Genomic DNA, 48,705 nt, shown 5'->3' with positions numbered 1-48,705 from the left:
TGTCGTGGTCGCTTGTTTATGCAGCTTGATGTCCATGAACTTGCTCCCGGATGAATTGCTGAAGAAGCTCCCTCGCTGCTAGCAGAGGATAACTTCTATAGGCGATTTGATCATCCGGGACCCTACATTTACGTATTACTGCTGGCCATCAAATCACCTCTGATCTGCGCGCGTTTGCCCGCGTAGAGTGGCGTTTCACGGGCGATGAGCGGAATCAAGCGTCTGGCTTTGACGAAGTGCGTAACAGCTACATTGGGCTGGATAGTGAGCAGTACGGTACTTTTACTGCAGGTAACTTCGATAGCTTCTACGACAGCGAAGTGATGGGTGTATTCGACGTGTATGTCGAGCGCGGCTACGAGTTTGCAGGTGGTGGCCTGCAAGCACGGGGTGACTCTCTGGCGTATATGACGCCGGACCTGAATGGGTTCCAAGCATTCATTGCCGCTAAGCATTTTTCAGAGCGTGGTTTGGAGCCGTCTGATCAAACCAGCGAAGGGAACGTGATCGCTACTCAAGGGGGCGTAACTTATGCCACTGGCCCGCTGCGCCTGGCGCTGGGTTACGTCGAAGATACCGTTCGTGGCGGTGGCAATGGTGAAACACGCGTGGGTACGACCGCTGAATACGCCATCAATGACGCTTTCTCGGCACGTTTGGGTTACGAAACCCGCGGTGACAGTGACACTCAGGGCGGCGGCTTTGACACCGTTGGTCTGGGTGGCACCTTCGCTACTGGCGCATGGACGTTCTACCTCGATTACTACAACATCGAGCTGGACAACGTTTCCGACAGCCGCGATGCCTGGGCCGCTGCCGCGCATTACGATCTGTCCAACAACTTCGATGTCTTCGTTGAGTTGAACGATGCCAACGAAGATGCGGTGAATAGCTACGAAGATGACCTGTATTACGCGGTAGGTGCGCGTTATCACTTCTAAGTGAGCGTCTGGGTTTAATTCATGCCCTAGGTTCCTTAATGTTTTAAGCTTTGAAAGATCGTTTTTGCCGATGTGTTCATGACACATCGGCTTTTTGCGTTATGCTGTTTTATTATTTAATTGTGTGTTTAAGGAGAGAGTATGTCGTCCATCGTTGTGATTACAGGCGCAAATCGGGGCGTAGGGTTAGCCCTGGCTGAGCATTATCAACAGGAGGGATGGAAAGTCATCGGCGTGTGTCGCCAAACGTCTGATGAGTTAGATCGTGTCGCCGTCAACGTGATAGAAGACATTGATGTGACCCAGGACGACGATATCGCGCGCCTTTCTGCGGCGTTAGCCGGGCACACCATTGATCTGTTGATCAACAACGCGGGTCTGCTGCGCGATGATGTGCTGGGAGATATCGAGATCGACAGCCTACGCCAGCAGATGGAAATCAATGCCTATGCACCGCTACGAGTATCCGAAGCGCTTCTGCCGCTGATGAAAAAGGGCAGTAAAATCGCCAATATTACCAGCCGGATGGGCTCTTTAGCCGACAACGACTCAGGCGGCCGCTACGGCTATCGCGCGTCAAAAGCGGCGCTGAACGCCTTTGGTAAATCGCTGGCCATCGATCTCAAGCCTCGCGGCATCGCCGTGGCACAGCTGCATCCGGGCTATGTGAAAACCCGGATGGTCAACTTTGGCGGCCACATCAGCCCCCAGGAAGCCGCAACGGGCATTGCCGCCTGCATCACAGCGCTCAACTTAGAGAATAGCGGCGGCTTCTGGCACTCCAATGGCGAACAGTTGCCTTGGTAGACGTGCCTTGAGCCGACTGGGCATGCCTTAGATCACGCGCTTGCGGATTTGCGACGAGAGCTGCTCAAAACCAATCACCACCACAAGGATCACCAGAATAATGGTGAGCGCGCGGTCGTAGTTAAACAGCCGCATGGCGGCGGCGAGTTCGACGCCAATGCCGCCTGCGCCCACCAGCCCTAGCGTGACCGCTGAACGCAGCGCTTTTTCGACGCTGTATAAGCTGGTGGCCGTCATGGAGGCGAGGGTTTCTGGCAAAATCGCACCCCCAATCACGGATAGCCTACCGGCCCCGGTGGCGGTTAGCGCATCGGAGGGACCAGGGTGGACTTCCTCGATCCGTTCTGAGAAAAAGCGGGCGGCAAAACCAATCGTATCCATCACGATGGCCAGCACGCCCGCCATTGGCCCTAACCCTACCGCGACCACAAAGATCAGTGCCCAGATAAGGTCTGGAATGGTGCGCATGGTGGCAATCATCAGCCGCGTGATAGAGCGCACCCATGGGGCGGGGGAGGTATTGCGCGCCGCCAGCAGTGCAAACGGCACGCTGAGGATAACGCCCAGCGTTACGCCGACAATGGCAATGTTGAGGGTTTCATACATCGACCATGCCAATACGTCTAAATTGCTGAGATCCGGAGGGAAAGCCCGCCCTATGAAGTGACCTAGGTTCGTCGCCCCGCGTATCAAACGCTCGAGTGTGACATTGGTGGCCATGACGCCTTGTATAAACAGCGCTAAAAAGCCGAGGCTGATGCCCCAAACAAACAGGGAAGGGCGGCGAAAACGGGGAGGCAGGCTGGCAGTTGGCGGTAGCTTCGATGGCATGTTAGATCGCCCTAAGCGGTTGGTGGGTCGTGGAGGATGAGGGCGTTTGCTCGACACGGGTGTCACCTTGATAGAGCGCCTGCATATCGCTCAGCGTGGCCGCCTCGCGAGGCGTATCAAGCACTACGGTGCCCGCTTTCATGCCCACAATACGGTCACCGTACTGTTGCGCTAGCTCTAGCTGATGCAGCGTACACAGCACAGTGAGCCCACGTTCGCTCACTACCTCTAGCAGCAGATCCATAATCTCGCGGCCCGCTTTCGGGTCCAGGCTGGCGATGGGCTCATCCGCGATGATGATGTGGGCGTCCTGCATCAGCGTTCTGGCAATGGCGACGCGCTGCTGTTGACCGCCTGATAGCTCGCGACAGCTTGCCAGGGCCTTATGGGCCAAACCCACCCGGTCCAGCGACTGCATGGCGCGCTCGCGAAGCGTTTGGCTCGCGGTGCAAGAGAGTGTCGACAGTAAGCCAAGGCGCTGCTGGCCCAGTGCGCCATACAGCACGTTTTGAAACACACTGACGTTCTGTACCAAGTTAAACTGCTGAAAAACCACGCCAACTTTTTGACGCAGTGTGCGCAAACGCGGTTTGGAAATCTGCGAAAGCGATTCGTTGAAAATGTGAATGTCGCCCTGATCGTGGGGGGCTAAGCCATTGATACAGCGCATCAGCGTGGATTTACCGCAGCCGTTGGCCCCCAGCAAAATGACACACTCCCCTTTGGGGATGCTGAGCGTTAGCCCACGCAGGACATGTAAGCTGCCGTAATGTTTGTGAACGTTAGAAAGATCGATGGCATTCATACAAAAACCTCCTGCGCAGATGCCAGGAGGGAGAGTGAAACGACAGACATGAGAGACCTACCGTGTCTTGGTACTCAAAGAGCCTTTGCTTGATCAACGCACGTCCCTGTGCGATCACGATAAAGGGAGCGGTTGAAAACGAATTAGAGCGGAATGCCTGCTGCTTCGTAGGCTTGGCGCACGACATCGTAATCTTCATTGGTGCGGTCAAAGCCCAGCGAGGAGTCGCGGTTTAAAAACTTATCTTCGTTGCGGTCGGTGGCAATCAGCGCGTTCCACAGGGTGTCGCTGTTCTCTTCCAGAGTGCTGCGCAGTGCTGTTTTGCAGGCGTCGTCTAGCGATCCGCGCATCACCACTGGGTCGCCAGGCAGTACGTTGCTGGTGGCAATCACGCGATACTCGCCGTTCGGGTCCATCGCTTGAATCTCTTCGATATCGCGGTTACCGCCGCCCATGGCATCCACATCGCCGTTAACCAGCGCTGCAATACGGGCATCGCCAGCCATAATAATCTCAAGGTCGCGATCAATATCCAGCCCCGCATCAACCAGCATCTGGCTTGGGAAAATATGGCCGCTGGTTGAGCCCACGTCTTTCAAAGCGACCCGGTGGCCTGCCAGGTCTTCCAGCGACTGAATATCGCTATCGGCGGGAACATAAAAGCTGCTGCCGTAGTGGGGGCGTTCAATCGCAAACAGAATTTCAATGTCGCTTTCGCGGTCGAACAAGACGAACTCAGACGGACCTGCAAATACGAGGTCTACGTCATCATACTGCAGCGCAGTGCCTGCGGCGGTGTGGTTGCTCAGACTAAACATCTCAAGCGTGAGGCCGGTGGTCTCCTCAAACGCTTCAGCAAAGGGGCCAAACGCTTCTGCGAGCGGGCCCATTCCTTCAATGCCGGTATCGGCCATGCGGATAGGAGTGGGGCATACGTTGCTTAAATCGCTATTGGCGTGGGCGGTAGACACGGTAAAGGTTGCGGCGGCTATCGCCATCGTTAACAGTGTTCTCGTCATGGTCATGGTCATGGTCATGGTCATGGTCATGGTCATGGTCATGGTCATGTTCCCTTCAGCTGTTTTTTTTGCGGTGACTACCTAGCGGTAGTCGCTCGTTATGATCAGCAGTAGGGTGGCAGTTCACTGTGACACTTAGGTGTAGTCAAGGTGACGGTATGATCACGTGCAGATGACAGACTAATGGCCTAGCCCCCTCACTCGACAAGGAGCATGGTTATGGATGCGTTACGAACAGGTATCACGCTAGGGACAGCGCTGTGGGCAGTTACCCCAGCAGCATTGGCGCAGTCGTTTACCCTCACCCTTTACCATACTAACGATTTGCATGGTCACACCGATGCTTATCCGTCACTGATTACCACGCTCAATGAGGCGAAAGCCACCTATGGCGATGGCCTGCTGCTGGACGCAGGCGATATTTTTTCCGGCACGCTCTATTTCAACGAGTTCCAGGGCCAAGACGCATTGGCCTTTATGAACGCAATGGGTTACGACGCCTTTGTGCCCGGTAACCATGAGTTTGATTTAGGGAGCCCCGAGGGCGGCCATCAGGCGCTGGCGGCCTTTTTCGCGGAGGCTGATTTCCCCATTCTGGGCGCGAACCTGGATTTTACTGCTGCCCCTGAGTTCGCTGAGCGGTTGGGTGAATCGGTCAGTGCTTCACCGCAGGCGGGCTATCTCTATGACGGCATCATTGTGGAACAAGATGGCGAGCAGATCGGCATTTTCGGCTTGAGCACACAGGACAGTGAAACGATTTCCAGCCCTGGTGAGGTCACCATTAGCGATTACCGTGAAGCGGCGGACGCCATGGTGGCGGCCTTTGAAGCGCAAGGGGTCAATAAGATTATTGCCCTCACGCACTTAGGCTATGACAGCGACCCCAGCGTCGGCAATGATCGTTTGTTGGCTCGGCATGTTGAGGGTATCGATATCATCATCGGCGGCCATAGTCACACGCAGGTAACGCCGCCGACGCTGGTGAGCCACTTCTCAGCGGGTGATGCGAAAGCACCGACGGCCATCGGCCAAGCGGGTGAGTATGGAAAGTATCTAGGTGTGATGCAGGTGACGTTCGATGCAGAAGGCGTGGTTCAAACGGTCAGCGGTGAATTACTTGCCACCGAAGAGCGCACGCCGGATGAGGCTGCGTTGGCACAGCTCGCCCCGTTTACGGAAGCGATTGAAACCCTGCGTGATCAGCAGGTGGGCGCAGCGGCTATCCTTGCGTTGCCGAACCCTCGTCACGGTCAGGGCGATGCCATGAGCGTGCGTGCAAATGAAACGGTGCTGGGTAACTTGATTGCCGATGGTCAGCTTTACGCCGCACAGCGGGTGGCGCCAGACACCATCATGGCGTTTCAAAATAGCGGCGGTATTCGTGAAGCGCTGCCCAAAGGCGAGGTCACGGTGGGCGATCTGATTGCCGTGCAGCCGTTTGGCAATCGCCTCACGCTGCTGGAAGTGACGGGCGCTGAACTGCTGGAGACTTTTGAAATTGCGCTCGCCAACGCCCCAGAAGAGAACGGTGGCTTTTTGCAGGTCTCCGCTGGGACAGAGTTGGTCTTCGACAGTCGCTTGCCGGTGGGGAAGCGGGTGGTGAGCTTGAAGGTGAATCGAGAGGGCGCGATGCAGGCCATTGATCCCGATACCACCTATACCGTGGCAACCAATAACTTTACTGCAGCGGGCGGCGACAGCCACGCGGCGCTAGGGGCCGCCTATGATGATGGCCGTAACACCATCGTGGGCAATACGGACTGGGAAATGCTGCGTGACCACATCGCGGCACTTGGTGAGGTGTTTTACCAACCTGAAGGACGCATTACCGATCTTGCCCAGGGCGAGTAGCTTGGCCACCCGCCGAAGGCGCTAGGTACTTACGTACTAATGAAAGGTGCGCTTGCCAGTGGTGCTGTTGAACGGATGCAGCGCATCACCGGTGACATATACCTGCAGCGTTTCGCCTTCACGCACCGGCGGCTGGCCTGCCGTGCGAATCACCGTAGGCTGTTCGCTGCCCGCCAAGTTAACGTAGAGATGGCTCTCTGCACCAGCAGCCTCGAACAGCATCAAGGTCGTGTCTAGTGTGACGTAAGGCACTGTTGGTAGGGTGAGCTGCATATCGTCTGGGCGTATGCCGACGGTATCGGTCTCTTTTGGCAACTGGCTTAGCACGCCTTGGGTGTCCTGCTGCTGCAGGTAGGCCAGCGGCAGCATGTTCATGGCGGGGGAGCCGATGAACTCCGCCACGAACATGGTGGCCGGTCGGGCGTAGATCTCCATTGGGGTGCCTACCTGTTCGATCTGTCCGGCATTGAGCACCACGAGCCGGTCACCCAGCGTCATTGCTTCGAGCTGGTCGTGGGTCACGTAGAGGCTGGTGGTTTTTAACCGCCGCTGAAGCTGCTTGATCTCGACGCGCATCTGGACGCGCAGCTTGGCATCCAGGTTAGAGAGCGGCTCGTCAAACAGAAACGCGGCGGGTTCGCGCACTAATGCACGCCCCATGGCCACACGCTGGCGCTGGCCGCCAGAAAGTTTGCGCGGCTTGCGTTCTAAAAAATCCTCAATTTCCAGCATCTTGGCCGCTGCGCGCACCCGCTGTTCAATAGCGTCTTTCTTGAAGCCGCGATTTTTCAGGCCATAGGCCAAGTTGTTGTACACCGTCATGTGGGGGTAGAGGGCATAGTTTTGGAACACCATGGCGATATCCCGCTCGGCGGGCTCAAGTTGGTTCACCACTCGCTCGCCGATCTTTAACGTGCCTTCAGTGATGCTCTCCAGGCCTGCCACCATGCGCAGCAGCGTGGATTTACCGCAGCCAGAAGGCCCCACCAGCACCACGAACTCGCCATCTTGGATATGTAAATCGACGCCTTTGACCGCTGCCACGTTGCCCGCGTAGGTTTTTTTCAGCCCTTCCAAGGTAATGCTGGCCATGGTTATTTCTCCGTCTCGGTCAGGCCTTTCACAAACAGGCGTTGCATGAGCAAAATCACTAATACCGGTGGCAGAGCCGCCATCACCACGGCGGCCATGATGAGATGCCACTGCGGGTTCTCTTCCGATGTCATGCGCTGAATACCCATTACGATGGTGTAGTAGTCCGGATCGGTGGTAATCAGCAGCGGCCATAGATATTGGTTCCAGCCGTAAATGAACATGATCACGAACAGTGCGGCGATATTGGTGATCGAGAGCGGCATCAGAATGTCTTTAAAGAATTTCAGTGGGCCTGCGCCATCGACCCGCGCGGCTTCCAACATCTCCTCGGGGATCGTCATAAAGAACTGCCGAAACAGAAACGTCGCGGTGGCGGAAGCAATCAGCGGTATCGACAGCCCGGCAAAGCTATTGAGCATGTTGAGATCCGCGACCACCTGAAAGGTAGGAATGATGCGCACCTCCACCGGTAGCATCAGCGTCAGAAAGATCAGCCAGAAGAAAAACAGTCGAAAGCGGAAGCGGAAGTAAACGATAGCAAAGGCGGAAAGCAGCGAGATCGACAGCTTACCCACGGTAATCGCCATGGCCATGATGAAGCTGTTCCATAGCATGGTGCCGGCCGGCGGTGCGCCCGCGTTCGACACGCCGGATTGCCACATGCGGGTAAAGTTTTCGATGCCGTGGGCACCGGGCAGCATCGGCAGCGTGCCGCGCAGCAGGTCGCCGGGCGCTTGGGTCGAGGCCACCAGCGCCACGTAGACGGGAAACACTACCACCGCTACGCCGAGCATCAGCGTTAAGTGGGCAAAAAAGTTCGCCCAGGGACGATTTTCAACCATGACACGACTCCAACAGTCAGCCTGCGGCTAGTAGTTCACCCGGCGCTCGATAAAGCGGAACTGCACTACCGTGAGTGCTACCACGATCGCCATCAAAATCACCGACTGCGCGGCGGATGACCCCAGGTTGAGGCCCACGAAACCATCGGCGTACACCTTGTACACCAGCGTATTCGTCGCTTGGGCAGGGCCGCCTTGGGTGGTGGCATGAATGATCCCGAAAGTATCGAACATCGCGTACACCACGTTCACCACCATCAGGAAGAAGGTGGTGGGCGACAGCAGAGGAAACACGATGGTCCAGAAGCGCTTCATGGGGCTGGCGCCATCGATGGCGGCGGCTTCGATGAGCGATTGGGGAATCGACTGCAGCCCGGCCAGGAAAAACAGGAAGTTATAGGAGATCTGTTTCCAGGCAGCGGCAAAAATTACCAGCAGCATGGCGTCTGCCCCTGAGGTGCGGTGATTCCACTGGTAGCCCACCATATCCAGCATGTAGGGCACGATGCCGATGGAGGGATTGAAGATGAACCACCACAGTACCCCGGCAATGGCGGGGGCAATGGCATAGGGCCATACCAGCAGTGTGGTGTAGGTGCTGCGCGAACGAATCATGCGATTCACCGTGCAGGCCAGCAGCAGCGCCGCCGCCATGGAAAGCAGCGTGGTACCAATGGCAAAAATTGCCGTCACCGAGAGCGAATTGAGATAGTTGCCGTCACGAAACAGGCGGGCAAAATTCTCCAGCCCCACGAAGGTCGTGCGTAGCCCAAATGCATCTTCACGAAGTAGCGACTGATAGAGCGCTTGTCCGGCCGGCCAGATAAAGAAAATCAGTGTAACAATGACCTGTGGAGCGAGTAGCGCGTAGGGCAAAACGCGCCCTGGGAAGGTCATGCGTTTGGTTTGCATAGGCGGTGTATCCTGCGATCAACAAAGGGCACGCGTAATGACGTCGCCGCCTGTCCGGGGACAGGCGGCGAAGCGGGCACTTACTTACTGATTCGCAGATTCGAAGTCGCGCAGTAGCTGGTTTCCGCGCTCTACGGCGGCATCGGCTGCTTCCTGGCCCGATTTGTTACCGGTCATCACCGCTTCCATCTCTTCGGAGATGATGTCGCGGATCTGGACGAAGTTGCCAAAGCGCAGGCCTTTGGAGTTCTCGGTGGGCTCGTTCAGCGTCATCTGCTTGAGCGAAATATCCGCACCGGGGTTCTCGTCGTAGTAACCCTGCTCTTGGCTCAGATCCCAAGCGGCTTGCGTGATCGGCAGATAGCCGGTCTGCTGGTGCCACTCGGCCTGAACTTCCGGCTGGGAGAGATAATCGAAAAACGCTGCTACGGCGGCGTACTCCTCATCGGTGTGACCTTGCAACGCCCACAAGGTAGCCCCGCCAATGATGGAGTTTTGCGGCGCACCTTCGACGTCGTCGTAGTAGGGCTGCATGCCAAAGCCCACTTCGAAGTCGGCATTGGCGGCGACGTCGGCACGGGAAGCAGAGGAGCCAAAGAAGATCGCGCACTCCTGGGAGTAGAACAGCGGTTCGGCATCCGGGCCAGAACCCGGGCCGCCCCATTTGAACGCCCCTGCGTCTTGCCAGGTTTTCAGGTTATCCCAGTGACGGGCGACCAGCTCGTTGTTGAAGTTCAGCTCGGTGTCCAGGCCGCCAAAGCCGTTTTCCAGCGTGCCCAGCGGGGAGTTGTGCATGGCGGAGAAGTTCTCCAGCATCACCCAGCTTGGCCACGAGGTGGTAAAGCCACAGTTGGCCGCACCCGATTCGGTAATTTGAGTGGCGTATTCTGCGACTTCTTCCCAGGTTTGCGGCGGCTGCTCCGGGTCTAACCCCGCTTCCTCGAACACATCACGGTTGTAGTACATGATGGGCGTGGAAGAGTTGAACGGAAACGACAGCATGTTGCCGTTGGTGTCGGTGTAGTAGCCCACCACGGCGGGCAGGAAGGCCTCGCGGTCGAACGCGCGGCCGTGGTCTTCCATCAGTTCGAACACCGGATAGATCGCCCCATCGGCGTTCATCATGGTGCCAGTGCCGACCTCGAACACCTGCAGAATGTGCGGCTGCTCGCCTGCGCGGAACGCTGCAATGGCGCCGGTCATGGTTTCGGTGTAGTTGCCGCGGTAGCTGGGCGTCACGCGGTACTCGTCTTGAGAGGCGTTGAACTCCTCGGTCATGCCTTCCAGAATTTCACCGAGTTGACCGCCCATGGCGTGCCACCAGGTCACTTCGGTAGCGGCATTGGCGGAAACACTGAACGTGGCGGTCGCCACACCGAGGGCAAGCGCGTGCAACGTGAAACGAGACATAACGGCTCCTTGTAGGTCGTGCGCAGTACGTTTATTAAGGTTTTTGGGTGCACTGAACAGTAGAAAGTGTAGATGACGCTTTCATGAATGCACGGTGAACTTGTCGTGACGGACAACATTCGGCGAGACGCTGGTAGCGCTCAGTAGGCAAAGCGCAAACGGGGTGCTAGGGTGGCAAAAAAGCTTAATCAATGAGACTCACATGACTAACGCAACTGCGCTGCTGGGCCAACTGGTGGCGTTCGATACCACCTCCAGCGAGTCGAACCTGGCGCTCATCGAATTCGTCGAGGGCTACTTGGCCGACTACGGTATCAGCGCTGAACGGGTGATGAGCCCCTGCGGCACCAAAGCCAACCTGATTGCGCGTATAGGGCCTGATGCCCCTGGCGGGGTGATGCTGTCAGGCCATACCGATGTGGTACCCGTGGCCGGCCAGCCCTGGAGCAGCGACCCGTTCACCCTGCGCGATGGCGGCGACGGGCGTTTGTACGGGCGCGGCACCTGCGATATGAAAGGATTCATTGCCTGCGCGCTCGCCATGGTGCCTACCTGGGCGAAGGCACCGCTGAAGCAGCCGATCTACTTCGGTTTCTCTTATGATGAAGAGATCGGCTGCGTGGGTGCCCCCAGCCTGATCAAGCGCTTCTATGAACACTACTCCACCACGGCGCATGTGATCGTCGGCGAGCCCACCAGCATGCAGCCGGTGGTGGCGCAAAAGGGCGCGACCAACCTGCGTACCACCGTGATTGGCCGTGAAGCGCACAGCAGCCAGGTGAATCAAGGCACCTCCGCCATTCACGTCGCCGCCAGGTTGGTGACCTTCATCGAGGACACCATGGCCGCGCTGGTGGACGAGGGACGCGTGGATGAGGCGTTCAACGTGCCGCATACCAGCTTGCACGTCGGCAAGATCAAAGGCGGCACGGCGATCAACATCATGGCGCGGGAGTGCCAGTTCGAGTGGGAGGTTCGCCACCTTCCCACGGAGACCTTTGACGAGATTTACGCAAGGTTCAGCGACTATTGCGCCACGCTCAGTGAATCGCTCGGCGCTCAAGGCAAAACCGTCGAGATCACCACCGAGCCGCTGAACGTGACGGTACCGGGGCTGGCCGACCGAGACAATCAGCAGGTGCTGCGGTTAGCGCAGGACCATTTGCCGGACGGCTGCTGCCAGCACGCGGTGGCCTATGCCACGGAAGCCGGTCAGTTCCAGGGGCAGGGGCTGCAAACCATCATTTTAGGGCCGGGCAGTATTGCCCAGGCCCACCAGCCGGATGAGTACATCGACGCGGCGCAGCTAGATGCGTGCAGTCGCTTCATGCAGCGCTTGGGCCGCGCCATGGAAGCGCCTTTCACGGGCTAGCGATGGGTGATCTACGCCCTATAAAAAACACCCGCCGGTGTCATCGAGCGGGTGTTTTTTTGAGACGCTTACGGTCTGGCTGTTAGTGCTGATGCTGCTCTTCGTAAAGCTCGGCTTTCGCATGGCGCATCACATCTTCGCACGCCTGCTGCTGGGCAAGCTGGGTTAGCAGTCGCTGTGTGACCTCAAACCCTTTGCCCAAGCAGGTATCTACCTCGTCACGGCTCACCTTGGGCGAGACGCTGCAGTCGATTTTCAACGTACGGCCGCCGCCTTCGAGCCGGTCGGCAAGTTCTCTAAGCCGCCACGCGATTCGCTCTTTCCAGTTTGCTGATTCTTCCGCGCCTTCGTTTACGCTAAACGTGCACTGCCATTCCGGTTTGTAAACCTTCATAGGAGAACCTCCACTGCGTTTGGAAAGAATGATCGATCGTGTTGTCGTACTCCGTCTGTCTAGGGATCTTGCTCTGCTACTATACCCAACTCGGATGGATACCGAAACAAACCATCTACAGCGCCCGCGACATGCATAAGCCAGAGCGACCCTTCTATGACGCACCTAGTACCTAAACGTTGCCCATGCGGCAGTGGGTTGTCGTTCGACGCCTGCTGCCGGCCCTACCATCAAGGGGAACGCCCACCCTCGCCCGAAGCGCTAATGCGCTCACGCTACTCGGCATTCGCGTTGAGTAAGCGTGATTACCTGCTGGCGACATGGCACGCAACGACCCGGCCGTCACAGCTACCGCTCGACCCAGAGACGCAGTGGATGTCCCTGGTCATTGTCGACGCGCCCGTCGCGCAAAACGAGCAGGGAACGGTGCACTTTCGTGCCACGTTTCGCGAGCCGGGCGGTTGGCATGTGTTAGAGGAAGTCTCGCGCTTTGTTTGGGAAGAGGGCCGCTGGTGGTACGTCGATGGCACGCCTAGCGTGAAGCGTTTAAAACCGAGGCGTAATGAGCTTTGCCCTTGTGGTAGCAAACGTAAATTAAAGGTATGTTGCAAAGCGTAAGCACATCATTGCTAAGTCGCGTGAGGCATGAAGCGCCATGATCGTTTGGGTGAACAACGCTTTGAGAAGCGAGCAGTGGCAGACGATGAGGTCGTTAGCCATCTTGAGTGCGTTCTTGTTGGCTGCCATTGGTGCGTCCACCCAGGCCAGTGCCGAGGATGCGCCACACGCCCATGCCTTTCCGTCATCGGACATCGCTTTGGTGGTGCCTTTTGGGCGGGGCGGCGCCACCGATACGCTATTTCGTGTGATTGCCGAGCAAGCGCAACGCCATTTGAACACGTCCATCATAACGATGAATATGGCAGGTAACGGTGCCACCCTAGGTTCGCAGTTCGTGAAGCAGGCCGACCCCGATGGCTATACGCTGCTGGGCAGTCATCAAACCATTGATCTTGCCTATATCGCCGGGCTGTCCGATTACTCACACGATGCATTCGCGCCCATCGCTCTGTTGACCCGTACCGTCAACATTCCGGCCACCACGCCTGGCCATACGCTGACCCAGGCCAGTGACATCGCGGCGTACGTCGAGCAGCATCCCGGTGAATTGCTGGTGGGCATTATCCCCAGCTCGACGGATCACTTTTTCTGGCTGCACTTTTTTGAACAGGCGGGTATTGCGCCTGCCAACATACAGTTCGTGCGCTACCCCGATACCGGCGCCCAAGTCGTTGCACTCCTGGGCGGCGAATTGGATCTTGCGATGCTGAATTTACCCTCTGCTGGGACGCTGTTCGAGCGTGGAGCACTGGTGCCCCTTGGCGTCGCCAACGATACGCGGCTATCGGCGTTGCCGGAAGTGCCGACACTCCGCGAGCAGGGTATCGCGCTCATCAATACGACGGATCGAGGCCTCTTTGCGCCGCGAGACACACCTCCCGAGCGGCTGGAGCGATTGGCCCAGGCATTCGAGCAGGCGCTCCAGCAGCCTGCGCTGGTGGAGACGCTGCAGCATGCCCATGGTTCCTACGTCGATTTCATGCCCCGCGAAGCGTATGGCCGCTATCTCGATGATCGGTACGACCAGCTACAGCGGCTGGCTGACACCATGGGGTTTGAGCGGTAGGCCAGGGGGCATAGGACGCAAAGGAGAGAGCGTGTGCCGTTAAATACTCGTGATCTTGCAGCCGAAACGCTGCTATTAATTGCCTCGGCCACGCTGCTGCTGATGGGAGGCGCTGGCCTGCTGGTAGGTCTTTGGCTGCCCGAAACACTGTTTGGCCCCATGCTGGTGCCTGATGCATCGCTAGCGACACTGTTGATTGGCATCAGCTTGCTGGCCACGCTCTGCCAGGTGCACTGGCTGCGGCGGCTGAGTGCCGCCGGGCTGGGTGCGCTGCTGCTCTACACGCTGGTGCATAACGCAGTGGATGGCGGCGTGGCGCAATCTTGGGTAACACACGAAGAGCGCATGACGAGTGTGGCGTCGTGGATGCTCGTCTGGATGACTCTCTGCCTGTGGATGGGCGTCGGTAGCAGGTGGCGCCGCTTGTTCTGGCGCGTCGCTGGCGTTGGCCTGCTACTGTTTGGTGGATTGGTGGTGGCCCGTTTATGGTCGAGCGATGTCGGTGGTCGAGCGCTCTTCAGCTCGTCGCCCATTGCCGTGCTGGCTTTTATCGTGCTACTTGGGATCGCGCTGCTGGTTGCGGGCTGGCGGCATCGTGCCGAGCGCTTGAGCCCGGGTAAGCTGACGGTCGCAGTAGGGCTGGCAGGGGTGCTGGTGAGCAGTCTCGCTTGGTTGTTACTAAGCATGAATCAGCGCGCCACCATCGAACAGCAGGCCAGTTATCTGTTGGATAACGTGCAACTCAACGCAGAGCAGGCCATGGCGGCACGCCTGCAGCTCATGCAACGCATGGCAGAGCGCCTCGGTACCTTGCCCGACGACCAGCGCCCGGCGCTACTGCAACAAGATACGCTGAGCTATTTCCGCGATACCTTGAGCTTGAATGCCATCGCCCTCGTCGATGCTCAAGAGGGCGTGGTATGGAGCCAGGGGCGTCAGTTGGGGCGGGATAGCTGGCTAGAAGAGCAGTTGGATAAACCCAGTGTTCGGGCATGGCTAGCGGTGCCCTTTGGTCGCCCGCGGCTGCTGCTGCCCGACAGCGATCAGCGCAGCATGATGGTGATGGCGCTGCCCGTTCCCAATCGTACTCAGCAGCTCTTGGCAGCCGTCGATTTGGGGACGCTGCTCAATCATGAACTAAGCTTAGCGCTGGGGCCTTTTCAGGTAGGGGTGAGCCGGGGTGAGCAACGGCTGATGATGCTGCACCCATCAGGGTTCGCTGCGGAGAACGTAGAGTCACCCAGCAACGCCCTGGCAGCACGGCTTACCGGGCTACCGGGTGGTGTGAATTTAATGCTGCGTGCTTACCCAGGGCAGCACTACAACTGGTATCTGTTAGGGCTCATGCCTATCAGTGTCGCGATGGGCGGGTTGGTCATGAGTTGGCTGCTGGCCTTTAGTGTGGGTGTCGTAGGCGCCACCATTGCGCGCACGCGAGAACTGGCGGCGGCCCGCCATTCGCTGGAAGAGAACGAGCAGCGCTACCGCTCGCTATTCGTGCATCACCCAGACGCCGTTTTTTCTCTGGACCAACACGGCTATTTTCAAACGGCCAATACGACCTGTGCCGACGTCACTGGCTATCCGCTAGACGAGGTCGTGGGGCGACACTTCAGCGATTTTATTGCGCCGCCTGAGCGAGAGCGTATCAAAGCGCACTTCAAGCATGTGCTGCAGGGGGGCATCAGTCGTTACGAAGTGACCATGACCGACCGAGAGGCACAACACCGTATTCTCGACTTGATTAGCCTGCCCGTCTCGGTCAACGATAGTATCGAAGGGGTCTACTGCATTGCGCAAGACGTCACCGACAAGCGGCGTCAGCAGACGCGGCTGCGCACTCTAGAGCGCAGCGTAGAGGCGAGCGTCAACGGCGTGCTAATTGCAGACGCGCGCCAGCCTGACCTACCCATCATCTATGCCAACCAGGCGTTCAGCACGATGACGGGCTATACGCAGAGCGACGTGATTGGGCAGAACTGCCGTTTCCTACAAGGGCCCGAGAGCGATCCTGCCATGATTGCCAAACTACGGCGCGGTATTCAGGCGCAGCGCGAAACCCACGTTACGCTGTGCAATTACCGTAAAGATGGTACGCCGTTCTGGAACGATCTCCATATCGCCCCCGTGCGCGATAGCAAAGGACTCGTGACGCATTTCGTGGGGGTTCAGCACGATATCTCGCAGCATAAAGCCTATGAAGCGCGGCTCGCCTATCACGCGACCCACGACGACCTCACCCGCCTGCCCAATCGCATGATGTTCGAAGAGACGCTGCACAAGCAGTTTGCAGCGGCCCAGGGCAGCGGTGAACGAATCAGTGTACTGTTCGTTGACTTGGACGACTTCAAGCCCATCAATGATACGTTAGGGCACGCCATAGGCGATCAGGTACTGATCGAAGTGGCGTCGCGGCTGCGCGCCGGGCTGCGCCAGGAAGATACGGTCGCCCGTCTAGGAGGCGATGAGTTCGTGCTGTTGATTACCGATATCGAGCAGGGCCAACAGGTCATCGACGTGGTCGAGCGGCTGCTCCCTGCACTGGCAAAGCCGTACTGTCTAGAAGGGCACGAGCTGTACTTGACCGCCAGTGTGGGCATTGCCATGAGCCAACCCGATACGCTGCTGCCGCAAACGCTGATTCAGCAGGCCGATATGGCCATGTACAAGGCCAAGCAGCAGGGGCGCAATGCCTACGCTTGGTTCAGTAGCGACATCAATGACCTAGCCAGCGAAAGGGTAAGCCTGCGTAACGATCTGCAAGAAGCGATTGACCACCAAGGCTTCGAGCTTCACTACCAGCCGCTGATGGACCGGCATGGCAAGATTGCCAGTGTGGAGGCGCTGCTACGCTGGCCGCACCCCAGCAAAGGTTATATTTCGCCAGCACGTTTCATTCCCCTGGCGGAAGCCACTGGGCAAATCATGCCGATCAGCGAATGGGTGCTGCAGCGTGCTTGCCAAGACATGCTGGCGCTACAGCGCGGCGGCTTTGGTACGCTGCGTGTGGCGGTCAACCTCTCACCGCTACAGTTCCACCGAGACAACTTTTTGGCCACGCTTCGCCAAACACTCGCCGAGACTGGTCTACCCGCCGAGCAGTTGTCACTGGAGCTGACCGAGGGCATTTTGATGGATAACACAGCGTCCGCCATCGAGATATTACATGCCCTGCGCAACATGCGGGTCAGTGTCTCCATCGATGACTTTGGCACTGGCTACTCGAGCTTGAGTTACCTTAAACATCTACCTATCAGTACGGTAAAAATCGACCGCAGTTTCATTCACGAACTGACCAACAGCAGTGACGATGCCGCCATCGTGCAAGGGATCATCTCCATGGCCCACCACCTGGGGCTAAGCGTCGTGGCCGAGGGCGTCGAGACCCACGAGCAGCACCAGCGGCTGTTAAGCTATCACTGCGATGGTTTCCAAGGCTTTGGATTGGCCAAGCCCATGCCACTTGCCGAGCTCGAACGCTTGCTGGCTGCCCAGGAAAGGGCCACCACGCCCGTCAACCAATGAGTCGCCATGGATAAGAGTTCATCGCCGCAATGGTATCTCTACTTGCTAGAGTGTCAGCGTGGTACCTACGTAGGCATCACTAACGACCTCGCCAAGCGCTACCGCGCCCATGCCACGGGTAAGGGAGCGCGCTATACCCGAGCGAATCCGCCGCTGGCGCTGCTTGGCGCGCAGCCGTTTGCCGATCGGGCAGCGGCAAGCCAGGCAGAGTACCGGTTGAAGCAGCAGTCGCCGGACCAAAAACGCCGCTGGGCGGCGAAGTGGCCAGTGACGTATGAAGAGTAAGGAGCCCTGATGCTGACGTTTTTCTCCGAAGGTAGCCGCCTGCGCCAAGCGCAAAGCGAGCTGCACGATGGTGCCTTGGTCACCCCCTTTGAGTGCCCGGAACGCATCGACTTGGTGCTGGCCGCCCTGCGCCAAGCCGCGTTCGATGTCCGCGCGCCTAGCAATTACGGCTTGGCGCCCGTGCTGGCGGTGCACGATGCCGACTACGTCGCGTTCTTGGAACGCTGCTGGCCGACGTGGCAAGCGGCGGGCCACGCTGGCGAGGCGATTCCCAACATTTGGCCCGCCCGAACGATGCGCGGCGACCGTATTCCCCAGTCGGTGAGCGGCCAGTTGGGCTACTACGCTCTGGCCGCCGAAACATCGATTACGGCAGGCACCTTTGCCGCGGCTCTGGCGAGTAAGGATACGGCCCTGGCAGCGGTCGATCACACCCTGGCGTCGGGCGATCCGACCTTTGGACTGTGCCGCCCGCCAGGCCACCACGCGGCGATAGATCAGTTTGGCGGCTACTGCTTTTTCAACAATGCCGGCATCGCCGCCCAACGTGCGCTGGACGCTGGCAAGCGCCGCGTGGCAATTCTGGATGTGGACTTTCACCACGGTAACGGCACCCAACAGATCTTCTATCGCCGTGACGATGTGCTGTTCGCTTCCCTGCACGGCGATCCTGACGTGACCTTCCCCTACTTCTCTGGCTACGCCGATGAAACCGGTGAGGGAGCAGGCGACGGCTTCACGATCAATTACCCGTTGCCGCCGGGCACTTCCGTTGCCACCTGGATGGCCGCGTTGGATGAAGCGTTGGCGCGCATCCATCAAGCGGAGTGCGAGCTGCTGGTGGTGTCGCTGGGCGTGGACATTTTCGAAGGTGACCCGATCAGTGCCTTTACCTTTCAGCACGCCGACTTCATCGCCCTCGGTCAACGTCTCGCGGCCGCTGGGCTACCCTGCGTATTTCTAATGGAAGGGGGGTATGCCGTCGAAGATATCGGGATTAACGTGGTGAACGTATTGCATGGTTTTGAAGAGGTCGCCCAGAGAGTGAAATGAGGCAGTAAAGTGACAGTTGCACGAAATTCGGGCAGTCTTATGCCTTTTTGGCCTATGCTATAGGTCGACATCTATTTTGTTAACTTGATCGTTCAAAGTGGGAGCGGCACGTGGCAGTTTACGGCGGTATTCAGGCACATGAAGTGGAGCGTTGGCTCAATGCCCTCACCAACGCGGCCTACGACCGACGCTGCCCGCTCTCCAAGGTGCACGGCGGTAATGCCCGTGCACGGACTGCGCGTCAGGATTTACTGCACCTTGCGACCGTGTTTCGCGGCGGCGAGTGTCCCCGGGAAGCCGTGGCCGATGGCCTCAGCCGCTGGTGCCAGCACTATCTCACGGAAGCGGAGTGGTACGTGTTGGTCGGCGGGCGCAGGCCGCCAGTGCCGCCCAATGAGACGGCATCCATCGATGAACAAGCCGCTGACGAGGCATTAGCAGTGCTTTACCAGCATCGCGTGGGTTAACCCACGACCGCTCGCACTGTTACAATGGATGAATGAACAGTGCTTCTGCCGCCCCGGCGACCGCCTCTCTCGATGATCCCTTTTACTACTTAGCGAATTTTCGCTTCGTGGTCGCGTGGGTGCAGGCGCGCCACGGTGATCTACTCAGCGCCGATGAGCACCACGCGCTCGAGCAGTGGTTGCAGTTGCCACGCGCTTCTCAAGCGCTGCTGGTACGCATGGTGATGCGTAAAGGCGAGCTGTTTCGCTTGGATAAGCTCAGCTATACTGAAATTGGCGATACGCATCAGGCGTTGTTGCCACTGTTAGCCCTTGGCTGGGTGAGTGACGCACCGCTGTTAACCATTGATGAGTTGTTTCGGCTGCTGCGCTTGAGCGAGCTACGCGACGCCTTGAGAGCCTCTGTTCGTTCCGCCGGTCTGGCGTCTAATGCCACTAAAACCGCACTTCAGACGGCGTTAACGCCGGTACTCACCGATGCACTGCCGCTGCGCCAGTGGTGTCCAGAAGCGTCGACGCGTATCGTGCGACTCAACGTCATGGCGCTATGCGACCGCCTGCGGCTGATGTTCTTTGGCAACGTGCGCCAAGATTGGGCTGAGTTCGTGCTCACTGAGCTGGGCCTACAGCGTTTTGAACAGGTTCCGCTGACCGCAGAGTCTCGCGCGTTTCAGCGCCGGGAAGAGGTGGACACCTACCTCACGCTGCACCGCCTGCGCGAGCGTCTGGAAAACGGCGAATCTCCCGAGCAGCTGCCTGCAGAGGTGCCCGCCGCCTTTGGTAACCGCTGGCTAGACGCCCGCCGTTCGCGGCTGCTGTTGACCCTGGGCCGCACGGCAGAGCGCAGTGGCAACGTTGAGCAGGCGTTGTCGCTTTACGCCGAAGCGAATAACAGCGAGGCGCGTATACGTAGGCTGCGCGTACTGGAGCGCATTGGCCGTTACTCGGAAGCTTATGAACTCGCCCAGGTCGCGCTGGAGCAGGCAGGGGAGGGTGAGGCCCAAGCGCTGAGTCGCTTGCTACCGCGCTTGGCACGCAAGCTGGCGTTGCCCTCCCCACAGGCCGTCAAGGCGGCCGAGGCGCCGACCTATGTGTTGGAGCTTGCTGGTCCGCAACCAGTAGAACGCGCCGTTGCCGAGCACTTATCCACCGCCACTGCCCCGGTGTTCTATGTGGAAAATGGACTAATCACCGGGCTGTTTGGTCTGCTGCTCTGGCCTGTGATGTTCAAACCGCTACCGGGCGCGTTTTTTCATCCGTTCCACAGCGGCCCTGCGGATTTATACCGCGAGGATTTCGTCGTCCAGCGCCAAGCCGAGATCGACGCCTGCTTGGCGCAGTTAGACGACGGGCGTTACCGCGAGACGATTCGGGCCACCTGGCACGCCAAACAGGGCATTACCTCGCCCTTCGTGCACTGGGGACTCCTGAACGAGCCGCTGCTAACGGCGGCACTTGACTGTCTGCCCGCTGAGCACCTGCGGGCCTGCTTTATCCGCTTGTTGAGTGACCTAAAGCACAACCGAGCGGGCCTGCCCGATCTCATTCAACTGATACCCGATGCGCCCGATGGGGAGCTTCGCTATCGCATGATCGAAGTGAAAGGCCCCGGCGACCGGCTGCAGGATAACCAGCGCCGCTGGATCGACTTCTTCTGCCGCCACGACATACCCGTCGAAGTGTGCCACGTGCGCTGGCAGCCCGTGCCATGAGCCGCTATCGGGTGGCGGTGCGCACGCTGTGCGACTTCACCGCGCGCGAAGGTGATCTCGACCACCGCTTCACTCCCTCGCCCAGCGCCCAAGCGGGTATCGAGGGGCACGCTCTGGTGGCCAAACGGCGGGAAAACATAGCGGGTTACGAGGCCGAACTTCCTCTCTCCGGTGAGTATCAGGGGCTACACGTGTCTGGCCGCGCCGATGGTTTCGATGTGGCGGCCAACTGTGTCGAAGAGGTCAAGACCCATCGCGGTAGCCTAACGCGCATGGCCGATAACCAGCGGTCGCTCCACTGGGCGCAGGTAAAGATGTACGGGGCGCTGCTTTGCGCGGAGCGGGATTTGCCGCACATTACGTTGGCGCTGGTATACCTGAATATCGACAGTGGCCAGGAAACGCGGCTGACGCTCGAGGCTAGCAACGAGGAATTAACAGCGTTTTTTGTCGACCAGTGCCAACGCTTTTTAACCTGGGCCGAGCAGGAGGCCGCCCACCGCGAGCGTCGCGATGGGTGGCTCACCACGCTGACCTTTCCTCACGCGGATTTTCGCCCCGGCCAGCGGGCACTGGCCGAGGATGTCTTCAAAGCCGCCAGCACCGGGCGCTGCCTGCTGGCCCAGGCGCCCACTGGTATCGGCAAAACCCTGGGCACGCTGTTCCCTATGCTCTCCGCGATGCCCCGTCAGCGGCTCGACCGCATCGCCTTTCTCACCATGAAAACCCCAGGCCGCCGCTTGGCGTTGGATGCTTTGGCGAGCTTGGATTCTCCCACGCAGGCGCTGCGTGTGCTGGAACTGGTAGCCCGTGAAAAAGCGTGTGAGTACCCGGGTACCGCCTGCCAGGGCGATACCTGCCCGTTGGCCAGGGGGTTTTACGATCGCTTGTCTGCCGCTCGCCAAGTCGCGGTAGAGAAAAGCTGGCTAGACCGCGAAGCACTGCGCGAGGTAGCGCTGGCACATCACGTCTGCCCCTACTATTTGGGCCAGGAGCTGGCCCGCTGGGCCGATGTGGTCGTGGGGGATGTCAATCACTGGTTCGATAGCCATGCGCTTCTGCACGGGCTTGCCCAGGCCAACGACTGGCGGGTGGGCCTACTGGTGGATGAGGCGCATAACCTGGTAGAGCGCGCTCGTGGCATGTACAGCGCCGCCCTCACCCAGCAGCGCTTGAGCTATCTGCGCCGCCAATCCTCACCCGCCTTAGCCAAGCCGTTGGCCCGAGTGGGCAGGCAGTGGCAGGCGCTCAACAAAGAGACGGCCGAGCACGCACCAGAGCGCCGCTACCATGTGTTGGAGGCACTGCCCACCAAGCTGGTGGGGGCGCTGCATGCCTTGGCCGGGGCCATCACGGACTATCTCGTGGAGCATCCCGACGAAGTGAATCAGGCGCTTCAGGAACTGCTGTTCGAAGCACTGGCGTTCTGTCGCTTAGCGGAATCGTTCGGCGACCACTCGCTGTGCGATTTGGAGATTCAAGGTAAGGGACGTGCGGTGCTTGGGCTGCGCAATGTGATACCGGCGGATTTTCTTGCCCCCCGTTTTGAGCGTGCCCACTGTGCGGTGCTGTTTTCGGCCACGCTGACGCCTTTTCACTACTACCGGAACCTGCTGGGTCTTCCCGAACAGAGTGTTTGGCGTGAGGTAGACTCGCCGTTCGTGGCGTGCCAACTAGAGGTGCAGTTACGCACCGACATTTCCACGCGCTATCACCATCGTGTGGCGTCGGTAACGCCGATCGTGGCTACCCTGGCAGCGCAGTACCGGCGCACGCCGGGCCACTATTTGGCTTTTTTTAGCAGTTTTGCATACCTAGAACAGGTGATGCGTGCGTTCGAGTTGGCGCACCCTGAGATTCCGGCTTGGGCGCAAACACGCAGTATGCAGGAACCCGAGCGTGATGCGTTTCTAGCTCGCTTTGCATCGGGTGGGAAAGGGATTGGCTTTGCCGTATTGGGCGGCGCCTTTGCGGAGGGAATCGATTTGCCCGGTGACCGATTGATTGGTGCCTTTGTGGCGACGCTCGGCTTACCCCCCTTCAACGACTTCAACGAAGCGCTCAAGGCACGGCTGCAGGCGCGGTTCGGTCAAGGTGATGACTATACCTATCATATCCCCGGTATGATCAAAGTGGTGCAAGCCGCCGGGCGCGTGATCCGCAGCCCTGAAGATGAGGGGGTTGTGGTGTTAATGGATGATCGCTTCGCTCAGAACAAAGTGCGCGCCTTACTGCCGCGTTGGTGGCAGTTAAGCTGATCGTTACCTAAAGCACCATCAGGTTGCCTGATACGCTAATGAGCTAACCTATCATTAAATCGATAGAATATTGTTATTTATAATAAACGTGTATTGGGGCGTCGTGTGCGCCCGGCAATAAATATTGATCTATATCAATGTTTCGACACTTGCTCTAGCAATCTCTAAACGTCCAAGCGGGAATGCCGATAAACACGTTAGTCACCCTATCGTCAGAACGCCCTTCTACTGATAGCAAGACATCTATCTAGGTCGCGCTTGTGGCCTGTTGTTCCGTACTCACGTGGAAGACGCTAACGTGCTGAAAAACATATCGATCAAGGCAAGTCTGATCACCATCTTAGGACTCTTCGCGGCTTTTATACTGCTGGTGGCCGGGCTGGGCTACCTCAGTAGTTCTAAAGCATCCGACGCACTCGAAGAGCTCAATAGAATCAACGTTAAACAGCTGAACGCGCTTAATCGAGCGCAGGTCAACGTGGCCGACACCCAGCTGTTTTTCTTGAATCATCTCGATGCCTTGAGCGAAGGAGAGACCGCGCTTGCCAGCGCCCACCTAGAAAAAGCCAATCAAACGCTTCAGATGGCTAAACAGTATTTCGAAGATTTCTTGGCCGTGCCGAAATCAGCACAGGGCCAACCCTATGCCGATGCTATCGAGGCAGCGTTTACACAGCTCGTTGCCAATGGTTTGGAGCCGCAATATACCGGACTCGACAATCGTAATGAAGCTGCGTTTCGTGCCGCTAAAACGACCGGCGATCAGCTCAACCTAGCGTACATGGCCGCAAATGAAGCCTTTATCGCCTATGCTCGTCAGCGCGGCCAGAACCTCATGGATGATTATCAACAGAGCAGAACCATCAATACGTATGTGGAGATCGCTGTGCTGCTGTTTGTGGCGCTGTGTATCGCGCTGGTGCTCATGGGCATGATGCGTGTCGTCCTGCGTCCGCTCAAAGAGGCGGGGCAGCATTTCGAGCGCATTGCGCAAGGCGATCTATCGCACAGCATTGCCGACCGTGGCCGTAACGAAATTGGCCAACTCTTTTCGGCGATGCGACACATGCAAACGGGACTGTCGCAAACGGTCTCTTCCGTACGTGATAGCAGTGGCTCGATCCACATTGGCGCACGCGAAATTGCCGGGGGTAACGCTGATCTGTCTTCCCGCACTGAGCAGCAGGCCGCTTCCCTCGAGGAGACCGCTGCCAGCATGGAGCAGCTAACGGCGACGGTGAAGCAAAACTCCGACAATGCGCGTCAAGGCAGTACGTTGGCAAGCGAAGCGTCGGCGACGGCTGCCCAGGGTGGCGAGGCCGTCGAGCAAGTGGTCGTGACCATGCACGGCATTGCCGACAGCTCCCGAAAAATCAGCGATATCATTGGCGTCATTGACTCTATTGCGTTCCAAACCAATATTTTGGCGCTCAATGCGTCGGTGGAAGCGGCGCGCGCAGGGGAGCAAGGCAGGGGGTTCGCGGTGGTCGCGACCGAAGTGCGTAATCTTGCCAGCCGCAGTGCCGATGCTGCCAAAGAGATCAGAGCACTGATCGAAACATCGGTAGGGCAGGTGGAGCAAGGGTCGCAGCTGGTAGAGGGCGCCGGGCAGACCATGGAGGCCATTATGGCGTCCGTGAAGCGCGTCGCCGATATCATGGACGAAATTTCCGCGGCCTCGACCGAACAAAGTGACGGCATCGAGCAGGTGAACCAAGCCATCGCACAAATGGATGAAGTCACCCAGCAAAACGCGGCGTTGGTTCAAGAGTCCGCCTCAGCGGCAGCGTCTTTAGAAGAGCAAGCTGCCCATTTGGAGCGCGCAGTCGCTACGTTCAAACTATCGGCCCACGAAGCTCGTCACCCGCTTCCCATCGCGCGCGCGCCAGCGCAGGCTCCGGCAAAGCCCACCGTTTCATCGGCCAAGAAAAACCGTGCCGATGTGGCCGAACCGGAGTGGGAGGCGTTTTAAGCACGCGCCTGCCGTCCCCCCTATCCGCGTGGCTGGGGGGATGCCAACAAAAACGGCCACTTGCTTAGAGAGCGAAGTGGCCGTTTTCATTGAATTCTTTGGTCGGAATAGCAGGATTCGAACCTACGACCTCTGCCTCCCGAAGGCAGCGCTCTACCAAGCTGAGCTATATTCCGAAGGTTGCTAAGACATGCTCAACAACGGGACGAATCATACGCAGGGAAGGGGCTTTTTTCAAGCCCCTTTTGCGTGGTTTGTGCCGCGAGGCCGATCTCGACGGTTAGGCTTGGCGGTCGACGGCCAAGCGGGCAAGCTGCGCCATACTATCGCGGTAGGCGCTGGGGGGTAAGGCGTCGAGCTCGGCCAGCGCTTTGTCCGCCATCTCTTCTGCCCGGGCGCGAGTATATTCGAGGGCGCCGGTGGCGTGAATGATCGCCAGCACCTCGTCCAGTTGCTCCAGGCCGCCTTTACGGATCACCTGGCGAATCAGCTTGGCTTGCTCAGGGGTGCCACGCTCCATGGCATGAATGAGGGGCAAGGTAGGTTTACCTTCGGCGAGGTCGTCTCCCACGTTCTTACCCATGGCATCAGCGTCGCCCTGGTAATCCAGCAGGTCGTCGATCAATTGGAAAGCGAGACCCAGATAGCGGCCGTAGTGCTGCAGGGCGCGCTCTTGCTCGGACGTGGCGTCGGCGAGCACGGCGCCGCTATGAGAAGCGGCTTCGAACAGCATCGCGGTTTTGCCTTGTATCGTCTCGAAGTAGTCCGTCTCGGAAATGCTGGGATTGCCGATGTTGGTCAGCTGCAGCACCTCGCCTTCCGCGATGACGCAGGTCGCGCCCGATAGAATCGCCATGATGCGCATGGAACCGACGTCGACCATCATTTGAAACGAGCGGGAGTAGAGAAAGTCGCCTACCAGGACCGAGGGCGCATTACCCCAGGCGTCGTTGGCGGTTTTTTTGCCTCGACGCATGTGCGACTCATCCACCACGTCGTCATGCAGTAGCGTCGAGGTATGCATGAACTCGATGAGGGTGGCGAGGGTAATGTGTTTGTCACCCTCATAGTCTAACGCACGTGCCGCCAGCAGGACCAACAGCGGACGCAGGCGCTTGCCGCCGCTGTCGATGATGTACTGGCCGATGGTTTCGACCAGCGGCACTTTAGAGTTGAGCTGCGCCACGATGGTGCGGTTGACGGCATCAAAGTCATCCGCCACCACGGCGTGCAGCGGTGAAGGCGAAGGGCTGGCAGGCGAGGTGGGGGAGACGTTGGCTGTCATGGGTTCCGTTCATTGCGGCGGGTAAAAGGTTGAAGCCATGCTATGGGGCTGCCTGTAAGGCGTCAAGGCGTAGCGCGGCGGGGAGGGCGCATGAGCGATTGACAAACCCCAGTGGCCTTGTGGTATGCAGCGATAGTCGTTATAATCCGCGACCCACTCATCATGCTCCCTGTCAGATGGTTGCCAAAAGGGGCGCCACTCGCAGCAGGTCGATAAGAGCGGAAGGCGATGAGCGTTGGTTACGCGGGGCGTAACCGGCATTAACGACAAGTCCGGAGAGCGACATGTACGCAGTTATCAAAAGCGGTGGCAAACAGTACCGCGTTCAAGAAGGTCAGACCCTCAAACTCGAGAAAATCGAAGTCGCGACCGGCGAAACGATAGAGTTTGATGAAGTGCTGCTGGTTGCAGACGGCGACGACGTCAACGTTGGCGCTCCGCTGGTAAGCGGTGCCAAGGTGTCCGCCGAAGTCGTTTCCCACGGCCGTGGTGACAAAGTCACCATCATCAAGTTCCGCCGCCGGAAGCACCACATGAAGCGTCAGGGCCACCGTCAGTGGTTCACTGAAGTCAAAATTACCGGAATTTCTGCGTAAGCAGTCACTTCCCTTTAGGAGGATTTTGCAATGGCACATAAAAAGGCAGCCGGCTCCACGCGTAACGGTCGCGATTCCGAATCCAAACGCCTGGGTGTGAAACTGTACGGTGGCCAAGCGGCAACCGCCGGTAACATCATCGTTCGTCAGCGCGGCACGCGTTTCCATGCTGGCACGGGCGTTGGCGTTGGTCGCGACTACACGCTGTTCGCGCTGAACGATGGCGTCGTGAAGTTCGAGACCAAAGGTCCGAAGAACCGTAAATTCGTCAGCATCGTGTCTGCCTAAGCAGCCACGATCGCGGTGTGTAAGTTATCTTGGGTAATTTACGCAGTGTGAAGATGACGAAAAAAAGCCCCGCCATGGCGGGGCTTTTTTGTCTTTTCGATCCCTTTGGCCCGCATGAAGCGGGAGGGATAGTGTAGTGGTAGTCAGGGCGGCGGAAGCGGCCGGGAGAATCCAATGCAGTTCGTCGATGAAGCCTCGATCATTGTTGAGGCAGGTAAAGGCGGCAATGGCTGTCTGAGCTTTCGCCGCGAGAAATATGTGCCCAAAGGGGGCCCTGATGGTGGCGATGGCGGCCACGGAGGCAGCGTCTATCTGATTGGTGATGATGCGCTCAACACCTTGATTGATTTCAAGTTTCAGCGTTTCTACAAAGCTGAAAACGGTCAGGGCGGTATGGGTCGCCAGATGAGCGGTAAAGCCGGGGAAGATCTGCACGTCAAAGTGCCGGTGGGCACCACGGTGATCGATGAAGATACCCTAGAGGTGATTGCCGACGTGACGGAAATCGGTCAGGTCGTGCTGGTGGCCGAAGGTGGTCGCCGTGGGTTGGGTAACATTCACTTCAAGTCTTCTACCAATCGCGCACCGCGTCGTACCACGCCAGGCACCGAAGGTGATCGCCGCAATTTGCGCCTGGAAATGAAGGTAATGGCGGACGTGGGCCTGCTCGGCATGCCCAACGCCGGTAAGTCGACGCTGATTCGGTCGGTGTCGGCGGCCAAGCCGAAGGTGGCCAACTACCCGTTCACCACGCTGGTGCCGAACCTGGGCGTGGTCAAGCTGGGGATGCACGAGCACTTCGTGATGGCCGACGTTCCGGGACTGATCGAAGGAGCTTCCGATGGCGCGGGTCTGGGGCTGCGCTTCTTGAAGCACCTGACCCGTACGCGGCTGCTGTTCCACGTGGTGGATGTGGCGCCGTTCGACGAGTCCGATCCGGTCGAGGCTGCTCAGGCCATCGTGCACGAGCTGGGCCAGTTCTCCCCGGCGCTCTCCGAGCGGCCGCGCTGGCTGGTGTTGAACAAGTTCGACCTGCTGCCGGAAGAGGAGCGCGAAGCGCGGGCCCAGGCGATCATCGAGGCGTTGAACTGGGACGGTCCGGTGTTCCGTATTTCGGCGATCAGCAGCGAAGGCACTGACAAGCTGGTGCAGGCGGCGTACCGCTGGCTCACCGAGCAGCAGCGTCTGGAAAACGAAGACGAAGAGGCCCATGCCCGCGAGCAGGAGATGCGTCGCCGCATGGAAGAGGAGTCGGTGGCCCGCACCGAGGCTCGCCTTGGTCGTCGCCGCAAGCGCGATGACGACGAAGACGATGACGATTTCGACGACGATGATTACGATGTCGACGTAGAGTACGCCCCGTAAACGGCAGGCATGCCGACCAGGATGAATCGCGTGAGCGCAATGGCGTGGGAGAGTCGCGACGTGGAACACAACGAGCAGTTGCCGGGCCGTGAGGCGCTGAGTAGCGCCCGCCGGATAGTGGTCAAGATTGGCAGCGCGCTGCTCACCAACGATGGCCGCGGGCTGGACGAAGCGGCCATCGGCGGGTGGGTGGATCAAATTGCTGCCTTGCATCAGCAGGGTATCGATGTGGTGTTGGTCTCTTCGGGAGCCGTGGCGGCAGGCATGGTGCGCCTAGGCTGGCAGGCGCGCCCCAGCGCCGTGCACGAGCTTCAGGCGGCGGCAGCCGTAGGGCAGAACGGGCTCACCCAGTGCTACGAGCAGCACTTTGCTCGCCACGGCATGCTCACTGCGCAAATTCTGCTTACCCACGACGATCTCTCTAACCGTAAGCGCTATCTCAATGCGCTCTCGGCGCTGCGTACCCTGGTGGAGATGCGCGTGGTGCCGGTGATCAACGAAAACGATACCGTCGTCACCGACGAGATCCGCTTCGGCGATAACGACACACTGGGCGCGCTAGTGGCCAACCTCCTGGAGGCCGATGCGCTGCTGCTACTCACCGACCAGGAAGGCCTGTTCGATGCCGACCCGCGCCATGATCCGTCGGCCACGCTGATTGCCGAAGGGCGAGCCGACGACCCGCGTTTGGCCGCCGTCGCGGGCAGCGGTGGCGCGCTGGGTCGTGGAGGCATGAGCACCAAGGTGCGTGCAGCGCAGCTCGCGGCGCGCTCCGGCGCGGTGACCGTGATTGCCAGCGGTCGCCAGCCGGACGTCATTACTCGCCTGATGGGCGGCGAAGCGTTGGGTACGCTGCTGCGCCCGGATCAGGCGCCGATGGCCGCGCGTAAGCGCTGGCTAGCAGGGCAGCTACAGGTGCGCGGTACTCTGGTGCTGGATGCGGGCGCGGTCAACGTGCTGCGCGACAAAGGCTCCAGTCTGCTAGCCGTGGGTGTACGGGACGTTCAGGGCAGTTTCAAGCGTGGCGACATGGTGCTCTGTGTGGATGAACAAGGTGCCCGCGTGGCCAAGGGCTTGATCAACTACGGTGCCGATGAGGCGCGCCAGCTAGCAAGCCAACCCAGCCATCAGATCGAAGCCATTCTCGGCTACGTGGAAGCCCACGAGCTCATCCATCGCGACAATCTCGTGGTGATTTAAACGTTAGGTTAACCGCGCCGTTTGGGTGGCAGCGGTATTTGGTGCGGCCAGTCGTCGGGCACCACCATCAGCCGCGTTAGCGGCCTCTCTTCGTAATGTGCTCCCTCCTGCTCTTTCTGCGGATCGTACAGCATCACTTGCTGCGGTCCGTAGCGGTCGACCTGTGCCATCACGTCTGGCATCCGCTGTTTGGCAGCGCCAAAGGCGTCGAGCGGTGGAGGGGCTAACCAGTGGGGCTTGGTAAGTCTGGCGAGCTGCAGCGCCGTGCTGTAATGCTCGGCGACACTGGGCCAAGCATGCTGATGGCACCACCATCCACGCCGATGCTCGGCCGTGGCGCCCGCGGGGGGCGGCAGCGTTGCGTGCCAGGGGTAAAACAGCACGCCAGGAAGGGCTAGCCGTTGAGTGAGCCGTGCGCTGAGCGCTGTCGGCTCTGCGATGTCACGGGGCGCTAGCCAGTGCGCCATGGCAGTCTTTGCCTGAGGCGTACGGGAGAGCGGTAGCTGATGATGTAAAAGATGGCTGTACTTCAGCGCTAAGCTGTCCAAGCCCCCGGGGCCAATCCAACGACTTTGGCACGCGGCGTCTCCTGGCCCTTCAGGCAGGCCGAGATAGAACTTGATCGCCACTTCCAAATGAACCGGAGCCGGGTTTTCCCGAGTACGGTAGAGCATGTCCAGCTCACCCAGGGTGTTTCGTCGATGGGTAATGCGCAGATTGTGGGCCAGCAGGCGAGTGTTGGGCGCGTTATCCAGCAGCAAATGCCAAAGCCGCTCATGGTAGTGCCCCATGCGGGTGGCGAGCTGGCCATCGAGCGCGGCGACATTGGGCGCTAGTGTTTGCAACCACGCCTGCTGCCCGCCATCGAGACCCAATGTGGCATTGCTGGGGCGGCCGGGGTAGTTGCCCAGCGCCACGAGGTCCGGTGTTGCCAGCAGCCACGCCATATCGCGCAGTACGGCGTGGTGAATCCTATCGCTGACACCTTCGGCAGAGGTCGTCAAACGTCTCTCCTATCAAGGGGGCTCGAGAGGCGACTGAGTCAGCCGCTTGCTGCTACGCTAAACACAATACCTCGTGATGCCAATAAAATCCCTACCGAGCCAAGGAGTGTTGCATGGGCAGTCGCAAGTCGAAAAAGAAAACGTCTAAAACGCACAAGTCCTCGGCGATAACGTCCGCCAATCATGCGCCACAGCAGCTAACCCCTGAGACGGGCGCCGCGCTATTCGAGGATGCTCGCTCGCGGCTTGAAACGGTGTTCAAAGCGCTGGAAATTCATCCCGATGCCCAGGCCCGGCTGATGCAGCCTAGCCTCTCGCTGCAAGTGAGCGTGCCGGTCCGTATGGACGACGGTAGCTTGAAGGCGTTTCCCGCTTGGCGGGTGCAGTACGACACCAGCCTCGGCCCGGCCAAGGGCGGCGTGCGCTTCCACCCGGATGTGAATCAGCATGAGGTGACTACGCTGAGCTTTTGGATGGCCGTCAAGTGCGCCGTAGTGGGGCTGCCCTATGGCGGGGGTAAAGGTGGCGTGCAGGTGGATGCCAAGGCGCTATCGTCATTGGAGCGTGAGCGCTTGGCGCGCGGCTATATCCGCGCTATTGCCGATATCATGGGGCCCGACCGTGACATTCCCGCTCCGGACGTAAACACCGATGCCACCGTCATGGGCTGGATGATCGATGAGTACGAGCAGATTCGACGTGCCCAGGCGCCCGCAGCGATCACCGGAAAACCGCTCTCACTGGGTGGCTCGCCGGGGCGCGTCGAAGCCACGGGGCGCGGAGCGCTCACCGTACTGGACCTATGGGCTGAGCGCGAGGAGCGCACGCCCGAAGAGACCACCCTCGCCGTGCAAGGATTTGGTAATGCGGCTTTCCATTTTGCGCGTCTGGCAAGCCAGCGTGGCTATAAGGTGGTCGCGGTCTCCGATTCGAGTGGCGCGATCTACCATGCCGACGGGCTGGATATCGACGCGGCGAAAGAGGATAAGCAACAGCACGGCAAGCTGTCCAAAAGCCAGCAGGGCAAAGCCATGTCGGGGGATGAGTTACTGGGGCTGGAGGTCGATGTGCTGGTGCTCGCCGCGCTGGAAAATCAGCTGCACCGCGACAATGTCGACGAGGTGAAGGCTGGCGCGGTGCTCGAAATTGCCAACGGGCCGCTCACTAGCGAAGCGGATACCGCACTGGAAAAACGGGACATTCCGGTGCTGCCTGACGTGCTGGCGAATACCGGCGGCGTCATCGTGAGCTACTTCGAGTGGCTGCAAAACCGCGCTGGTGAAAAGTGGCACGAGAGCGAGGTCAATCAGCGCTTGGATGACCGACTTGGCGATGAAGCCAAGCGAGTGCTGCTCAGGGCGGAAAAAGAGCAGGTGACGTATCGACAAGCCGCCTATCGCCAGGGCATCGAGCGGATTGCGGAAGCCATCATGGCGCGAGGTAACTGCCAGGACTGCCGCTAGTCAGCGAAGCGACATAGCGCAACGTCAGCGGCGGGCCCAAAGGCCCGCCGCTGATGGAGTGTTAGCCCCGGGGTGCTAACGAGAACGTGTATTAATCGAGCGATCAGTCGCGATCTATCTGGGTCACTTCAAAGGAGCCCTGGCGGAGGCTCAGCTCTAGTTCGCGACCGTTCTGCTCTCGGCCTTCGACGTCGATGATGCCGCTTTTATCGATATCGATGCTTTCGAATTCGGTCATGCCTTCTTGGCTCGCGGCATTGAGTGCTTGGCGAACGTCCTCTTCGCTCATGCCCCAAGCACCGGTAATCAAGCGCTTACGTTCTTCCTGCAGGGTGTCGCCGTTATCGATGGAGAAATCCACCTCGGCGTACCACTCGTCATCCAGCCAGCCCTCCACTTCGACACGGCCGCGGTCGTCGGCGTTGATCTCCTCGATATGGGTGAACCCGTAGTCGGCAGCGTAGGTTAGAATGTCATCGATCCGGTCCATCGGCTGCGTGTCTGCTTGGGCGCTACCCGCTGCGGCGGTAAGTAGAAGAGCAGAAGTCGGGATCAGCAGCATTTTTTTCATCGCGTTCATGTCAAATTCCTTCTTTGCTTGGTGAATGCATTGCTGGATGATGCCTAACGAGGTCAGTCAGCGAATGCGACAGGGTAGTTATATCATCTGGGTTCTTTCCTAAACCTGACAAAGCCGTTCATCTGGCGTTCATGTTGCCTTTGGCATTCTAGCGACATGAAAATGACCTCTCTTTTTTCGCTTAAGCAGTCCCCTATGCGGCGGCTCCCGTTGAAGGGGAGTGCGGCGCTGGTGCTGGTACTCTTGTTGATGAGTAGCGCGACCGGGGACCAGCACTGGAAAGACCTGCATAGCGAAGTGCAGCGAGGCGACGTGGTGCCGCTGGAGACCATTCTCGACTGGCTCGACGCCCATTACATGGGTGACGTGTTGGAGATCGAGGTCGAGCGCGATGATGGGCTGGTCGAGTATGAAATCAAGCTGCTAGGACCCCAAGGCCAAGTCGTGGAGTTCGAGTTCGATGGCCAAAGTGGCCAGCTCATGCAAATCGAGGGTGTGCGCATTCGCGAGATGCAGCGTTAAGTCGTTTTTCCATTAAGGGTGTGTTGATGAAGTGTTTACTGGTAGAGGATGACCAGGCGCTTGCCCGTGAGCTGAGCCAAGCGCTGCAGGATGGCGATTGGATCGTCGAGCGGGCTGAGAACGGCCAGGAAGCGGACTTTTTGGTGCGAACAGAGGCGTACGATACGGTCATTTTGGATATTGGCTTGCCCGATGGCGACGGTACCCGCTGGCTCTCTTCCTGGCGTGAAGACGGTATCGATCTTCCCGTACTGATTTTGACTGCACGAGAACGCTGGGCCGATAAAGCTGCTGGCTTCACCGCCGGTGCCGACGATTATGTCACCAAGCCTTTCGAGCCTGCTGAAGTGCTCTTTCGCCTGCGGGCGCTGGTGCGCCGCACTCACGGTCACGCGCACCCGGTCCTCAAGGTCGGCGAGCTCTGCTTGGATACGCATACCCAGCACGTCACGTTGGTGGGCAGACCGGTGAGCTTGACCGCCCAGGAAACCCGCCTATTGAGTTATTTGATGCACGCCGCTCCCCGAGTCGTTAGCCGTAGTGAGCTCTCAGAGCATGTCTACGACCGCGATCACGAGCCCGATTCCAACGTGATCGACGTGCAGGTGAGTCGTCTGCGTCGCAAGCTGGGCGCATGGCGCATTGCGACGCTGCGTGGCCAAGGCTATCGCTTACTGTCTGACGAACCGAGCGACACATGAGCGCTGGTGTCGTTTCTTGGAGTCAGCGCTGGGCCGGGCGGTCGATCAACTTACGCCTGCTGCTGGCGGTGCTATTGATGGTGCTACTGGCGCTGCCCATCGCTGGATGGCTACTGGCGCATCACTACCGCACCGCGGCCGTCGGCGCCTTCGACGAGCGGCTGGAAGCGACGCTCAACGTGGTGATCGCCGGGGTGACCTACGATCCTTTGAGCGAGCAGCTCAGCTACGAGCGTGCGCTAGGGGACCCTCGCTTCGACCACGTGTACTCCGGCTGGTACTGGCAAATTACCGATGAGGCGAACCACACGGTCACGTCGCGGTCGTTATGGGATCAGCGCTTACCGGTGCTGGAAAGCGAGCGATTGACTGCCCGCACTCTGTCGGGCCCACGTGGTCAGCAACTGCGCGTGGTAGAGCGAGATATCTACCTGGGCGCGCTGGAAGCGCCGCTACACGTGAGCGTTGCCGCGCGAGACGATGACTTGCGCGAGGACATCAAGGCCTTCCAGCAGGTGTTATGGCTAGGACTGTTGGGCCTTGGGGTGATGCTGTTGGGCGTGTTGGCGCTGCAGGTGCGGTGGGGGCTCGCGCCGCTGCGGCGTATGAATGCCAACCTGCGCGACGTAGAGCAGGGGCGAGCAGAGCAACTGGATACCCGGCTGCCCGAGGAGTTAGCGACCCTCGCTGCTTCCATGAACGCGGTGCTGGCCCGCGATCAGCGGCTCATCGAGCGCGGCCGCCACACGGCGGGCAATTTGGCCCATGCCCTCAAAACGCCGATCAGCGTCATGCGGCTACTGGCCAAACAGCTCCCTAGCGAGAGCCGCAGTGCCTGGGAGGCCGAGCTGGCGCGTATCGATAGCGCCGTGCGTCACCATCTGGCGCGGGCCTCTGCCGCCGGTGAGGGCGTACGCTTTGCCCCGGTGGCGCTACACGAGACGCTCTCGCCGCTCATCACTGGGCTCGCCCGGCTAGCGCAGCGCCGCCATATTACGTTGCGCCAAACCGTCGATAGCGGCGTGGAGGTGCATATGGATAGTCAAGATTTACAAGAGATGGCGGGTAACGTGCTCGACAATGCGCTGCGCTGGGCTAATAGCGATGTGCACATTCGTCTGCAGGCCGACCACAAGACGCTACGGTTGGTGGTGAGCGACGATGGTCCTGGCATGACGGCCCAGGAGTGCCAAGCGGCGGTGCGGCGCGGCAAGCGGCTGGACGAGCAGCGCTCGGGCAGCGGGTTGGGCTTGGCCATCGTGACGGACCTCGTCACGCTTTATCATGGCCAGATGCGCCTACAGCGCGCAGCGTCTGGCGGTTTAGAGGTGGTCATTGAACTGCCTGTGGTCGCTGTTTGAATCGACCCGTCAAGCAGCGATGCAACACACAGCACAGAGGGTGTGAAATGACGCGAATCGCTACGACGTTACCCGACGTTCTGGTTGGGCCTTTGCTGAGGCGGCTGTCGCCGTCCCGGCTCGTTTTATGGCTGGTAGCGACCCGGCCGCTCACCATGCAGCTCGTATTGAATTCCGGGCAAGACGCCCAGCAGACCTACGCACTCGATAATGCCCATCAATGCGTAGCGATTGGGCGGCATGCCTATATTCATGCGATTGACCTAAGGCTGCCCGTCGCGCTACCCACTGATACCCGTATCGCCTACGATCTCCAGGTGAAAAGCCAGGAAGGGCAGTGGCGGCCTCTGCCTGAATGGGCGCCGTGGCTATGCCACGATGGCTACGACTCTCCGGGCTTTGTGTTGGCCTCTCGCCACCACCGCTTGATGCACGGCTCTTGCCGTAAACCCCACCACGACAGCGCCGACGGCTTAGTAAGGGCCGATAGCTGGCTGGCCGAGCGTCAGGAGACGCCCTCCGAGTGGCCCGCATGGCTGCTGATGACCGGTGATCAGGTATACGTCGACGACGTGGCGGGCCCTATGCTGCGCGCCGTACATGCGTTGATTGCCCGATTGGGGTTGGTCGATGAGTGGCTGGAAGGTGCTACCGTCGAGGGTAGCCAAGCACTCTACAATGCCCCGGAGAGCTACTACCATCGAGAAGCACTGCTGCCGGATGTCACCAGTAATGCGGCGCTGCGTGAGCGCTTTTTTGGGGGCGTGAAAAAACCCGTCTTTACATCGGCCAACGCCCAGAATCATCTCATGACCCTGGCCGAGATGCTCGCCATGTACTGCCTGGTATGGTCGCCGACACCGTGGCAAGTGATCGCCTATGAGGCACCGGCGCTAGGCGAAAAAGAGGCCGAGGCTTATCGCGAAGAGCAGGCAATCATCGAAGCGTTCGTAGAGGGGCTACCCCAGTGCGCTCGGTTAATGGCCCACGTGCCCAGCCTGATGATTTTCGATGATCATGATGTCACCGATGACTGGAACCTGACCGCCGACTGGGAGCGCTGCGCCTATGGGCATCCGTTCTCCAAGCGCATTATTGGTAACGCGCTGGTGGCGTATTTGCTTTGCCAGGGGTGGGGGAATGCGCCCGATAAACTTAATCCGTTGCTTCACCAAGCGATCACGCTGTTCGACGATGTCGGCCCGCTGAAGCCTGACCACCAGGACGCGTTTATCGAGCGGCTGCTGCGCTTTCAGGGCTGGGAGTTTCAGGTGCCGGGCACGCCCACGCTCATCGTACTGGATACCCGCACCCGGCGCTGGCGCAGCGAGCGCAGCCCCAACCGCCCGTCTGGCTTGATGGATTGGGAAGCGCTGATGGAGATGCAGCAGGCGCTGCTGGGCACCCAAAGCGCGGTCATCGTTTCGCCTGCGCCGATGTTTGGCGTCAAACTGATCGAAGGCATTCAAAAGCTCTTTACCCTGGCGGGCAAGCCGTTGGTGGTCGATGCCGAGAACTGGATGGCGCACCGCGGCGCGGCTAACGTGCTGCTGCATATCTGGCGGCACTCCAAAACGCCCGGTAACTACGTGATTCTCTCGGGAGATGTGCACTACTCCTTTGCCTACGACATCGTCGTGCGCCGTCAGAGGCGCGCTCCCCAGCTATGGCAGATCACCTCCAGCGGAGTGAAAAATACCTTTCCCAAGCAGCTGCTGAATACCTTTGACCGCTTGAACCGCTGGCTCTACGCACCGCTGTCGCCGCTGAACTGGTTCACCAAGCGGCGTAAGCTTAGCATCTACCCCCGCGACCCTGACCAAGCCAGCGCCGGAGAGCGACTGTGGAACGCCAGTGGCATTGGTTTGGTGAGCCTGGATGAGCAGGGCAAGCCAACGGACATTCGCCAGCTCGATGCCAGCGGTGGCGAGGCAGTGTTTCCACCGCCGGCGATCCCTACCGACACGTAAAGAACCGCTGGTTGTCATACAAATGTCATCACAATGACGCACCCTTGCTGCCCTAGTACCTTCCTCATGGAGCGTTACGAATCATAGGGATAGTCGACGTTTGATAGGGCAGCAGGCATATGACCGCACAAGAAGCGCAGTGGCTAAATCACATTATTGCGGCAGAAGAGCTGCACGTGCTGTTCCAACCGATCGTGGACGCCAATCAGCAGGCTATTTACGGCTATGAAGCGCTGATTCGCGGGCCAAAAACGTCTCCGCTTCACTCTCCGCTGCGGTTATTCGATGTGGCGACCCAGGCGGGATTGCTGGTCGAGCTGGACCTGCTTTGCCGGCGTCTTGCCATACGCCGCTTTGCCGAGCTCGACCTGCCGGGACTGCTGTTTCTCAATGTCATGCCGCTGACCATTGTGGAGCGGGATTTTCGTGAAGGGCTGACGCTCAGTTTTATCCAAGAGAGCGGCTTGCCACCCGAGCGGGTGGTCATCGAGCTGACCGAGCATGTGCCGATTCACGACTACGAGCTGATGCGCCAAGCGGTAGATCACTACCGCGACATGGGGTTTCAGGTGGCATTGGACGATTTGGGGGCTGGTCACTCGAGTCTTCGCCACTGGTCGGAGCTACGGCCCGATTTCGTCAAGCTTGACCGTCATTTTATTTCTGGGATCGATCAGGAACCCGCCAAGCGCGAGTTTCTGCGCTCGATTTTGGATGTCGCCCGCAGCCTCGATTGCCAGCTCATTGCCGAGGGGGTCGAAACGGCGGCCGAGCATCTCTGCCTATGGGAACTCGATCGCGGGCTGGCACTGCTGCAAGGGTTCTATTTTGCTCGACCGAGCCCTCAGCCACCCATGCAGCTTAATACGCTATTGCCCGCCACCACCCAGCTCAAAGGCCCGGCGGGACGCACGGCGCACTCCATCTTGCGTCCCATCGAGAGCGTCCCGGCAAGTTGTTTAGTGCCCGCGCTGGCTGAACGCTTTCGCGAAGACCCTAAGCTGCGCTGCGTGGCGGTGGTGGAAGAGAGGGTCCCTGTGGCAGTGGTCCGCCGCAACGCTTTTTTGACGCTGTTTGCCAATCAGTACGGCCACGCGCTGTATGCCAAACGTCGCGTGTTAGATATCGCCGATCCTAAAATGATCGTTGCGGACGCAGAGCTCTCTTTAGAGGCCCTGAGTCAACAGCTCACCGACAGCCGCGATATCGAACAGGAAGATTTCGTCATCGTCGGCGGTGACGGTCACTACCTGGGCATGGGCAATATCGTCGATCTGCTGCGGGAGATTACCGCGATTCAAGTGCGACAAGCGCGCCATGCCAACCCTCTTACCGGGCTGCCCGGCAATATTTTGATCAACGAAACCCTGGCGGCGTATTTATCCGAAGAGCGTGGGTTCGCGGCGGCATACGTCGATCTGGACAACTTCAAAGCGTTCAACGATGCCTATGGCTATGCTCGCGGTGACCACGTGATCATTTCGCTCTCACGGCTGCTCCAGGCTCAAGTGGAGAGCGCGGGGGGCTTTATTGGGCATATCGGTGGCGACGATTTCATGATGCTGCTGCCGTTAGAGCACTGGCAAAACGTCTGCGAGCAAATTCTCCACTCTTTCGAAGTGCTGGCGCCGGGGTTTTATGAGGAGAGTGATCGGCTGCAGGGGGGAATTTCCATTGAAAGCCGACAAGGGGGCGTGACGTTCTTCCCCTTTGTCAGCGTCTCGATTGCGGTCAAGCCAATTACTGACCCAGCGCCCTGCAAGGCGCTGGATATCGCCGCGCAGCTATCAGAGCTAAAGCATCAGGCCAAAAAAATCGCGGGCAACAGTCTGTTCGTCGAGCGGCGGGGCTGCTGCACCGGAGAAGCCCAGTAGGTCGTCATGTCGTCGTCACCCAAGCGTCACGGGAGTGTCCCACTGCTGTCATATTGGCCCGCCACTATGGCATGAACACTTCATAACTCGCTTAGGTGATGCCATGCACATGCACTCTGTCTCTTTCTCTCGTACGCTGTTGAGCGCCGCTGTCGTAGGCGCTTTTTCACTGGCAGCGGTGTCTGCCTCGGCTGACCTCTCTTCACGCTACACGGACAGCGACGGCGACATGATCGCCGACGTGCCCAGCGACGAGTCGCAGTGGGTCGATCCCGATACGCTGGTCTTTGCTTATACGCCGGTGGAAGATCCCGCCGTTTATGCCGATGTTTGGGCCGATTTTCTGGACCATCTGAGCGACGCTACCGGTAAAAATGTCCAGTTCTTCCCCGTGCAGTCCAACGCTGCCCAGCAGGAAGCCCTGCGCGCAGGACGCTTGCACGTGGCGGGCTTCAACACTGGCGGTGTGCCGGTGGCGGTCAACTGTGGTGGCTTCCGTCCCTTTGCCATGATGGCGGCAGAAGACGGTAGCTTCGGCTACGAGATGGAAATCATCACCTACCCCGATAGCGGCATCGAGTCGGTGGAAGACTTGGCCGGTCGTCAGCTGGCGTTTACCTCCGAAACGTCCAACTCCGGTTTTCGCGCTCCCTCCGCGCTGCTGCGCTCCGAGTACGGCCTGGAAGCGGGTGAAGACTTCGAAACCGCCTTTTCGGGCTCTCACGACAACTCCATCCTAGGCGTCGTGAACAAAGATTACGACGCGGCCGCCATTGCCAACTCCGTCGCCAAACGCATGCTGTCCCGCGACGTGGTGAGCGAAGATGATTACAACGTCATCTATACCTCTGAAACCTTCCCCACGACGGCCTATGGTCTGGCGCACAACCTGAACCCTGAACTTGCCGAGCAGATTCAGGATGCATTCTTTAGCTACGACTGGGAAGGCACACCGCTGGAAGCCGAGTTTGCCAACTCCGGTGAAGCACAGTTCATTCCGATCACCTACCAAGAGAACTGGTCCGTGATCCGTACCATCGCCGATGCCAACGGCGTGACGTACGACTGCGATTGATCGATCCGTCATTCCGTGCGTTTTCTCGGCCAGGAGGGCGACCTTCTGGCCGAGCCGCTATGTAGCTAATGACATAAGCCCTTATTCATATAAGCACTTGAGTATCAGACACTGAGGCACTTCCCATGTTGACACTCACCGGCGTTGGCAAACGCTACCCAACCGGCGATCGCGCGCTGACCGATATTCAGCTGTCGCTGCCCAAAGGGCAGGTCATGGCGCTGATTGGCCCATCTGGCGCGGGAAAGAGCACTCTGATTCGCTGCGTGAACCGACTAGTAGAACCCTCGCAAGGCAGCATTCGATTAGACGATGTGGAGCTGACGACACTCTCGGGTAGCCGTCTGCGCCACGCTCGCCGCGCCATGGGGATGATCTTCCAGGAGTATGCGCTGGTGGACCGCCTGAGCGTGATGGAAAACGTCCTGTCGGGCCAATTGGGGTATGTGGGGTTCTGGCGTAGTTTCTTGCGCCGCTATCCCCAGGAGGCCGTGGCAGAAGCGTTTCGACTGCTGGAGCGCGTTGGCTTGCCCCACGCGATCGATAAACGCGCCGATGCCCTTTCCGGCGGCCAGCGTCAGCGGGTGGGCATCGCCCGGGCGCTGTTGCAAAGCCCCAAACTGCTGTTGGTGGATGAGCCCACAGCCAGTCTAGACCCGAAAACTTCCCGCCAAATCATGCGTTTGATTCGTGAATTGTGCGCCGAGCGCGAGCTGGCCGCTATCATCAACATTCATGACGTAGCGTTGGCCCAGCAGTTTGCCGACCGTATCGTTGGGCTGCGTGCCGGGCAGATCGTCTTCGACGGCAAGCCGAGCGAGCTGACCAGCGAGATGCTGACCACCATTTACGGTGAAGAGGAGTGGGACACCACACCAGAGCCTGCCGATGACGACGAAGAAGAGCACCAGGAGGTAACACCGCGTACCGCGCCGTCACCCTCGGCCAGCGCGCCTCAAACACCGCAACAGGGCCGCTTGGCGAGTGGAGGCGCTCAATGAGCACGATAGATACTCGAGCCCGCCAGCAGGCGGCCCGTCAGGGCCAATGGCGGCGGCTGCCGCTGATCGAGAGCCGCCGCCTGCGTTGGGCGTTGGTGCTGGGGGGAGTGGTCTACCTTGTACTGGCGCTCGCTTCGGTGGAAGTGAATTGGGCGCGGGTGGCGGAAGGGGCCGGGCGCGCGTTGAACTTCCTCGGCGCGTTTTTGCAGCCCGATTTCGTCAGCCGTCAAAGCGACATTCTGGCGGGCCTGCTGGAAAGCCTCACCATGACGCTGACCTCGACGGTGATCGGCGTTCTACTCGCCATTCCCGTCGGCTTAGGCGCGGCCAAAAATATTGCGCCGTTACCGGTGTATGCGGTGTGTCGGGCAATTATCGCGATTTCGCGTACCTTTCAGGAGGTCATCATTGCCATCCTATTCGTGGTGATGTTCGGCTTTGGTCCTTTTGCAGGCATGCTCACCTTGGCCTTTGCCACCATCGGCTTCATGGCCAAGCTGCTGGCGGAAGATATCGAAGACCTCGACTGGAAACAGGTAGAAGCCGTGCGCGCCACCGGTGCCAGCTGGTGGCAAACCATGAACCACGCCGTACAGCCGCAGGTGATGCCGCGCTTGATCGGGCTCTCGATGTACCGGCTGGATATCAACTTCCGCGAGTCGTCGGTGATTGGCATCGTCGGTGCCGGGGGGATTGGCGCGACACTCAATACGTCGCTTAGCCGCTACGAGTACGGCACCTCGGCCGCCATCCTGCTGATCATCATCGCCATCGTACTCATGAGCGAATATGCCTCTAGCCATGTGCGTCGTTGGACGCAGTAGCATGGCGTTAGGCGTGTGGGCTATCCCTTTATCCAATCTGAAAGGCAAGAGGAATCCTCCATGCCGGTAACCACTTCTTCTCAAGGCGTGCCGCAGTGGCAGCGGCGCACCAGCCGCGCCCAGTGGCTGCAGTACGTCGCTTGGCTGGCGGGCATTAGCCTGTTCTTACTCTGCTGGAAAGTGATCTCCGACAACACCATGTGGGTGTTCGTAGAAGACGCGGGCCGCCAGGGCAGCGACTTGATCAGTCGTATGGTGCCGCCGCGCTGGGAGTATGCTAGCCAGCTCTGGCAGCCCATGTGGGACACGATCAACATCGCTACCTTGGGCACTGCGCTGGGGATCATGATGGCATTTCCCGTCGCGTTTTTGGCCGCCCGCAATACCACGCCGCATCCTCTCGTGCGCAGCGTGGCGCTGACGATCATCGTCTCTTCGCGCTCGATCAACTCGCTGATTTGGGCCATGCTGCTGGTCACCATTCTAGGCCCCGGCGTACTGGCGGGCATCATCGCGATTGCCCTGCGGTCGATTGGCTTTGTGGGCAAGCTGCTCTATGAGGCCATCGAGGAGATTCATCCCACGCCGGTGGAAGCCATCAGTGCCACCGGCGCGAGTCGCTTGCAGGTCATGAGTTATGGTGTACTGCCGCAAATCATGCCCGCCTTTGCAGGCATCAGCGTGTATCGCTGGGACATCAATATCCGCGAGTCCACAGTGCTCGGGCTCGTCGGTGCGGGCGGCATTGGCTTACAGCTCAATGCGTCGATCAACAGTTTAGCGTGGAATCAGGTGAGCGTGATTTTCGTGCTCATCTTTGCCACGGTGCTGGTATCGGAATGGGTCTCGGCTCGCGTACGTCACGCCATCATTTAATCCGTACCCGTTAGGAGAATCGCCATGCGCTTTCCCCATGCCGAGATCACGACGATCGATCTGATGCGCCACGGTGAACCCCAAGGTGGGCGAATGCTACGGGGCAGTACCGACCACCCTCTCAGCGAAACAGGCTGGCAGCAGGTGACCGATGCCGTCATGCGTCACACGATGGAGGGTCGGCCGCCCTATGATGCCATTGTGAGCTCGCCGTTGGCCCGTTGCCGCGAATTTGCGCTCTGGTTAGGGGAGGAGTTCGACCTACCGGTACAGGTGGATGAGGACTTGGCCGAGCTGTACCTGGGCGAGTGGGAAGGTAAAACGTACGCCGAGGTGTACGCCCAAGAGGGCACGGAGCAGATGAGTGCTTTCTGGTTCGACCCCGCCCGCGCCGCACCGCCTGGCGGAGAAACCTACGCCGAGCTGGATGCTCGGGTCAGCGAAGCGTGGCGGCGGCTGTTGGCGAATCCGCCCGGCCACCATGTGCTCGTGGTAGCCCATCTGTTCGTCTGCAATGCCCTGTTCCGTCAAGTGTTAGAGCAGCCGCTCAGCCATGGTCTAGTGATGGATCTGCCCTATGCCGCCATGAGCCGCCTACGCCACGAACGCCATGCTATGGGCGAGAGCACGTTTATCGAGTGGGTCGGCCGGTAAGCGCGCGTGAAGCAGTAGCGGGTCAACGGCGCTTAGGCCATGATAAGAGCAACACGTTTTTTGGAGCGTTGCCATGCCGTTGACTCGCTGTTCATCTCTTTTTGCGCTGCTCATGCTGCTGCTCTTGGCAGGGTGTGCCAGTAACGACGTGGCGATGGCCCCCGCGCTCAGCTCGCCAGCGGGTATGTCGATGGAGCGCGCGTTGATACTCTCCCATGCCCAGCAGGCGATCGGCACGCCTTATCGCTTGGGTGGCAACTCCCCCGACGGTTTGGACTGCTCCGGCCTCGTCGAGATGACCTACCGCGCCGCAGGTATTCGCGTGCCACGCACCGCCGACGGCCAGTTTCGTGCGCTTCCCCAAGTCGACGCTCCCCGCCCTGGCGACCTGCTCTTTTTCGGCGATGGCAATAAAGCCACCCATGTGGGCATCTACGGCGGTAACCGCCAGATGATTCACGCTCCCGGTAGCGGCCGCGCCGTGGTAAGCGTACCGCTGGATATCGACTATTGGCAGCAACGCTTTTTAGGCGCGGCATCGGTGGCGCCCTAAGACGTGAGACAAGCCTGACTTAGGTCAATAACCTTTCGTGAGCACACGATACACTCGCCGTATTTTGCTGGCCGACCCCTTGTCCCTCTGCCGCAAAACGCGGCCAGCTTGATGAATAATGCTCATCAAGCCCAACGGGTGACCGGCGAGGTCGCGATGCAGGCACGCCAAGCCATGCAGCAGATTCATCAGGCCAACGAACAGGTCACATCGATCGTGGCTGCTATCGACAACGACGTGGCACGCATCTGCAAAGGTGAATCACTCGTGTCCACGACGAGCACTACGCTTGCCAATATTGCTAACCGTGTGCAGCAAGTGGCTACGTTGGTCGATGAGATTGCCACGGCGAGCCAAGAGCAGTCTTCCGGGGTCGAGCAAATTAGCCATGCGATGGCTCAGCTAGAGGACGTCACGCAACAGAATGCGTCATTGGTAGAGCAGGTGGCCACGGCCAGTCGTTCGCTGGATGAGCAGGCCGACGAGATGTCGGCACTTGTGAGCCGGTTTCAAGTGACAGAGCCCGTTATGAGCGATCATCGCCAGCTTGCTTATAATCGATAGCGCGACGATGCGCGTACCAGAGAGCCTCCTACTTCCTGGTACGCGCTAGGCAATGGATGCAGACGCGAGACGAGGGCAATAAAAGCGCGTTGATTCAGCGCTGTTGAATCTAAAACACGGGGCAAAAGACGGTGTTAATATGACCAAAAGACATTAAATCAACAACGCTTATAAGAGGAGAGCAGAGACGCATGAGCCCGCCCTTGAATGACATAAAGGAGCAGTCTTTGCCTCAGCCAAACCCTCGCCCGGCGTCCATATCTGCCGACGCTGTGGCGATCTCGATCTTCGATTCCCATACATCTCTGACACCCGCCGAGTCGGTCTTTCGTTACGCCAACGAAGCCATCATCATTACCAATGCCGACAACGCCGTCGTCGATGTCAACCCTGCTTTTAGTGAGCTGACGGGGTTGGCGTTGAGCGAGGTAGAAGGAAAAACCCCCGAGGCGTTTAGCATTCTGCCCTTGGATGACAGCCGTACGACGCGTTTGATGCGTGAAGAGCTGCAGCTTCGCGATCGTAGCAAAGGGCAGATTCGCTATCGTAGCCATGACGGTCAGTATTATCCGGGCATGATGTCGATCAACCGTGTACGCGATGAGCGGGGGCAGGTGAATCATCACGTGATCGTACTGGCGGACTTATCCGCCATTCCCTCACACGCGCGCCATCTGAATCGTGAAGTCTATTTTGACGCCTTGACCGGCCTGCCCAACTTACAGCTATTGACCCAACTGATTCAGGAGTCGATTCAGCATGCCGAGCAGCGTCAGCTATCGCTGGCCGTGTGCGCGCTGGACATCGACCATTTTCAGCGCATCAACGATCGTTTGGGCCCTCACATAGGAGATGCGCTGCTGGCAGCATTTGCACAGCGTATCAGCCACCTGCTTTTTGGGGATGACGTGCTGGCCCGAATTGGTGGGGACGAGTTCGTTTTGCTACTGCATCACGGTGTCGAGGAAGCCTTTTTCGAGAAGCTACTCGCCTCATTGCGTCAGCCGCTGCTGATCGAAGGGCAGACGATTTATCTCACCGCCAGCCTGGGCATTACTCGCTACCCTGACGATCACGTCCAGGGCGACGTGTTGCTGCGCCACGCCAATCAGGCGATGTACCGAGCCAAGCAGCGCGGGCGGGATACCTACCACTTTTTCGACTCTCAGCAGGACCGTCGATTGCAGGTGCGTCACGAGCAGCGTCAGCGTTTCATGGATGCGATTCACCATGACGAACTTCGCCTGTTCTATCAACCGCAGGTCGATATGCGCAGCGGCCGCGTGGTAGGTGTCGAGGCGCTTATCCGCTGGCAGCATCCCGAGCTCGGGCTTCTCTCCCCCGGTGACTTTTTACCGATCATCGATGGTACGCCTTTAGAGGTGGACTTGGGGGAGTGGGTGCTGGAGCGCGCGCTGCGTCAGCTCACGCTGTGGCAGAGCGAAGGGATGGCGCTGCCGGTTAACGTCAACATTAGTCCTTCACATCTGTTGGTGAATACGTTTAGCCAGCGTCTAGCAGAGCTGTTGGCACGTTACCCCAACGTGTCACCGTCGCTGCTCAAGCTCGAAGTGCTCGAAAGTGCGGCGATGCACGACGTGAAGGCGGCACTGAAAAACATGGCGCGCTGTCAGGCATTGGGCGTCGGGTTTGCCATCGATGACTTTGGCACGGGGTTCTCGTCGCTGACGCATCTACGCCAGCTCCCCGTCAATCTGATCAAGATCGACCAGAGTTTCGTGCGTGACATGCTCATCGATCAAGATGATATGGCGATCGTGGAAAGCGTGATTTACATGGCCAACCGGTTTCAGCGGCCCATGCTGGCAGAAGGCGTTGAAACGTTAGACCATGCCCGGGCGCTCATGTCGCTGGGTTGCGAGCTAGCTCAAGGCTATGGCATTGCGCGCCCCATGCCACCGGAGGCGATGGCTGAGTGGCTGTCCCACTGGCCCACACGGCAAGATTGGAGAGGGCTGGCAACCTTACAATGAGGCATCAAGCCGCTAGGCGGCCTGCTCGGGTGGCTGGGGTTCGTCATTGACGTCGACGTCGTCTGGCTGCTCGGTGCGGGCTTGGTTCATTTCGCTCTGCTCACGCGCGGCTTCTAACTTGGCTTCTAGTAGATATTGCCGGGCTTGAGCCGCCACTTGCAGATCTTTCGGTGAAGGGTCAGCAGGGGCGAGCGCTGCTGCAATCACGGTTTGCATTTTCTCTACCGTGGCTTGGGGGTCGCCCGGTACGGGGCCATAATCGATCGATACCTCACCGGCGACGGCGTAGCGTTTACCGTCCGGGCCCACTTCGTATTCATAGGTCGCGCCGCCGGTGTAGGGAGCGCCGACGGTTTGGTGGGCCATTTCGTGCTGGCGTACTTCGCGATCGGTTTGCTTGAGCTGTTCGAGCTGCTGAATCTCCTCCGGTGCCAGTGGCGTGCCATCGGGCCGGGTGGGGCCGGTAGGGGCATCGCTTGCACGGCTCTCTTCACGTTGGCTCACATCGTCCGAGGATTGAGCGCTCTGCGAACGTTCGGCACCAGCGTCACGCTCGATACCACTGCGCGTGACACGTGCCGCAGGCAGCGTCGAGGACGTCAAGCCTGCAGATGAGGCGTGATAGGCGTTGATCGAGGAAAGATCCATGAGCGATTACCGATATTTGCGGCCAATTCAGTTAGTATAGAGTATCCGTGAGCCAGCCGAATTGCGCAACGTTATGCACTCGATCGATGTCATTCTTCATCTAAGTGTCACCGACTGTTTGGCTTACTATGAAGGCCGCTACGACAACGTGCGGGCGCGCAGTGTGGATGGCCGTTGGGTGGTGTTTCCGGCTCATGCCTTACAGCGGGTAGTAGGACAAGAGGGGGTGCATGGTGTGTTTCGGATACTGTTTACCGATCAAGGCCGCTTTCACCATATTGTTCCAATCAACCGCAGTTGAGCCTGCTTTATGCACCAGCATGACGCCACGATGACGCTTTACGAATTGATGTACGCGGTGATCCCCAACTTAAACACTGCTGAGCGTTTAGTGTGCAACACCCTAGATAGTTTGATTAACGCGTCAGAGAACCCGCTCGATATCGTTAAACGTACCGAGCAGCGTCAAGCGTTTAATTTAGAAGTTCACCGCGTTCGTATGAATATCGAGCATCTCCTCTCGCGTTATCGCAACGATGTGGACGAAGTGTTACGTACGCAAGGAGGCGTTAAAGGACCACGGATTCAGCCAGATGCCTTAGAGGCCGATGCCATTCAAAGCGCGATCGATATTTATCAACATGTACGTGCGTTTCAACGTGGAGAGCGTCGTCACCCGGTGCCGCGTCGATAGATCTACCTGGCATTAATATTGCCTGTATAATGGGGACGCGTATCAGGATTACCCGCCTGATCGTCTGCAGCTTGCCTACCCGGCGATGGCTGCTCACCCACTAGGAGATCACCCATGTCTACCTTGCCGGTCACACTTATGGTGGCTCGCCGTGTCGCGAAGGGCCGCTACCAAGATTTCAATCGTTGGCTCAACGAAGGGCGTGAGTTGGCGGCGGACTTTCCTGGCTACCTTGGCTCAGGCGTCCTAGCCCGGATTTCTCACAGGGTATAAAAGAAAGCGGCTGAAAGTGCTATGATTTCAAGAACCTAACCAATCCATCAAGCACCAACAGCCGCTTCCAAAATGGTACCTGAAAAGCTGACCTTCTCG

At 59.0% G+C, this 48,705-nt stretch carries 45 protein-coding genes, 1 tRNA gene and 1 pseudogene; 34 read left to right on the top strand and 13 right to left on the bottom strand.

Annotated elements, in window-relative coordinates; genetic code table 11:
* The first annotated feature begins 134 nt into the window (after positions 1 to 134).
* Both MHM85_RS17355 and MHM85_RS17350 read left to right on the top strand, forming a co-directional pair.
* Positions 135 to 941 carry a porin gene (locus tag MHM85_RS17355; RefSeq protein ID WP_343218339.1) on the top strand — a complete coding sequence of 269 codons (807 nt, stop codon included), beginning with the start codon at positions 135 to 137 and terminating at the stop codon, positions 939 to 941.
* A gap of 141 nt (positions 942 to 1,082) precedes the next feature.
* Positions 1,083 to 1,748, top strand: coding sequence for an SDR family oxidoreductase (locus MHM85_RS17350; protein WP_139527901.1), 666 nt, complete (start codon positions 1,083 to 1,085; stop codon positions 1,746 to 1,748).
* 27 nt (positions 1,749 to 1,775) lie between these two features.
* On the opposite strand, the gene phnE (MHM85_RS17345) is transcribed toward MHM85_RS17350, so the two are convergent.
* From phnE (MHM85_RS17345) to phnD (MHM85_RS17335), 3 genes are all read right to left on the bottom strand, one after another.
* On the bottom strand, positions 1,776 to 2,579 hold the full coding sequence (gene phnE / locus MHM85_RS17345; RefSeq protein WP_139527902.1) for a phosphonate ABC transporter, permease protein PhnE: 804 nt from the start codon (positions 2,577 to 2,579) through the stop codon (positions 1,776 to 1,778).
* A 1-nt stretch (position 2,580) separates the two neighbouring features.
* On the bottom strand, positions 2,581 to 3,384 hold the full coding sequence (locus tag MHM85_RS17340; RefSeq protein ID WP_239286501.1) for a phosphonate ABC transporter ATP-binding protein: 804 nt from the start codon (positions 3,382 to 3,384) through the stop codon (positions 2,581 to 2,583).
* 143 nt (positions 3,385 to 3,527) lie between these two features.
* A complete protein-coding gene (gene phnD / locus MHM85_RS17335; RefSeq protein ID WP_239286500.1) occupies positions 3,528 to 4,445 on the bottom strand; it encodes a phosphate/phosphite/phosphonate ABC transporter substrate-binding protein in 918 nt (305 codons plus the stop codon).
* A 177-nt stretch (positions 4,446 to 4,622) separates the two neighbouring features.
* On the opposite strand from phnD (MHM85_RS17335), the gene MHM85_RS17330 reads away from it, so the two are divergent.
* Entirely contained in the window at positions 4,623 to 6,257 is a 1,635-nt protein-coding gene (locus MHM85_RS17330) for a 5'-nucleotidase C-terminal domain-containing protein (RefSeq protein WP_239286499.1), read from the top strand.
* A gap of 36 nt (positions 6,258 to 6,293) precedes the next feature.
* Here the strand turns inward: MHM85_RS17330 and MHM85_RS17325 are convergent, their stop codons facing one another.
* The 4 genes from MHM85_RS17325 to ugpB all read right to left on the bottom strand — a co-directional run bounded on the left by MHM85_RS17325 (position 6,294) and on the right by ugpB (position 10,516).
* The gene (locus tag MHM85_RS17325) at positions 6,294 to 7,349 is read right to left on the bottom strand and encodes a sn-glycerol-3-phosphate import ATP-binding protein UgpC (protein WP_239286498.1); all 1,056 of its coding nucleotides are present in this window, start codon (positions 7,347 to 7,349) and stop codon (positions 6,294 to 6,296) included.
* Between the two features lie 2 nt (positions 7,350 to 7,351).
* The gene (gene ugpE / locus MHM85_RS17320) at positions 7,352 to 8,194 is read right to left on the bottom strand and encodes a sn-glycerol-3-phosphate ABC transporter permease UgpE (protein ID WP_219862429.1); all 843 of its coding nucleotides are present in this window, start codon (positions 8,192 to 8,194) and stop codon (positions 7,352 to 7,354) included.
* 27 nt (positions 8,195 to 8,221) lie between these two features.
* Complete coding sequence (ugpA, locus tag MHM85_RS17315; protein ID WP_139527908.1) at positions 8,222 to 9,106, bottom strand: sn-glycerol-3-phosphate ABC transporter permease UgpA; 885 nt, start codon at positions 9,104 to 9,106, stop codon at positions 8,222 to 8,224.
* Positions 9,107 to 9,190: 84 nt separating this feature from the next.
* Complete coding sequence (ugpB, locus tag MHM85_RS17310) at positions 9,191 to 10,516, bottom strand: sn-glycerol-3-phosphate ABC transporter substrate-binding protein UgpB (protein WP_239286497.1); 1,326 nt, start codon at positions 10,514 to 10,516, stop codon at positions 9,191 to 9,193.
* Positions 10,517 to 10,718: 202 nt separating this feature from the next.
* Here ugpB and argE point away from each other — a divergent pair, with 202 nt between their 5' ends.
* Entirely contained in the window at positions 10,719 to 11,888 is a 1,170-nt protein-coding gene (argE, locus tag MHM85_RS17305; RefSeq protein WP_239286496.1) for an acetylornithine deacetylase, read from the top strand.
* An 82-nt stretch (positions 11,889 to 11,970) separates the two neighbouring features.
* Here the strand turns inward: argE and MHM85_RS17300 are convergent, their stop codons facing one another.
* Entirely contained in the window at positions 11,971 to 12,282 is a 312-nt protein-coding gene (locus MHM85_RS17300) for a hypothetical protein (protein WP_139527911.1), read from the bottom strand.
* 156 nt (positions 12,283 to 12,438) lie between these two features.
* Here MHM85_RS17300 and MHM85_RS17295 point away from each other — a divergent pair, with 156 nt between their 5' ends.
* The 9 genes from MHM85_RS17295 to MHM85_RS18450 all read left to right on the top strand — a co-directional run bounded on the left by MHM85_RS17295 (position 12,439) and on the right by MHM85_RS18450 (position 25,241).
* Positions 12,439 to 12,900, top strand: coding sequence for a YchJ family protein (locus MHM85_RS17295; RefSeq protein ID WP_239286495.1), 462 nt, complete (start codon positions 12,439 to 12,441; stop codon positions 12,898 to 12,900).
* 37 nt (positions 12,901 to 12,937) lie between these two features.
* Positions 12,938 to 13,969: a tripartite tricarboxylate transporter substrate binding protein gene (locus MHM85_RS17290; RefSeq protein ID WP_239286494.1), complete on the top strand. Its 1,032-nt coding sequence runs from the start codon at positions 12,938 to 12,940 to the stop codon at positions 13,967 to 13,969.
* A gap of 33 nt (positions 13,970 to 14,002) precedes the next feature.
* Positions 14,003 to 17,494 carry an EAL domain-containing protein gene (locus MHM85_RS17285; protein WP_239286493.1) on the top strand — a complete coding sequence of 1,164 codons (3,492 nt, stop codon included), beginning with the start codon at positions 14,003 to 14,005 and terminating at the stop codon, positions 17,492 to 17,494.
* A 6-nt stretch (positions 17,495 to 17,500) separates the two neighbouring features.
* Complete coding sequence (locus MHM85_RS17280) at positions 17,501 to 17,779, top strand: GIY-YIG nuclease family protein (RefSeq protein WP_139527915.1); 279 nt, start codon at positions 17,501 to 17,503, stop codon at positions 17,777 to 17,779.
* A gap of 9 nt (positions 17,780 to 17,788) precedes the next feature.
* Positions 17,789 to 18,832, top strand: coding sequence for a histone deacetylase family protein (locus tag MHM85_RS17275; protein WP_239286492.1), 1,044 nt, complete (start codon positions 17,789 to 17,791; stop codon positions 18,830 to 18,832).
* Positions 18,833 to 18,942: 110 nt separating this feature from the next.
* Complete coding sequence (locus MHM85_RS17270) at positions 18,943 to 19,299, top strand: hypothetical protein (protein WP_153843210.1); 357 nt, start codon at positions 18,943 to 18,945, stop codon at positions 19,297 to 19,299.
* Between the two features lie 32 nt (positions 19,300 to 19,331).
* Entirely contained in the window at positions 19,332 to 21,011 is a 1,680-nt protein-coding gene (locus MHM85_RS17265) for a VRR-NUC domain-containing protein (protein ID WP_239286491.1), read from the top strand.
* Complete coding sequence (locus tag MHM85_RS17260) at positions 21,008 to 23,269, top strand: ATP-dependent DNA helicase (RefSeq protein WP_239286490.1); 2,262 nt, start codon at positions 21,008 to 21,010, stop codon at positions 23,267 to 23,269. The genes MHM85_RS17265 and MHM85_RS17260 overlap by 4 nt, the downstream gene beginning before the upstream one ends.
* 298 nt (positions 23,270 to 23,567) lie before the next feature.
* On the top strand, positions 23,568 to 25,241 hold the full coding sequence (locus tag MHM85_RS18450; protein WP_281998014.1) for a methyl-accepting chemotaxis protein: 1,674 nt from the start codon (positions 23,568 to 23,570) through the stop codon (positions 25,239 to 25,241).
* A gap of 99 nt (positions 25,242 to 25,340) precedes the next feature.
* On the opposite strand, the gene MHM85_RS17245 is transcribed toward MHM85_RS18450, so the two are convergent.
* Both MHM85_RS17245 and ispB read right to left on the bottom strand, forming a co-directional pair.
* Positions 25,341 to 25,417, bottom strand: a tRNA-Pro gene (locus MHM85_RS17245).
* 104 nt (positions 25,418 to 25,521) lie between these two features.
* On the bottom strand, positions 25,522 to 26,526 hold the full coding sequence (gene ispB, locus MHM85_RS17240; RefSeq protein WP_239286489.1) for an octaprenyl diphosphate synthase: 1,005 nt from the start codon (positions 26,524 to 26,526) through the stop codon (positions 25,522 to 25,524).
* A gap of 284 nt (positions 26,527 to 26,810) precedes the next feature.
* On the opposite strand from ispB, the gene rplU reads away from it, so the two are divergent.
* The 4 genes from rplU (at position 26,811) to proB (ending at position 29,975) form a co-directional block, all read left to right on the top strand.
* On the top strand, positions 26,811 to 27,122 hold the full coding sequence (gene rplU, locus MHM85_RS17235) for a 50S ribosomal protein L21 (protein WP_139527921.1): 312 nt from the start codon (positions 26,811 to 26,813) through the stop codon (positions 27,120 to 27,122).
* 30 nt (positions 27,123 to 27,152) lie between these two features.
* Positions 27,153 to 27,410: a 50S ribosomal protein L27 gene (rpmA, locus tag MHM85_RS17230; protein WP_139527922.1), complete on the top strand. Its 258-nt coding sequence runs from the start codon at positions 27,153 to 27,155 to the stop codon at positions 27,408 to 27,410.
* Positions 27,411 to 27,584: 174 nt separating this feature from the next.
* Positions 27,585 to 28,775: an Obg family GTPase CgtA gene (gene cgtA, locus MHM85_RS17225; RefSeq protein WP_239286488.1), complete on the top strand. Its 1,191-nt coding sequence runs from the start codon at positions 27,585 to 27,587 to the stop codon at positions 28,773 to 28,775.
* Between the two features lie 39 nt (positions 28,776 to 28,814).
* Positions 28,815 to 29,975, top strand: coding sequence for a glutamate 5-kinase (gene proB / locus MHM85_RS17220; RefSeq protein WP_239286504.1), 1,161 nt, complete (start codon positions 28,815 to 28,817; stop codon positions 29,973 to 29,975).
* An 8-nt stretch (positions 29,976 to 29,983) separates the two neighbouring features.
* Here the strand turns inward: proB and MHM85_RS17215 are convergent, their stop codons facing one another.
* Positions 29,984 to 30,979 carry a DUF1853 family protein gene (locus MHM85_RS17215; protein WP_343218338.1) on the bottom strand — a complete coding sequence of 332 codons (996 nt, stop codon included), beginning with the start codon at positions 30,977 to 30,979 and terminating at the stop codon, positions 29,984 to 29,986.
* A gap of 113 nt (positions 30,980 to 31,092) precedes the next feature.
* Between MHM85_RS17215 and MHM85_RS17210 the strand changes: the two genes are divergently transcribed.
* The gene (locus MHM85_RS17210; RefSeq protein WP_239286487.1) at positions 31,093 to 32,442 is read left to right on the top strand and encodes a Glu/Leu/Phe/Val dehydrogenase; all 1,350 of its coding nucleotides are present in this window, start codon (positions 31,093 to 31,095) and stop codon (positions 32,440 to 32,442) included.
* 103 nt (positions 32,443 to 32,545) lie between these two features.
* Here the strand turns inward: MHM85_RS17210 and MHM85_RS17205 are convergent, their stop codons facing one another.
* A complete protein-coding gene (locus MHM85_RS17205) occupies positions 32,546 to 33,022 on the bottom strand; it encodes a PepSY domain-containing protein (RefSeq protein ID WP_239286486.1) in 477 nt (158 codons plus the stop codon).
* A gap of 195 nt (positions 33,023 to 33,217) precedes the next feature.
* On the opposite strand from MHM85_RS17205, the gene MHM85_RS17200 reads away from it, so the two are divergent.
* The 13 genes from MHM85_RS17200 to MHM85_RS17140 all read left to right on the top strand — a co-directional run bounded on the left by MHM85_RS17200 (position 33,218) and on the right by MHM85_RS17140 (position 46,991).
* On the top strand, positions 33,218 to 33,544 hold the full coding sequence (locus tag MHM85_RS17200; protein WP_231125601.1) for a hypothetical protein: 327 nt from the start codon (positions 33,218 to 33,220) through the stop codon (positions 33,542 to 33,544).
* 26 nt (positions 33,545 to 33,570) lie between these two features.
* A complete protein-coding gene (locus tag MHM85_RS17195; RefSeq protein ID WP_239286485.1) occupies positions 33,571 to 34,245 on the top strand; it encodes a response regulator transcription factor in 675 nt (224 codons plus the stop codon).
* Complete coding sequence (locus tag MHM85_RS17190; protein WP_239286484.1) at positions 34,242 to 35,606, top strand: HAMP domain-containing sensor histidine kinase; 1,365 nt, start codon at positions 34,242 to 34,244, stop codon at positions 35,604 to 35,606. The genes MHM85_RS17195 and MHM85_RS17190 overlap by 4 nt, the downstream gene beginning before the upstream one ends.
* Positions 35,607 to 35,653: 47 nt before the next feature.
* On the top strand, positions 35,654 to 37,576 hold the full coding sequence (locus MHM85_RS17185) for an alkaline phosphatase D family protein (protein ID WP_239286483.1): 1,923 nt from the start codon (positions 35,654 to 35,656) through the stop codon (positions 37,574 to 37,576).
* A 119-nt stretch (positions 37,577 to 37,695) separates the two neighbouring features.
* Positions 37,696 to 39,450: a bifunctional diguanylate cyclase/phosphodiesterase gene (locus MHM85_RS17180; protein ID WP_239286482.1), complete on the top strand. Its 1,755-nt coding sequence runs from the start codon at positions 37,696 to 37,698 to the stop codon at positions 39,448 to 39,450.
* A gap of 109 nt (positions 39,451 to 39,559) precedes the next feature.
* Positions 39,560 to 40,525 carry a phosphate/phosphite/phosphonate ABC transporter substrate-binding protein gene (gene phnD, locus MHM85_RS17175; RefSeq protein WP_239286502.1) on the top strand — a complete coding sequence of 322 codons (966 nt, stop codon included), beginning with the start codon at positions 39,560 to 39,562 and terminating at the stop codon, positions 40,523 to 40,525.
* A gap of 125 nt (positions 40,526 to 40,650) precedes the next feature.
* Positions 40,651 to 41,526: a phosphonate ABC transporter ATP-binding protein gene (gene phnC, locus MHM85_RS17170; RefSeq protein ID WP_239286481.1), complete on the top strand. Its 876-nt coding sequence runs from the start codon at positions 40,651 to 40,653 to the stop codon at positions 41,524 to 41,526.
* A complete protein-coding gene (phnE, locus tag MHM85_RS17165) occupies positions 41,523 to 42,350 on the top strand; it encodes a phosphonate ABC transporter, permease protein PhnE (protein WP_139527931.1) in 828 nt (275 codons plus the stop codon). The genes phnC and phnE (MHM85_RS17165) overlap by 4 nt, the downstream gene beginning before the upstream one ends.
* Before the next feature lie 60 nt (positions 42,351 to 42,410).
* Positions 42,411 to 43,226 carry a phosphonate ABC transporter, permease protein PhnE gene (gene phnE / locus MHM85_RS17160; protein WP_219862483.1) on the top strand — a complete coding sequence of 272 codons (816 nt, stop codon included), beginning with the start codon at positions 42,411 to 42,413 and terminating at the stop codon, positions 43,224 to 43,226.
* Between the two features lie 24 nt (positions 43,227 to 43,250).
* Positions 43,251 to 43,880: a histidine phosphatase family protein gene (locus tag MHM85_RS17155; RefSeq protein WP_219862485.1), complete on the top strand. Its 630-nt coding sequence runs from the start codon at positions 43,251 to 43,253 to the stop codon at positions 43,878 to 43,880.
* Positions 43,881 to 43,953: 73 nt separating this feature from the next.
* Complete coding sequence (locus tag MHM85_RS17150) at positions 43,954 to 44,433, top strand: C40 family peptidase (RefSeq protein ID WP_219862487.1); 480 nt, start codon at positions 43,954 to 43,956, stop codon at positions 44,431 to 44,433.
* Between the two features lie 111 nt (positions 44,434 to 44,544).
* On the top strand, positions 44,545 to 44,997 hold the full coding sequence (locus MHM85_RS17145; protein ID WP_239286480.1) for a methyl-accepting chemotaxis protein: 453 nt from the start codon (positions 44,545 to 44,547) through the stop codon (positions 44,995 to 44,997).
* A 191-nt stretch (positions 44,998 to 45,188) separates the two neighbouring features.
* A complete protein-coding gene (locus MHM85_RS17140; protein WP_239286479.1) occupies positions 45,189 to 46,991 on the top strand; it encodes a GGDEF domain-containing phosphodiesterase in 1,803 nt (600 codons plus the stop codon).
* 12 nt (positions 46,992 to 47,003) lie between these two features.
* Here MHM85_RS17140 and MHM85_RS17135 read toward each other — a convergent pair whose 3' ends face one another.
* Positions 47,004 to 47,639 carry a putative metalloprotease CJM1_0395 family protein gene (locus MHM85_RS17135; RefSeq protein WP_239286478.1) on the bottom strand — a complete coding sequence of 212 codons (636 nt, stop codon included), beginning with the start codon at positions 47,637 to 47,639 and terminating at the stop codon, positions 47,004 to 47,006.
* Between the two features lie 73 nt (positions 47,640 to 47,712).
* On the opposite strand from MHM85_RS17135, the gene MHM85_RS17130 reads away from it, so the two are divergent.
* From MHM85_RS17130 to MHM85_RS17120, 3 genes and pseudogenes are all read left to right on the top strand, one after another.
* Positions 47,713 to 47,940, top strand: coding sequence for a DUF2835 family protein (locus MHM85_RS17130; RefSeq protein WP_139527937.1), 228 nt, complete (start codon positions 47,713 to 47,715; stop codon positions 47,938 to 47,940).
* 9 nt (positions 47,941 to 47,949) lie between these two features.
* Entirely contained in the window at positions 47,950 to 48,333 is a 384-nt protein-coding gene (locus MHM85_RS17125; RefSeq protein ID WP_239286477.1) for a hypothetical protein, read from the top strand.
* Positions 48,334 to 48,447: 114 nt separating this feature from the next.
* Positions 48,448 to 48,585 (top strand): annotated as a pseudogene (locus MHM85_RS17120) (antibiotic biosynthesis monooxygenase); the annotation flags it as partial.
* Positions 48,586 to 48,705 lie beyond the last annotated feature (120 nt).

This window comes from Halomonas sp. McD50-4, assembly GCF_022348135.1.
Lineage (GTDB): Bacteria > Pseudomonadota > Gammaproteobacteria > Pseudomonadales > Halomonadaceae > Vreelandella > Vreelandella piezotolerans.
Note: the sequence above shows the minus strand (reverse complement) of the source record. Positions and strands in the feature narration are given on the sequence as shown.

Excerpts from the sequence above, each read along its gene's own strand:
- MHM85_RS17350 (WP_139527901.1), top strand. The coding sequence starts at position 1,083 with ATGTCGTCCATCGTTGTGATTACAGGCGCAAATCGGGGCGTAGGGTTA.
- phnE (WP_139527902.1), bottom strand. The coding sequence starts at position 2,579 with ATGCCATCGAAGCTACCGCCAACTGCCAGCCTGCCTCCCCGTTTTCGC.
- MHM85_RS17340 (WP_239286501.1), bottom strand. The coding sequence starts at position 3,384 with ATGAATGCCATCGATCTTTCTAACGTTCACAAACATTACGGCAGCTTA.
- phnD (WP_239286500.1), bottom strand. The coding sequence starts at position 4,445 with ATGACCATGACCATGACCATGACCATGACCATGACCATGACCATGACG.
- MHM85_RS17330 (WP_239286499.1), top strand. The coding sequence starts at position 4,623 with ATGGATGCGTTACGAACAGGTATCACGCTAGGGACAGCGCTGTGGGCA.
- MHM85_RS17325 (WP_239286498.1), bottom strand. The coding sequence starts at position 7,349 with ATGGCCAGCATTACCTTGGAAGGGCTGAAAAAAACCTACGCGGGCAAC.
- ugpE (WP_219862429.1), bottom strand. The coding sequence starts at position 8,194 with ATGGTTGAAAATCGTCCCTGGGCGAACTTTTTTGCCCACTTAACGCTG.
- ugpA (WP_139527908.1), bottom strand. The coding sequence starts at position 9,106 with ATGCAAACCAAACGCATGACCTTCCCAGGGCGCGTTTTGCCCTACGCG.
- ugpB (WP_239286497.1), bottom strand. The coding sequence starts at position 10,516 with ATGTCTCGTTTCACGTTGCACGCGCTTGCCCTCGGTGTGGCGACCGCC.
- argE (WP_239286496.1), top strand. The coding sequence starts at position 10,719 with ATGACTAACGCAACTGCGCTGCTGGGCCAACTGGTGGCGTTCGATACC.
- MHM85_RS17300 (WP_139527911.1), bottom strand. The coding sequence starts at position 12,282 with ATGAAGGTTTACAAACCGGAATGGCAGTGCACGTTTAGCGTAAACGAA.
- MHM85_RS17295 (WP_239286495.1), top strand. The coding sequence starts at position 12,439 with ATGACGCACCTAGTACCTAAACGTTGCCCATGCGGCAGTGGGTTGTCG.
- MHM85_RS17290 (WP_239286494.1), top strand. The coding sequence starts at position 12,938 with ATGATCGTTTGGGTGAACAACGCTTTGAGAAGCGAGCAGTGGCAGACG.
- MHM85_RS17280 (WP_139527915.1), top strand. The coding sequence starts at position 17,501 with ATGGATAAGAGTTCATCGCCGCAATGGTATCTCTACTTGCTAGAGTGT.
- MHM85_RS17275 (WP_239286492.1), top strand. The coding sequence starts at position 17,789 with ATGCTGACGTTTTTCTCCGAAGGTAGCCGCCTGCGCCAAGCGCAAAGC.
- MHM85_RS17265 (WP_239286491.1), top strand. The coding sequence starts at position 19,332 with ATGAACAGTGCTTCTGCCGCCCCGGCGACCGCCTCTCTCGATGATCCC.
- MHM85_RS17260 (WP_239286490.1), top strand. The coding sequence starts at position 21,008 with ATGAGCCGCTATCGGGTGGCGGTGCGCACGCTGTGCGACTTCACCGCG.
- ispB (WP_239286489.1), bottom strand. The coding sequence starts at position 26,526 with ATGACAGCCAACGTCTCCCCCACCTCGCCTGCCAGCCCTTCGCCTTCA.
- rplU (WP_139527921.1), top strand. The coding sequence starts at position 26,811 with ATGTACGCAGTTATCAAAAGCGGTGGCAAACAGTACCGCGTTCAAGAA.
- rpmA (WP_139527922.1), top strand. The coding sequence starts at position 27,153 with ATGGCACATAAAAAGGCAGCCGGCTCCACGCGTAACGGTCGCGATTCC.
- cgtA (WP_239286488.1), top strand. The coding sequence starts at position 27,585 with ATGCAGTTCGTCGATGAAGCCTCGATCATTGTTGAGGCAGGTAAAGGC.
- proB (WP_239286504.1), top strand. The coding sequence starts at position 28,815 with ATGGCGTGGGAGAGTCGCGACGTGGAACACAACGAGCAGTTGCCGGGC.
- MHM85_RS17210 (WP_239286487.1), top strand. The coding sequence starts at position 31,093 with ATGGGCAGTCGCAAGTCGAAAAAGAAAACGTCTAAAACGCACAAGTCC.
- MHM85_RS17205 (WP_239286486.1), bottom strand. The coding sequence starts at position 33,022 with ATGAACGCGATGAAAAAAATGCTGCTGATCCCGACTTCTGCTCTTCTA.
- MHM85_RS17200 (WP_231125601.1), top strand. The coding sequence starts at position 33,218 with ATGCGGCGGCTCCCGTTGAAGGGGAGTGCGGCGCTGGTGCTGGTACTC.
- MHM85_RS17195 (WP_239286485.1), top strand. The coding sequence starts at position 33,571 with ATGAAGTGTTTACTGGTAGAGGATGACCAGGCGCTTGCCCGTGAGCTG.
- MHM85_RS17190 (WP_239286484.1), top strand. The coding sequence starts at position 34,242 with ATGAGCGCTGGTGTCGTTTCTTGGAGTCAGCGCTGGGCCGGGCGGTCG.
- MHM85_RS17185 (WP_239286483.1), top strand. The coding sequence starts at position 35,654 with ATGACGCGAATCGCTACGACGTTACCCGACGTTCTGGTTGGGCCTTTG.
- MHM85_RS17180 (WP_239286482.1), top strand. The coding sequence starts at position 37,696 with ATGACCGCACAAGAAGCGCAGTGGCTAAATCACATTATTGCGGCAGAA.
- phnD (WP_239286502.1), top strand. The coding sequence starts at position 39,560 with ATGCACTCTGTCTCTTTCTCTCGTACGCTGTTGAGCGCCGCTGTCGTA.
- phnC (WP_239286481.1), top strand. The coding sequence starts at position 40,651 with ATGTTGACACTCACCGGCGTTGGCAAACGCTACCCAACCGGCGATCGC.
- phnE (WP_139527931.1), top strand. The coding sequence starts at position 41,523 with ATGAGCACGATAGATACTCGAGCCCGCCAGCAGGCGGCCCGTCAGGGC.
- phnE (WP_219862483.1), top strand. The coding sequence starts at position 42,411 with ATGCCGGTAACCACTTCTTCTCAAGGCGTGCCGCAGTGGCAGCGGCGC.
- MHM85_RS17155 (WP_219862485.1), top strand. The coding sequence starts at position 43,251 with ATGCGCTTTCCCCATGCCGAGATCACGACGATCGATCTGATGCGCCAC.
- MHM85_RS17150 (WP_219862487.1), top strand. The coding sequence starts at position 43,954 with ATGCCGTTGACTCGCTGTTCATCTCTTTTTGCGCTGCTCATGCTGCTG.
- MHM85_RS17145 (WP_239286480.1), top strand. The coding sequence starts at position 44,545 with ATGAATAATGCTCATCAAGCCCAACGGGTGACCGGCGAGGTCGCGATG.
- MHM85_RS17140 (WP_239286479.1), top strand. The coding sequence starts at position 45,189 with ATGAGCCCGCCCTTGAATGACATAAAGGAGCAGTCTTTGCCTCAGCCA.
- MHM85_RS17135 (WP_239286478.1), bottom strand. The coding sequence starts at position 47,639 with ATGGATCTTTCCTCGATCAACGCCTATCACGCCTCATCTGCAGGCTTG.
- MHM85_RS17130 (WP_139527937.1), top strand. The coding sequence starts at position 47,713 with ATGCACTCGATCGATGTCATTCTTCATCTAAGTGTCACCGACTGTTTG.
- MHM85_RS17125 (WP_239286477.1), top strand. The coding sequence starts at position 47,950 with ATGCACCAGCATGACGCCACGATGACGCTTTACGAATTGATGTACGCG.